At 58.3% G+C, this 57,671-nt stretch carries 23 protein-coding genes (1 of these 23 running past the window's edge); 3 read left to right on the forward strand and 20 right to left on the reverse strand.

Annotation, left to right across the window (positions count from 1 at the left end):
* The 3 genes from DMX06_RS19175 to DMX06_RS19185 all read right to left on the reverse strand — a co-directional run.
* Positions 1 to 4,871: non-ribosomal peptide synthetase (locus DMX06_RS19175; RefSeq protein WP_146232218.1), on the reverse strand; the 4,871-nt coding region annotated here is incomplete at its 3' end.
* Positions 4,872 to 5,111: 240 nt separating this feature from the next.
* On the reverse strand, positions 5,112 to 6,836 hold the full coding sequence (locus DMX06_RS19180; RefSeq protein WP_146232219.1) for a cyclic peptide export ABC transporter: 1,725 nt from the start codon (positions 6,834 to 6,836) through the stop codon (positions 5,112 to 5,114).
* Positions 6,820 to 9,270 carry a penicillin acylase family protein gene (locus DMX06_RS19185; protein ID WP_181427865.1) on the reverse strand — a complete coding sequence of 817 codons (2,451 nt, stop codon included), beginning with the start codon at positions 9,268 to 9,270 and terminating at the stop codon, positions 6,820 to 6,822. Before DMX06_RS19185 ends, DMX06_RS19180 begins: the two co-directional genes overlap by 17 nt.
* A gap of 42 nt (positions 9,271 to 9,312) precedes the next feature.
* Between DMX06_RS19185 and DMX06_RS26615 the strand changes: the two genes are divergently transcribed.
* Together DMX06_RS26615 and DMX06_RS19190 are read left to right on the forward strand one after the other, a co-directional pair.
* Positions 9,313 to 9,447: a hypothetical protein gene (locus DMX06_RS26615; RefSeq protein WP_258378888.1), complete on the forward strand. Its 135-nt coding sequence runs from the start codon at positions 9,313 to 9,315 to the stop codon at positions 9,445 to 9,447.
* A gap of 438 nt (positions 9,448 to 9,885) precedes the next feature.
* Positions 9,886 to 11,151, forward strand: a complete 1,266-nt coding sequence (locus DMX06_RS19190; RefSeq protein WP_110738902.1) for a lysine N(6)-hydroxylase/L-ornithine N(5)-oxygenase family protein — start codon at positions 9,886 to 9,888, stop codon at positions 11,149 to 11,151.
* Between the two features lie 24 nt (positions 11,152 to 11,175).
* Here the strand turns inward: DMX06_RS19190 and DMX06_RS26160 are convergent, their stop codons facing one another.
* Together DMX06_RS26160 and DMX06_RS19195 are read right to left on the reverse strand one after the other, a co-directional pair.
* Complete coding sequence (locus DMX06_RS26160; protein ID WP_146232220.1) at positions 11,176 to 11,577, reverse strand: DUF5990 family protein; 402 nt, start codon at positions 11,575 to 11,577, stop codon at positions 11,176 to 11,178.
* Positions 11,578 to 11,670: 93 nt separating this feature from the next.
* The gene (locus DMX06_RS19195; RefSeq protein ID WP_110738903.1) at positions 11,671 to 18,174 is read right to left on the reverse strand and encodes a non-ribosomal peptide synthetase; all 6,504 of its coding nucleotides are present in this window, start codon (positions 18,172 to 18,174) and stop codon (positions 11,671 to 11,673) included.
* 168 nt (positions 18,175 to 18,342) lie between these two features.
* On the opposite strand from DMX06_RS19195, the gene DMX06_RS19200 reads away from it, so the two are divergent.
* Complete coding sequence (locus DMX06_RS19200) at positions 18,343 to 19,140, forward strand: cupin-like domain-containing protein (RefSeq protein WP_181427866.1); 798 nt, start codon at positions 18,343 to 18,345, stop codon at positions 19,138 to 19,140.
* Positions 19,141 to 19,168: 28 nt separating this feature from the next.
* On the opposite strand, the gene DMX06_RS19205 is transcribed toward DMX06_RS19200, so the two are convergent.
* The 15 genes from DMX06_RS19205 to DMX06_RS19275 form a co-directional block, all read right to left on the reverse strand.
* A complete protein-coding gene (locus DMX06_RS19205; RefSeq protein WP_110738905.1) occupies positions 19,169 to 20,848 on the reverse strand; it encodes a condensation domain-containing protein in 1,680 nt (559 codons plus the stop codon).
* Positions 20,841 to 27,326, reverse strand: a complete 6,486-nt coding sequence (locus DMX06_RS19210; RefSeq protein WP_110738906.1) for a non-ribosomal peptide synthetase — start codon at positions 27,324 to 27,326, stop codon at positions 20,841 to 20,843. The genes DMX06_RS19205 and DMX06_RS19210 overlap by 8 nt, the downstream gene beginning before the upstream one ends.
* Positions 27,327 to 27,544: 218 nt before the next feature.
* Entirely contained in the window at positions 27,545 to 29,047 is a 1,503-nt protein-coding gene (locus DMX06_RS19215; RefSeq protein WP_110738907.1) for an FAD/NAD(P)-binding protein, read from the reverse strand.
* Positions 29,044 to 32,013, reverse strand: a complete 2,970-nt coding sequence (locus DMX06_RS19220) for an AMP-binding protein (protein ID WP_110738908.1) — start codon at positions 32,011 to 32,013, stop codon at positions 29,044 to 29,046. The genes DMX06_RS19215 and DMX06_RS19220 overlap by 4 nt, the downstream gene beginning before the upstream one ends.
* Complete coding sequence (locus tag DMX06_RS19225; protein ID WP_110738909.1) at positions 32,010 to 33,083, reverse strand: TauD/TfdA family dioxygenase; 1,074 nt, start codon at positions 33,081 to 33,083, stop codon at positions 32,010 to 32,012. Before DMX06_RS19225 ends, DMX06_RS19220 begins: the two co-directional genes overlap by 4 nt.
* A complete protein-coding gene (locus DMX06_RS19230) occupies positions 33,076 to 34,617 on the reverse strand; it encodes a condensation domain-containing protein (protein WP_146232221.1) in 1,542 nt (513 codons plus the stop codon). Before DMX06_RS19230 ends, DMX06_RS19225 begins: the two co-directional genes overlap by 8 nt.
* A 67-nt stretch (positions 34,618 to 34,684) precedes the next feature.
* On the reverse strand, positions 34,685 to 38,350 hold the full coding sequence (locus tag DMX06_RS19235; RefSeq protein ID WP_110738911.1) for a beta-ketoacyl synthase N-terminal-like domain-containing protein: 3,666 nt from the start codon (positions 38,348 to 38,350) through the stop codon (positions 34,685 to 34,687).
* The gene (locus DMX06_RS19240) at positions 38,265 to 41,621 is read right to left on the reverse strand and encodes an AMP-binding protein (RefSeq protein ID WP_181427867.1); all 3,357 of its coding nucleotides are present in this window, start codon (positions 41,619 to 41,621) and stop codon (positions 38,265 to 38,267) included. Before DMX06_RS19240 ends, DMX06_RS19235 begins: the two co-directional genes overlap by 86 nt.
* Positions 41,593 to 46,614, reverse strand: a complete 5,022-nt coding sequence (locus DMX06_RS19245) for a non-ribosomal peptide synthetase (RefSeq protein WP_110738913.1) — start codon at positions 46,612 to 46,614, stop codon at positions 41,593 to 41,595. The genes DMX06_RS19240 and DMX06_RS19245 overlap by 29 nt, the downstream gene beginning before the upstream one ends.
* A gap of 66 nt (positions 46,615 to 46,680) precedes the next feature.
* Positions 46,681 to 47,679 (reverse strand): TauD/TfdA family dioxygenase, encoded by a 999-nt coding sequence (locus DMX06_RS19250; RefSeq protein ID WP_181427868.1) that lies wholly within the window; start codon positions 47,677 to 47,679, stop codon positions 46,681 to 46,683.
* A 7-nt stretch (positions 47,680 to 47,686) separates the two neighbouring features.
* Entirely contained in the window at positions 47,687 to 48,610 is a 924-nt protein-coding gene (locus tag DMX06_RS19255) for an aspartyl/asparaginyl beta-hydroxylase domain-containing protein (protein WP_181427869.1), read from the reverse strand.
* 46 nt (positions 48,611 to 48,656) lie between these two features.
* A complete protein-coding gene (locus tag DMX06_RS19260; RefSeq protein ID WP_110738916.1) occupies positions 48,657 to 49,403 on the reverse strand; it encodes a thioesterase II family protein in 747 nt (248 codons plus the stop codon).
* The gene (locus DMX06_RS19265) at positions 49,393 to 50,265 is read right to left on the reverse strand and encodes a class I SAM-dependent methyltransferase (protein WP_110738917.1); all 873 of its coding nucleotides are present in this window, start codon (positions 50,263 to 50,265) and stop codon (positions 49,393 to 49,395) included. Before DMX06_RS19265 ends, DMX06_RS19260 begins: the two co-directional genes overlap by 11 nt.
* Positions 50,266 to 50,267: 2 nt before the next feature.
* Complete coding sequence (locus DMX06_RS19270; RefSeq protein ID WP_110738918.1) at positions 50,268 to 50,480, reverse strand: MbtH family protein; 213 nt, start codon at positions 50,478 to 50,480, stop codon at positions 50,268 to 50,270.
* A gap of 41 nt (positions 50,481 to 50,521) precedes the next feature.
* On the reverse strand, positions 50,522 to 57,671 hold the 3' portion of the coding sequence (locus DMX06_RS19275) for a non-ribosomal peptide synthetase (RefSeq protein WP_181427870.1). 2,285 nt of this gene lie beyond the right edge of the window; the window shows 7,150 of its 9,435 coding nt (coding positions 2,286-9,435); its start codon lies off the right edge, out of view — the gene reads right to left on this strand; its stop codon occupies positions 50,522 to 50,524.

Here is a 57,671-nt window from a genome sequence, read left to right on the forward strand (position 1 = left end):
TTGAGCTGGGCATAGCTCAATTGACGCTCGCCATGGCTGACCGCCGGCGCCAGCGGCGTGCGCGCAACCTGAGCCTCGAACAGCTGGACCAGGTCTCCTGCCGGCGTCGGCATGGCCGTTTCGTTCCCGGCTGGCGACAACTGGCGATGCTCATCGAATACCAAAATATCAACGCTGTCGATCATCGACTGGGGACCATCGTCCATCCTGTCCGCCAAGGCATGTAGCGATCGAAGCATGTAGTTGCCCATCCGCTGCGCTGGAATAGGGGCACCGACGTGCGCGATGAGCTCCATGGCGTCGTCAAATGCCTCGACCGTCATGCAGAAGGGATAGGTAACCCCAACTCGCCCACCTAACCACTGCACACCAGCAGGCAGAGGATCAGGATCGGCAAAGTTTGCAAGGTTGCGTCGGTAATTGAGCAGTGCACTGAACAAGGGTGCAGTGGCAGGCAGTGAGCTACAGCGTTGGGCCAAGGTCAACGGCGCATGTTCGTGGCGCAACAGAAGCGCCAAGGAAGCATGTGCATTACGAACCGCGTCATCGACTGAGATGCCCTTGAGCTCAAGGCAAAAGGGTAGCGTATTGATCAGCAGCCCCATTGCTTGCTCATCGAAAGCCGAGGAAGATGCCCGCCCTAGCAATACCGTGCCAAACACCGCATAAGGGCTTCGACTGGTTCGAGCAACCACCAGCCCCCAAGCGAGATGGCACAAGCTGCTCAAGCTGACCCCAAGCCGACGCGCGTGATGGCTAAGGCGCTCCAGAAGCGGCTTTGGCACCCACTGCCGATGCTCCTGCAAATGCTCAGGTGATACCTGCGCGATCTCAAAAGGCAGACTTGGCCTGACAATCGGCTGAAGATAGTCACGGAAAAATCGCTCATGACGCCCAACCACCGGCCCAAGGTAGGTATGGGCCACAAATTCTCGGTAGTGCCGCACAGGCGGTAGCGAACAATGTGGGTCGGCTAGCAGCGAAACCACTTCATCATTGAGCATCTGCAGCGTTACATGATCGCCTATCAAATGATGCAAGCGCATGTGCAGCAACCATCTTCCTTCGCCGGGATCTTCGGCCACAGCGACCCGCAACAGACCAGCCTGGGTGATATCGAGGAGATGCTTGCGTGGGTCGAGACGTTCGCGAAGTTGTTCGAGAACAGGGCCATTCCGGGAAGTCAGTTCAACCAGCGTGGTACGCAAGGGGGCGTGACGCCAGACGACCTGCACCGGAGCAGGTAGGTCACGCCAATGAATGGATGTGCGCAAGATATCGTGGCGCTGAATGACCCGCTCGACGTTCTCCAGATAGCGATCAAGCAGGGTACGCTCTGCAAAGGCAAGCTCGAAGACCATTACATAGGGGTCACCTTCAGGCGCCAACAGGTGATGGAACAGGATGCCATCCTGCATCGGTGACAATGCGTAGATATCTTGGATATTGGAGCAGCCTTGAGGCACCTGGCTGACCAGCGAATCAATATCTTCCTGAGATAATGCAATCAATGGCAGCATCTCAGGAATGATTCTGGAGGTCTCGGCAGTGATCAGATTTTCAGGTACGTGGACGCTGCCAGCCTCCCGCAAAACATCAGCCATATCCGCCAAGCGGGGGCTGGCGAAGATCGAATGGATGTCCAGTTCCAAGCCGTACTTGCGCAGCTTTGCAACCATTGAAACCGCCAGCAGGGAATGCCCGCCAATTTCGAAGAAGTTATCCGTGCGCCCCACTTGCTCAAGCCCAAGCAGATCACTCCACACATCGACCAAAACCTGCTCGAATTCAGAACGTGGTGCCGTGTCGTGCGATGCAGTCGACACCACTCGGTCGGGAGCAGGCAACGCCTTGCGGTCAATCTTGCCGTTGGCCGTCAATGGCAAGGCCTCAAGAAACACCAGTACACTCGGCAGCATGTGTTCCGCCAATGTTGCCCGTAGGTGAGTACGCAAGGCCGCAATCAACCCGCTCTGATCGGCCTGGCGTGGCACAACATATGCCACCAGCCTCTGGTTCCCCTCTGCGTCAGGGCGAGCATCAACTACGACTTGCCTGACCTGCTCGTGCCTGGCCAACGCCGACTCGATCTCACCAAGCTCGATACGCGCGCCGCGTATCTTGACCTGAAAATCACATCGCCCCGCATACTCAAGGGTACCGTCAGCCCGCCAGGCCCCCAGATCGCCGGTCCGGTATAGACGTCCCCCTTGCATCGCCCCATAGGGATCTGGCACAAATCGCTGAGCTGTCAGCGCAGGGCGATTGAGATAACCGCAACTCACGCCTGCACCACCGATGTGAATCTCCCCCACAACCCCGACGGGCAGTAACTCGCCAAAGGGGCCTAGCACATACACTTGAGTGTTATCGATAGGGACGCCGATAACCGCATCTACTTCATCAGCCGTGTCGAACCGATGGCAGGTAGACCATATCGTGGTCTCAGTAGGGCCATAAAGGTTCCAGAACGACCCGGCGTACTCGAGCAGGTTCTGCCGCAACCCCGCTGACAGTGCCTCTCCACCTGAAAGAATCTTCAGCCTGCGCAAGGGCCAGCCATGTTCGGCGAACATACGCCAGGTGGATGGGGTCGCCTGCATCACTGTAACGTCATGGTGATCGACAGTTCTCGCCAGCGATTGCGGGTCGGCGGCGGTCTGCCTGGATGCAAGCAGTAGAAGAGCACCGTGAATCAGCGGATGAAAAAGCTCGAGCGCCGCGATATCAAATGACAATGTGGTCACAGAGAGGAACGTGTCTTCGGCGCAGAGTGGAATCCGACGCTGCATGGCCCTTAGCAGATTCACAAGATTGCGGTGCTCCACCATTACACCCTTGGGCATGCCTGTTGAGCCCGACGTGTAGATCACATAGGCGAGCCCACGTTCCGAGACCTCGGGAAGGCTTTCCTTGGCCGGCACCGGCACATCTGGGCCATACCATGCACACGGATCAAGCCTTGCGCAGCCCGCTAACAAAGGAAGGTCACGTAGCGTATTCTCCCCAGCCAGAAGCACTTGCGGGCCACAATCGCCGAGCATGAAGCTGATTCGCTCGATCGGGTGACTGGGGTCCAGCGGAACATACGCCGCGCCGGCGCGAAGAATGCCCAATAACGCAATGGGTATGTCAAGACCACGTTCGAGCAGCACGGCAACACGCGTCCCGGCACCGACGCCATGCTGGGTCAACATATGCGCCAGCTGGCGAGAGTAAATCTCCAGCTCGCGATAACTAAGCGCTTTATCCCCATGCAAGGTTGCGCACTTCTCCGGGGTGCGCAGAGCCTGTCGCTCAAACTGTTGATGCACAAGCAATGACTGGGTCAACGGCGCCTGTGTGTCATTCCAGCGATAGAGCGTTTGTTGAACCTCATCGTGCGAGAGCATGCGCAGTTGGTGAACCGCGACATCAGGGCGCTCCACGATATCCTGCAGCAATGCTTGAAAATGTCGCAGGAGACGATCGACTGTGACGTCATCGAACAGGTCGGTGTTGTATTCCATGCTGCCCAGCATGTCCCCTTGCTGGCTATTCGGCAGGAAGGTGCAGGTGAGATCGTACTTGCTCACCTGTACAGGAACGTCCAACGGAGCAACACGTAAACCCGGGATGTTGATCGCCCCTCGGGTAGCGCTCTGCATCACCAGCATGACTTGGAACAAGGGCGAATGGCTCAGGTTACGAGGTAGCTTGAGCTCGCTTACCAACTGCTCGAAGGGGACGTCCTGGCATTGATAGGCCTGCAGGGCCGTGATTTTCACCTGCTCCAGCAATTCGCTGAAATTCGCTAGAGGCTCGATGCGTGTACGCAAGACCAGCGTATTGACGAAGAAGCCAATCAGCGGCTCGAACTCCACCCTGCCACGCCCTGCAACGGGAACTCCGATACACACATCGCTCTGCCCACTGTAGCGATGCAACAGTACGCAGAACGCGGTATGCAATACCATGAACAACGTTGCCCCGCGTGATTGAGCGATCGCCGTCAAGCGAGCGACCAGATGCGACTTCAGCCGAAAAGGGAGACTCGCCCCCCGATAGGTCTGCACAGCAGGACGTGAACGATCCGTGGGTAAGCTCAACAGCTCTGGCGCCCCTGCCAGTTGCCCCCGCCAATACTCGACCTGGGAAGTCAGAAAGCCGCTTTGCACCTGCCTGCGCTGCCATACCGCGTAGTCGATATATTGCAGAGCCAAGGGCAGAGGCTCAGCGGGGCCGCCCGCCAAACCGCGAGCGTAAAAGTCGGCCACTTCTTGCACCAACAACGCCATTGACCAGTCATCGGCAACGATGTGGTGAATATTGAAGTACAGGACATGCTCGCAAGGCTCCAGATGGACGAGCCCCACTCGTAGCAACGGTCCGTGTGCCAAGTCGAACGGTTGGTTCGCCTCAGACTCCAGCGTTGCGTCAAGTTGCGCGATACGCGCCGTCGGCGCCCATGTTTGCAGGTCGATGACTGCAATCGGCTGCGCTGACTTGAGGTGCACGCGCTGCCGCGGCTCACCGCCGACTTCGATGAACGTGGTACGCAATATCTCGTGGCGCTCAAACAAGGCATCGACCGCTTGCTGCAGCAAGCCGACATTCAACGTGGCGCCTTGAAGACGAACGGCAGCAGAAATCGAATAGCGTGCTTCACCTGGGGAATAACGGTCGAGAAACCACAGACGCTGCTGGCCCGAAGAGAGCGGGAGGGGGACAGAGCGCTGCTCGACCGACAAACGCATCGGCGCGCCATGTTCGCGCAGCAGGCTGACCAGCGCCGCCTTGTTATCGGTAATCAGTTGCCTGAGCACCGGCGTCAACCCGCCCTTGGGCGCTTTCACGCTGAGTTGCCCATTGGCGTTTACGCCAAGGCGCACTCCTGACCGATCCAGTGTCCGCAAGATGTCGACTAAAGGGTCCTGCGGAACAGCTAAACCGAAAGCGTGCACAGTGAATGACTCCAATCCATGAGAAAAAACACGCACCAGCGTAGGCCGTTCAGCGCCATACCCTGAGAGGAAGCTGCAGACTTGCCAGGCCGTCAGCAGGTACAACCATCAACGACTCGCACCTCTATATTGCGCACAAGCCAAAAGAGACACTGTCAATCCGACCTCTTACGGCTTCGCGCCAAACACCGCCGCCGGAGTGCGCATCGCGAGCCCCCTATAGTCTGACCCGACCACCTTGAGATCAGTCAGCTCACCATTTTCCATCACTACGATCTGGTCGGCCGCGTCGAAATACCGATCATCATGAGTGATTACGACAACCGCCTTACCTTCGTCCCGCAACATTGGGAGAATCCGGCGATAAAAGACTTCCTTGAATCCAGGATCCTGATCTGCTGCCCACTCATCGAAGATGTACAGGGCTCGGTCTTGCAGCAAAGCCACCAGTAACGCCAGACGTTTGCGCTGTCCGTCGGACAATGCCAACGTAGAGAAGACGCCGTCACTGATCGTCACCTTGTCTGCCAGCCCCAATGCGCGGAGATACGCACACGCCCTGTCATGAGTCTGCTGCGACACAGGGCACAGTAATTGTTCGAACAGATGGTAGTCAGAATAAATGGCCGAAATTTCCTGGCGAAACGCTGCCCGTGAAGAATTGTCAACAGCGCGACCGTCGAATGAAATACACCCACTCAAGGGTGGGTAGTGCAGCGAGATCATCTTGCACAGTGTCGTTTTTCCGGATCCATTACCGCCAACGATGAAGGTCAAGTCACCGCGTTTCAAGGTCAAGGAGACAGGCCCGACCTTGTAGGTCTCCCCAGACACTCGAGACTCATGCTGAAAGGTGATGCGCGACAACTCCATGCATGTCCAAGGCTCGGCAGGTTCTGCATTTTCAAGCGAGCGATCCTCGGACAACTCGCTGAACAATGCTTCAAGCTGGCGCAGCGCAGTCTTGCCCATGACCACTGGGAGTGCAAGATCAATGATCATCGCCACAGGCCCCGCCACATAGAGCAGCGCCATTACAACCCCTACCAACTCCGTCGAGCTGACCGCATGGTAATTGACAAAAACAAATGAAACGACGCCGATCAGGAAAAAACTCAGCAGATCTCCATAAGAGTTCGCTGCAATCAAAAATGCATAGGTGGTTCTATCAGACTTCAGCAAGTCCCGCTCATGCGCAAGCACCACATTGTCCATGTAGTGCTTCAATCCTTGAGCGTCCAGCTTCAGCTCCTTGGCTCCGTATATCAAGCTGGCCATGGCACCTTGCAGTTTGCCGTAGGTTGCACGTGATTTGGAAAAACTGCGCTTGCCAAAGAAGACCGGCAGTTGATGCATGACGACACCCACGCAAATTGCCTGAATGACAAATATGAAGACCTCCATATTCAGCAGCGCCAGGAAAGACAGCATCCCCAGCAACGTGACACTGCTCATCAACAAATCGGGAAACAACTGGCCCGCCAAGACCACGCGACGAACATCCTCGGTCATGGCGGTCAGAACCCTGGAGTGGCCGACGCATTCGAGGTTGTGCAAGTCAGCACCTGATATCTTTCGGTACAATTTGACGCGAAGGTTCAAACTCATCTCCGCGGAGATTCGCGCCAGCAGCACGCGCGAAATCGTACGGGCCAGCACGATGATCCCGCACAGTGCCAGGAATACGGCTGCCATCTTGTGGTTGGCGATTTCAATCGACAGGAAGGTATAGCGTGCCTCGGCTACAGACGAAAGACCATCGCCCTGGCCACTCAAGACGCTCAATACAACTGGAATGAGAAAGGCGTAGCAAACCCCTGCCAGAGAGCCCAGGATCAAGGCAATGAACAATCGATTGGGCGCCTTGCGCCCAAACTCACTGATGAACATCATGCCGACGACCACTCCCCGAGTTATCTCCGCCGTCAGTCCAGCGCAGCGGCATGTGATGATACTGCCCCTGAGCGAATGGGATGAGCATATCGTCGTAGTGGGCGCTCAGCACGTTCCCCGATTGCCCGGTGGAGTTCATGTACGCGTACGAATTACCCTCTCCCCCCATGCTCATGACCTGACGAAAACCTGCCCCAACATGCTTCACATAACCGTTGGCATTCATGAATGAATAATAAGAGACATTCACTGTATCTGTAGACCCAGGCGCCTCGACGCCCCGCTCGAAAAACGCTTTGAACGGCCGCACGAGACTAAACGGAGTGTGTTCGTAGCGTCCATGTTGCAGGTCGCCCCAGCGCCACTCACTTACTACCTTGCCTTTGAGCTTTTCCAACTCATCCAACGCCAGATCCAAGGACTCGTAGAGTGCCGCAGCACAAGGCCTGGGTATTTCCTTGAGATCGCACCACGCGCCGGTCGTACCATCCAGTGCCGCATATACATCATCCGTGCTTAGCCGTGCAAAGAGTGCCTCAACATCAACGACATGCCCACGCTGATTGAAAGGAACACGGGTCTTTGCCGCAAAGACCCGATCGACCAGGTGACGGGTCCATACATTGAATATTGTCGCGGGCACACTATCTAGAGACATACTCCCGTCCCAATCACGCAGACGCGCCAACGCAAGGCGTTGCCGAGGCGTACGCCCCTCGAGTGTCGCCAGGGCAGTTGCCAGTCGCAATGCGGGCAGGCTCAAGACATCCTGCTGTATCCGCTCATGAGTCTGCACATCGATACCGTCAGAGCGTTCGAGGCTTTCAAGGATCAATTGGCGAATACGCAAGGCCCGCCCTGGAGGAGCCCAATTACTGGAGATGAAGTAGGGATAATCCGCTCCCGTCATGTCGTCATTCGCCGACACCAAGTACCCTTCAGGGGGATTGAAGCGCTGAGGCATTTTTTCGAAGGGAATAAAGCCAACCCATTCATACTCGCCAGTTTCGCCAGAGACGGGCACGAGCCCATGCCCTTGCTTACGTATAGGAATGTGACCCGCCCCCTGATAACCGATATTTCCTTGAACGTCAGCGTACAAAAAATTCAGCGCCGGTGAAACGAATAAGGACAACGCCGATTTGAAGGCCTGCCAGTCCTTGGCGTAGTTCAAGCGGTATAACGCTTCGTAGGTAGTATCTTGGTCATCCAGTGCAACCCAGCGCAATGCCGCAACCGCTTCGAGTGCTGGATCCATGCCTGTGATAATCGGCCCATGAACAGTGCTTCGAACTTGCAAGCGGACAGGTTCGAGTGCAGTTCGAAGTGCTGCTGGAAAATCCGCTTTAACCTGTATCTCCTCAGAGCGCACCTCAAGCGGTAACCATTGGCCGTTATGGAAATATTGACCTGGCCGCTGCGCATCCAGCCTCTCAAAATACAGATCCTGTACATCAGCGGTCATACTGGTAGCCCCCCAGGCAATGGCACTGTTCAGCCCCAACACCACCACCGGCAACCCGACCAGGCTCATACCGGCACTCTTGAGTCGTTTGCCTTCAAGTTCGACTGGATACCACCAGGACGGGATGCTCAGCCCTAGATGTGGATCATTGGCAAGCGTGGCTCGGCCGTCTGCGGCCAACCGCGCCGCTATGACCCAGGCATTGCTGCCAAGCCATTTTCCTCCCAGTTTGATATCTTCCCGCACGGCGCGCTGCCCTTGAGCGACCGCAACCAACGCTTGAACATGGGCGTTATCTGGCACGCCAGGACTTACTGCCAGGCCTGCCTGATGCCTATTGAAGAGGAAATTGACCTGATCAGGATTGAAATAGGCACTGGCGATATAGCGCTGCACTTCGTCGTCGAAGTTACCCGACAAATTCAAGGCAAATACCTTGATCCAAGCCAAGGAGTCCAAGGGTGTCCACGGCTGCGGCTTTACCCCGAGCACAATGAATTCGGGTGGCAAGGCCTGCTGTTCGGCCGTCCAGGCGTTGACACCCTCGGCATACGCCTGAAGGGACGCGCGCGACGTTTCGCTCAGGGATTGCCATGCCTTGTCAGCCGCCCGGTAAAGCCCCAATGTTCGAAACCAGGCATCCTGCTTGATCGCGCCGCGACCAAGGAGCTCGCTCATGCGCCCTTGTGCGATACGGCGCTGCATCTCCATTTGCCATAAACGGTCCTGCGCCTGGGCATAGCCTGCCGCATAAAATACCGCGAGATCCGATTCGCCGAGAATATGTGGCACGCCTTGCTCATCGCGGGTAATGGTCACAACCCCCGCTTCAGGGCCTTGCCAAAGTAATGTTACCGTTGATTGAGGCAATGATGAATGCAGATAATGCAAACCCAACCCTAGCGCGACCAACAAGGGAAACACGATAAATAGAAACAGGCGAGACAACAGTGGAAACTTATTGATCACAGCGAATCCCTTCTCTGACCAGGCTACAACGACTCCCATTAGATGCCGGCCTTGCGCCTGCGCAAAGCCACCTGCCGGGTCACTCAACTATCGGTACGCTATCCGTACCTTACGCCTCTCGTCACCGATGCGCCGCAATTGGTGTTCCTCGCCTCGTCGCAGACCACCCACCCCTAAAACGCCTCAGGCAACGAGATCGGTGTTTTCAACCGGATTCAGCAAGGTTTTACCGGGATTTTCCAGGCTTAAATGTTTCTTGTTACCTGCCGAGTGTTCGGCATCCTAACAGCAATGGACGGCGGGAATCCACCGCCCAACAGCCCGACAGAAAGGGGCCAAGCCCAGGTCGACTTTTAATCAAGGCGGCTGTCACAGGTCCTGAGCAGCGCAGCGCAGCATACCTCAGCCCCAGCGCTCCAGGGCGCACACGAAGTGACGGGCTTGTCGTCGCTTACGCAGCGCAGGCATGACCTCGACAAGTGAAATTTGCTTATCTCGGTTCTGGAAATATGTATACTCCCTGGCGTTACGGTCACTAGCGAACAGTGCTCAGGCATCGCACAGTTGGCCGATATGCACCAGCACCGAGCGCCAAGTCAAAGGATATGATTGCACATGGAAGTACATGACCTCATCGGAGTTGGCTTCGGTCCGTCCAATCTGGCATTGGCCATTGCGCTGCACGAGCAGCATCACGGTCAGCGCGCCCCAACTGTGCGCTTCCTCGAAAAATCAGCCAACTTTACGTGGCATGAGCATATGTTACTGCCTGACACGCGGATGCAAGTAGCATTTCTCAAGGACCTGGTATCACTGCGCAACCCCAAGAGTCACTTCTCGTTCATCAATTACCTTCATGAGAAAGGTCGCCTTCAGGCATTCATCAACCTGAAAACCTTTTATCCCAGCCGTCATGAATTCAGCGATTACTTGACGTGGGCCGCCAGTCACTTCGATGACCGCATCGACTATGGCCATGAAGTCATCACCGTCACGCCAGTGCTGCAAGCGAGCGCTGTCAAACTGCTGAAGGTGCATACCCGCGACGCCCAAGGGCAGGAACAGTTCTACCTGACGCGCCATCTTGTCCTGGGCGTGGGCGGCAGCACGCGAATTCCTGAACCGTTCCTACCCCACCAGCATGACCCGCGCATCTTTCATTCCAGCCGTTATTTGAAACACATTGCTCAGCACAGGCATGCCCAGCGTATTGCCGTGGTCGGCGGCGGCCAGAGCGCTGCGGAAATATTCATGGACCTGCCCAATCATCTGCCCAACGTACCGTGTGATCTGATCATGCGCCAGAGCGCCTTGCGGGTCTCGGACGACAGCCCTTTCGTTAACGAAATTTTCGACACCCAGGTGGTCGACTATCTCTACGAGAATCCCGAACGCAATAGCGCTTACCTCAAAGACTTTCGCCACACCAACTACGCCGCGGCCAATCTGGATCTGGTCGAGCGCATCTACCAGTTCATCTACCAGCAACACGTCAACGGCGTGGAGGGGCATCGCGTACTCAATGATCGGACAATCACTGCAGTCGAAACCTCGGCGCAAGGCGTGGCCATCACATCAAGCGATGCACGCAGCAACAGCTGCTCTACCCAGCAATACGACATGGTCATACTCGCGACGGGCTATGAACGCGACCATCACCGCGAGCTGCTTGAACCTCTGGCCTCGCACCTGGGAGATCTACGAGTTGACCGGCAATACCGCCTGCATACGCCTGAGGACTTTCACCCCTCGATTTTCCTGCAGGGGGCCTGCGAAAGCTCGCACGGCCTGAGTGATACCCTGCTGTCGATTCTCGCTATCCGGTCGGCAGAAATCTCTCATGCGCTAACAACACGGTTGCACGCCTGCGAAGAGCACTGAACTGCGCTGGCGAAGGCGCGCAGATCATGATAACCGCCACTCCACAGCCTCTCGTGCATGTGGCTTTCGCCCTGATATGTCGGCGCGTGCCTCAGTCCTACCCGAAAGATCGGCAGCCGTGAATGCGAGCGGAACCTTGACGCGTTGCACGAACGGAATCTCGTATGGCTCTGCCCGCTTCCAACTCAAATAAATAAAGCGCGCCTTCGCCGCACCATGAACGAAGGGCCCGGCAAAATCGATCTGCCCGTCCGCCTTGGGCCGCACTTGAACTTCGCATGTAAATTCATGAGTGCCATCCTGGCGCCGCACACCTCGATGAACCACTTTTTCCTTATCTTGCAGGCCAACCTCGGCCGCCTCCTCGAACTCAGGCAACGCCCCGTAGGAAAGAACAACTGTCACACAGGTAGGCAAAACGCTCACTTTCTCTCCTTGATCTGGTGTTGTCAGCCTGGCACCGACCGCGCGGCTGATGGCTCATGCGCGGCCGGCGAAGGCTTTGTTCAGGGGGTAGAATCAAAATTCGAATGTTTCGAACTCATCTGCCATGTGCTCGTTGATACGTGCCGCGAAGGCATGCAGTACAGGCACTTCGAAGATATCACTCATTGACAGCTCAATCTCGAATCCATCACGGATACGTGCCACCAACTGACCGACCAGCAATGAATGACCGCCTAGCTCGAAGAAGTCATCATGACGGCTGATTTCCTCGACCCCCAGCAACTCTGACCATGTGTCGACCAGCCAGGACTCGGTGTCGTTGATTGCAGGCTCGTAAAGGCGCCTTGAAAAATCCTCCATTGCCGGCCCTGGCAATACGTTTACATCGACCTTGCCATTTACTGTCAACGGTAGATGCTCAACCTGCACGTAAGCGACCGGCACCATGTAGGCTGGCAGTATACCGGTCAAATACTCACGAAACTCAATTGGTGAAGGCGCCATTTCCTTGGTTTGCCTGAGGCGATAGTAAGCAACGAGTCGAATACCACCGCTTGGCTGAGGCATGGCAACCACATGAGCCCCCCCGACGGCAGGATGCATGGCCAGGCGTGAAGAAACCTCTCCCAGCTCGACACGAAAGCCACGAATTTTTACTTGTTCATCTGCGCGCCCGGCATACTCCAGCTCGCCATTTTCCAGCAACCGCCCAAGGTCGCCACTGCGATACATGCGGGCTCCCGGCCGAGCGGCGTACGGGTCGGGCACGAAGCGCGCCGCGGTCAATCCCGGCAGTCGATGGTAGCCACGGGCAACACCTTCCCCCGCAATCCAGATCTCACCCAGGGTGCCACTGTCGGCGGGCTCGAGCTGCTCGTCCAGGATATACACATGTCGCCCCACAATCGCCTTGCCTACCGACTTCTGCGCCCAAGGTCGCACATCTTCATCGCCCAGGCGATGCCAGGTCGTATGGATCGCCCCCTCGGTGATTCCATACATATCGATAAATTGTGTCTGGCCAGAAGCATCAGCAGCGAGCCAAGCGCCAGGTAGCGTCGGGTCCAATTGCTCGCCACCGAAAATCACTCGACGTAAACCATGGGCTCGAGGCGCACGCAAGTGTTCCTCCAACACTTGCGCGAAAGCACCCGGTGTCTGGCTGAGTACCGACACTCTCTTCTCACAGAGCCAACGGTATAGCGCATCGGGCGCGCGGGTCAGCGCAGCCGGTACAATCAGAACCCGCGATCCGGCGTGCAGGCCACCGAACAGTTCCCATACCGAAAAATCGAAAGCGAACGAGTGGAAGAGGCTCCAGATATCGCCCCGGCCTGCACCTATGGCGCTTACCAATACGTCCAACAACGAAACCACCTGTGAGTGCTCCACGACCACCCCTTTCGGACGGCCCGTCGATCCCGAGGTGTAGATCACGTAGGCCGCGCAGCCTGGGGCGAAACCCGCGACATCGGTCTCGAGCCCGTCGGCGGCAAGCGCCTCCCACGATGCACGTTCCATGTGATAGTCGAGGCATGCAACGCCGCTCAATGCGCCCAGCGCTTGCCTGCCTTGACCATCGATGATCGCCAGCACAGGCTGGCTATCGTCGAGAATCTCCAGCATGCGGCTTTTGACCGAGTGCGGCTCGAGCGGCACATAAGCACCGCCCGCCTTGAGTATCGCCACGATACTGATGACCTGCTCGATGCACCTGGACATCGCCACCGCGACGTGACTGCCAATGCCAACACCGCGCGCGCGCAAATAGCGCGCCAGTTGATTTGAAGCCGCATCGAGTTCAGCGTAACTGAGATGTCGCCTGGCATCTTCGATCGCAACAGCCTCAGGGGTTATTCGCGCCCAGTAGGAGAGGCGACTGTGCAGGCAAGTCGAGCGGCTGAGCGTGGCGTCGACAGCGGTTTCCAGCAACTCGGATGGCCCGCCTGGACAAGCTTCGTAAAATAGGTCGCGCTCTTCAGTCAGCGCCTCGAGCACCCCCTTGAACGCTTGCTGGAACTCAACGACAGCGCTCTCATCGAACAGCGCTGTTGCGTACACCCATGTCCCCTCAATCGCATCAGTGCGCTCTTCCATCATCAAGGACAGATCGCATTGAGTGGACTGTATCTGCGGATGAACTTCACTGATTTCCAGCCCCTTGAGCCGAACATCGGTAGTTGGCGTGTTTTGCCAAACGAGCATCGCCTGGAACAAGGGATTGTATGCACGACTACGAACAGGGCTTACTGCGTCAACGATCTGCTCGAACGGCACGTGCTGCCGTTCCTGTGCATCGATCGTCAGTTGCCTGATACGCGCCAGCAGTTGCACCACCGAAGGTTTATCGCCCAGACGAACATGCAAAGGCAAGGTATTGACGAAGCAACCTATGAGGTTCTCCAGCTCAAGGGCTGGTCGGTTGGCGGATGGCGTGCCAATGACTACAGACGCCTGTCCTGCCAGCCTGTCCAACAATACGGCATAGGCGCCCAACAAGATCATGTACAGCGTTACGCCGTGACGCCTTCCCAGCTCACGCAATGCAGCCGTCAGGGCATTATCGAGCGTAAAACTTAAACATTTCCCTGCCGGGTCCTGAACCGCTGGGCGCATTTGCGCAGGTAGCTTCAGACAGGTTGGCGCCCCCTCCATATGCTTGCGCCAGAACCGAAGGTCGTCATCCTGCACGCCAATGGTTTCACGCTGCCACACTGCGTAATCCGCGTATTGCAGCGTCATCGGTGGCAGGGGATAGGTCTCGCCGTGAGCGAAATGACCATACAAACTGGACAACTCGCTGGCGAGCAAACTCATCGACCAACCATCGGCGATGATGTGGTGCATGGAGACAAGCAGGATGTGCTCGTCAGCCGCGACCTCAAGCATGGTCGCTTCGATCAAGGGCCCGCGGGTCAAATCGAACGGTCGCTGGGCAGCCTGGGCGAACACCTGGGCCACCCGAGAGTCGGCGCTTTCTTCGAGTGCTACCCTGTCGACGCACCAATCGAAGGCCGCCTGGGCAGGGACAACGACGGGTTGCACGTTACCCCGCTCTTCGAAGAACACCGTTCGCAATATCTCATGGCGCTCGATCACCTCCGTGAACGCGGCCTTCAGTGCCGCCACATCCAGCGCCCCACGAATCCGCAAGCCGCCTGTCAGGTGATAGGCCAGACTCTGGCGACGATCAATTCGGCTCAAGAACCACAGCCGCTCCTGGGCAAACGACAGCCTCGCCGGGCCTGTTCGAGGCTTGACCGCCCTCCCCTCTAGCAGCTTGGTTCGCTCCAGTGCCAGCACGAAGTCGTTGAGCGAGGAATGGGCAAATACATCACGAACACTGATCGATGCCTGCGTCAGGGCGCGGATTCTCGACACGACCCTGATGGCCAGTAGTGAATGGCCGCCCAGTTCGAAAAAGTCGTCATCGACGGCGATCGAATCGCAGCCCAGCAGCTCCCGCCACACACCGGCAACCAGTGCCTGCGCCGGTGTCAATGGTTGTGACGGTACACGCTCATCGGAGCGTTTGGCGTCAGGCGAGGGCAGTGCGGCGATATCGACCTTGCCATGTGTGTTGACCGGCCATTGCGCCACTTCAAGGTAATGGGCCGGCACCATGTACGAAGGCAGAAGCGCTCCCAGGGCGGCACGCAAGCGCTCGCTGTCGAAGGGCACATTGTCCTCTGCGATGATGTAGGCAATCAATCTTTGCTGATCAGCGATGACCCGGGCATCCTGAACCCCGCCGACGCCACGAAGTGCCGACTCCACCTCCCCTGGCTCGATGCGATACCCTCGCAACTTGATCTGCTTGTCATTACGGCAAATATATTCAATGTGCGCGGTAAGGTTCAGCCTTCCGATATCACCTGTACAGTAGAGGCGCGAGCCGGGCGGGCCAAATGGGTCCGGCACGAATCGAGCGGCAGTCAATGAAGGTCGATCGAGATAACCTCGCGCAACACCTTCACCGCCAATGCAGATCTGCCCGGCAACGCCTTGCGGCGCCATACGCCCGTAGCGGTCAAGAATGTATGCATGGCTGTTCTCGAGTGCTTTGCCAAGGGGGACCGGCACCCCTGTTCCGGCGTGGTCCTCGACCAGATCCATCATGATGGAGTTGACCGTCGTCTCGGTCAGCCCGTAGCTGTCGCAAAGGCGTATGCCTTGAACCGCCGAATCCTTGAACCAGTCACGCAATGCGTCATGCCGCAACTTCTCGCCCCCCGCCAGGACGATACGCAGAGGCGGCCTGGGCAGGCACCTCGGATCATCTGCGGCAATTTGGCGGGCCCAAAGATGCCAGAATGCTGTCGGCAAATCTGCCACGGTGACACGATGACGTGCCAGATAGCTCACGAAAGCGTCGTCAGGCGCCACCGGCCCGTCCGGACGCATCACGATTGCAGCCCCCACGCTGAGGGCAGGAAAAATTTCGGCGATGGCATTGTCAAACGAAGGCGAGGCGAAATGCAGCACTCGGTCCCCTTCTCCAAGCCGACACCAGCGTGCATGGGCACGTACGAAAGCGACGACGTTCCTATGTTCTATGGTGACGCCCTTCGGCTCCCCTGTAGATCCCGAAGTGAACATCGTATAAACGGCCTGCTTGGGCAACACGTGTGGCAGTAGCGACGATGCTTCGAGATCCTGGCTACCAGGCGATTGATCCAACTGGCGAAGATCAACATGAGCGAGCCCCATCTCAAGAGCCAACCCAGCGCCTTGTCCCACGCTCAATACCAGAGAAGGTTTTGCCAAGAGGGTCAACAAACGCAGTCGCGCGTGCGGATAACCAGGGTCGAGCGGTATGTATGCTCCTCCAGCCTTCATCGTCGCCAGCATCGCCACGATCATATCGATCCCTCGCGGCAAGCACAGCGCAACCCGGTCTTCTGCGCACAACCCAAGGTTGCGCAGGTACCGCGCCAGTCTGGTCGCTCGCAAGTCCAGTTCAAGGTAGTCGATGGTCTGGGCATCGCTGATCAGACACGGCGCGTGAGGCGTCCGTGCTGCTTGCGCCTCGAACAACCCATGCACTGAGCCGCCGTCCAGACCCTGGTCGTCATCGGATCGCCTGTGCTCTGGAACGAGGCGAGCCATTTGCTCATTCGGGATCACCTGCAGATCGCTGAGAATCTGATGTGGCCCGTGCTCCAGCGCATCCGCCAACCGCTCCAGGGCTTGCTCGCAATATCGTGCAATCCATCCTGGTTGCAGGTCGACCAATGTCTGCACCTTCAACACCAAGTCCTGTCCTGAGTCATCGACCGTGAGCACCAGAGGGAAGCTTGTGCGCTCGGTGGCCAGTTCATGACTTGAACTCCCGGCCAGTGGAGCAGTGGGCGATGTGGGAAGGTAACGGTAATCGAATAATGCCCCGGTCAGCGCCCCGGCACCCTCAACCCCACTACAACGACGGGCCAGCGAAAAGGAAGCGTGCTCGTGCTCGATCAACTCGCCCAGCATGCGTTGAGCGCGGCTCAGACCTTGGCCCACGTCCAGGCCCTGCAAGTTCAGACGAAATGGCAAGGTATTGACCAGCATCCCCAGCATGTTGGAAGTGCGAACCGAGTCATTCATTCGCCCGGACAACACGGTGCCGAAAACCACGTCCTGTATGCCACCAAGACGAGAAAGCACCAATGCCCACGCCAAGTGCAGGATCGCTGGGACGCCGACCCTATGACGTCGCGTAAGCTCACGCAGTCGCGCAGTCAGCGAAACGCTCAGCATTATCCTCGCCTCACCGATCTGCGCCCGCGCATCCACCGCCTCCAGTAGGCCGAACGGGGCAGTCGGCTCACGCAGATCGCCAAGCCGTTCGTGGAAAAACGCTTCATCGCGGTGTGTGCCGAGTGCCCGTATCTTCAGCGCATAGTCCGGAAACTGATTCACAGCAGGCAAGCTGTTCCAGGCACCGCTCATGATCAGGCACAGTTCGTCCTGCATCAGGCGCAGGGAGGTGCGGTCACCCACCAGATGATGAGACAGGATCAACAGCGACCAGCCACCTGAGTCTGATCGGGCGAAAAGCCCTCTTATCAGCGGTGCGGCAGTGACGTCGATACGATGCTCTGGCCCTATCTGAGCAACAAGCCATTGATCGCTGGCGCCCTGCGCTGGAGCATGAAGCTCCTGCATTGGCAGCTCGACGTCGCGCAGCACCACCTGCAGGGGCATGGTCAGCCCATCCCATAGAACCGCCGTTCTGAGAATCGCATGGCGCTCGACCACTTTGCCTAACGCCCAGACGAATCGATCAAGCGCATCGCGAGTGGCAAAATGAACAACCTGATGAAGCACATAAGGGTCGGCATCACCTGCCAGAATATGATGATACAGCAGCCCTTCCTGCAATGAAGTCAGCGGGTAGATCCCGACAAGGTTCTGTTCACCACCCGGCACCCTGCAAACAATAGATTGCCGATCGCCGGCCTCACACATGAAGGTTGCTGTTTCATCCTGATGCCCCGAGTCGATCAAATTCCGCTCGACAAGTCTCTGACGTAGCGTTTCGCGCTGCTCCGCGGTCAACGACCCCGCATTGACGTAGGGTTCATCACGCATACATTCTTCCCTGAACAATTAGTCTGATTGGCACCCCGCTCGACAACGACCGTGGCGCGCTGAAATGTCGATTGATAGAGTCGCATAGTTCCTTCTAATATGTCTTGCCAAACGACAGCGCCAAGACAGTCGAATAATTCCTCTATAACGACCTCGGCCTCACTGATCATGTCAAATGCACTGCTCCCACCCGCGCCGTTGCCGATCGATATCGTGACCGCCCCCACGCGCGAAACGCTTGAGCTGAATTATGTCTGCCCAGGCAGGCCGGTGCTGGTTCGCGGCGTGACCGATCATTGGCGTGCGCGCTTGGAATGGTCACATGATTACTTGGCCGAACACGCAGGTCATACAACTGTGACCGTCAGCCGCCGCAGGGGCGCTGATGCACAGCATATGCAGCTTGCCGCATACTTGAAGTATCTGGAGCGCCCCCCGGAAGCCGACCCGCTCTACCTCAGCAATTGGGTGTTCGAACGCGACTGCCCCCAGCTCTTGAACGACTACGAACAACTCGAACTCTTCGAGCATCTCGAATCGAAATTGCCCGAGCACCTACGCCCGCAATGGCGCTGGATGTTCATCGGGCCGACGGGGTCTGGCACTCATCTGCACGTCGACGTCCTCGACACCAGCGCCTGGAATGTCGTGATCACGGGCCGTAAACGCTGGCGCTTCTACTCTCCCGAACAAAAGGCCTTGATGTATCAGGGTGGCGTGAACACCTTCGAGCCAGATCTCACAGCCTGCCCGCGCTTCGCGCAGGCCCAGGCGATCGAATGCGTACAGGAACCTGGCGATCTCGTGTTCACACCCAGTGGCTGGTGGCACCAGGTGATCAACGAGCGCGGCGGTATTTCCATCACAGAGAATTTCATCGATCGAGCTAATCTCGAGCGCGTCAAGCAGGCGGCAAAACGTGCAAACCTTGCCTACTTGGACCAGGCCGTCGCCGCAATCGGCTAAACGTGCCGCGCCGGTCTGAAGATCGCGTTCACCGAAGCAAATCAACGACTCTCGAAAGATCCAGCGATGCATTATCGACCCAAACACTGCACAGCTGACTCAACCGGTTGAGCAAGGCTTGTGCTTGAGCGCCCGAGCAGACCTGTGGCTGATAACGCAAGGTAAATCGCACACCCTGCGCTTGCTCGCACACCAAGACCAGTGGATAGCCCTCGTTGATATGAAACTGCATGTCCTCTACCTGCAACCCTGTCGCGCCACCAAATATCCGGCCCACAGGGGCATGATTTTCATGCACGTAAATGGCATTGAAAAGCGCCGAGTCGGCAGGCCAACCAACACAGCGCTTGATTTCAGGAAGCGAATCATGCGCGTGCCGTTGCAGGTTGGCGATACTGGACTGCATGGCCCGCGTCCACTGCTTCAAGGTACGACCACCGTTGATCGTTGCCCTGAGAGGCAGTGTGCTGATCAGGTTGCCCACGGTATCGATGTAGTCCGAACGTTCAGCCTGTCGTCCGCAGGTAACGAGGCCCACCAGCAGATCACGACGCTCGAAGGTCACCGCAAACGCAAATGCAAACCAGGAAGCAAAAGCGCTGGCAATGGTCACTTGGGCGTCGGCCAGCGCCACGCCAAGCGCGTCGGTGCATTCCCCTGAGAGCTCAAGCAGCAGCTCCTCGGGCATTGCTGCATCCTGCCGCTGATCGAACAGCGCAGAGCATTCCAGATGCGCGAGATAATCAGCCCAGAACGACTGCTCGCGCCGCGCCCGTGCCTGGGTATCGAGCAGGAAATGGCGATAACTTGGATCCTCTGCCAGTTGCAGTGCTGGCTTCCCCGCAAGCTGGGCATAGAGTTCTGCAAGCTCTACCATCAGGCATTCCTGAGCACGTCCGTCGGCAATCAGGTGATGCTGTGTCCAAATCCACACATGCCGCTCCGCGGATAACCTCACCAGGCAAACGCGCAGCAAAGGCGGACGCGAAAGATCGAATGGCTGTTCACGCTCGCGACGCTTGTACTGGAGGAGCTGAGCGTCAGTCGCAGGCTCGCCCGGCGACTCATAGCGCAGAACCAGCGCTACATCCTCATGAATTCGCTGGCTACGGCAAGCAAGAAGGTTTTCTGGAAATGCCGTACGCAACGCAGGATGTCGATTCACCAACAGGCGCAGGGCGGCCTCAAAACGTGCGGGTTCGAGCGGGCCAACCAGTTCACAGCTGAATTGCGAAACATAGAGCGAGGCCTGCGGTGTCGCCAGACAGTGGTACAGCATGCCCTCCTGAGCGGCCGTGGAAGGATAGACCCCTCCCTGGGGCTGATCTGTCGACGCGACGCGCCCCAGGGTGACCGCACTGCTCGCATCACAAGATGCCAGATGCTGGGCAAGGGCGCGAACCGTAGGGTGATTGATGATGTCCTGCATGGTGACATCCAGCCCTGCACGTCTTGCCCGAGCCGAGATACGGATGCTCTTCAGAGAGTCACCACCCAACGCGAAATAGTTGTCCTGTACCTGAACTGGACGGGCAAAAGACTCACTCCAGATAGCCAGCAGTGTTGCCTCGAGACTGGACAGCGGCTCCTGCCCCCCATCTACTCCGGGGTCGCTCGATGCAACCTGCGCTTGCCCAAGAAGCTCGGAGACAAACCGCTCTTTTTCCTGTTGCTCATCGAAACTGGAGGGTGTTGAAGGGCTATGCATAAGGATTGTCCAGAGGAGCAGTAAGTGAAAGACGGGCAGGTGATAAAACGGCTTCAGCCAGCATGTCGTCTATGGTGTCGTGCTGGGAAAGAAATTCAAACGTAGTGGCGATGACCGCGCGAATTCGCTCGACATGGGCAAGCTCGACATGCCGTGCGTCATAATCGAACAGAATCCGCAGGCCGTCGCCAAGGTAATACTGGTTGAAGTGGACAGTCAGCGGTACGTAGGTCTGATCGGATGCATAGTGGCTGGCCACCTTCAGCTCAAGCGCCTGCAAGGCGCGATACACATGGAAATGCGTGTATACGAATAGGGTTTGGAACAATGGACGCCCGCCATTCATTGCAACCAGTCGAGCATAGGGAAAACGCCGGAATGGTAAATAACTCGTCTCTGTTTCGAAGCACTTGCGCAGCAATTGCCCCCAGCTCATCCCCTGAAGATCGATGGCAACAGGGAGCAGGTTGTTGAATACACCGATGGATCGGTCGCCACCGCTGAGCTCCGGCCTGCCATTGAACTCCACGCCGCCACGCTGCAAGGTGCCGTTGGTGACGCGCGCCAATGCGTAAAAGTAGACCGCCATCAACAGACTCTTCAGGGGTACGCGCGCCACCTGGGCAATAGCCTTCAAACGCTCCACCGATCGCGCAGTCGCCTGCCAGGTCAGTCGACTGTGCGGCCCTCGAGCTGGTATCGAGAGCGCCTGCGCATCAGCAAAGCGACCTTGCTCAAGCACCTTGGTCCAGAACTGAGCATGGGCCTGACTGGCCAGCGCCTGGCGCTCCAATGCCACGAATTCGGCATAGGCGAGCGGTGGACGCCTGATCGCATTCGGTACCCTGCCCATGCTAAAGGCTGAGTAGGCTTCAAGAAGCTCGGTCAACACGGTTGCCACGCACCAACCATCGAGCGAAGCGTCTGCAAAGGTAAGTTGGAATCGCTCGTGATCGAGCAAGTGAACAGTGCAACGGAAATGCGGTGCCGTTTCCCACGAAAAAGGCCGCTTTTTCTCCGCCTCTATCCAGGAATTCAGCCGGCGCTGACGCTCCGATTCGGGCAAGTCAGTCAGGTCCTCGACCGCCAGATCCAGCTCCACGAAACGATGAAGTATCTGTACGGGTTCGGCGAAGCGCTCCAGGTCAACCGAGGCTCGCAGGAATGCGTGCTCGGTAACGACCTGGCGCAGTGCATGGTGGAGCGCAGATTCATCCCAACGGGCAACAAGTTCAAGCGTCGTTACAAAGACTTCATAGTGATGATCATTGAAGAACTTGTATATGATCCCCCGCTGCAGGTAGCTGAGGGGATAGGCATCCTCGACCTCGGCCGTTTCCAGGAGCGCGCGGTCGTGCTTGCCCAGCAGGCTGAACGGTGCAATGGCGGGAACGACAGGCTGCAAGTTGCCCACACCCGCGACGGTCGCTTGTACCCCAGCGAAACTGCTGCTACGGAACAACGCCTGCACTGACAGCGCAATGCCAACGTCCCGCAGGCGACCTATCAAATGCAATGCCAGGATCGAGTCGCCACCGCACTCGAAGAAATCATCTGCATCGCAAGGCGCAGAGCCGCCCAATACCGCTTGCCACTGCTTCGCAAGCTGGGCGCGAAGGCCAGTCGCGTCGACAACCGGTGAATCGCCGCCTCGTCGTTCACTGAGCAGCTGTGCACGATCCACCTTACCGTTGGGAAGCAACGGCCACCCTGTCAGCAATCGCCACTCTCGCGGGACCATGAATTCCGGCAACCATGTCCGCGCATGCTCCTCGATCTCGCGCCTGGTCAAGGCTACCTGTTCATCGACCTGCAGGAAGGCGCAAAGCCGCTCAGGCCCGCCCTCCTCCACGAGCATGACAACCGCGTTGCGAACTCCCGGCAAAACGCTCAACGTTTGTTCGATTTCCCCGAGCTCGATGCGATATCCCGACAGCTTGACCTGGCTGTCCAGGCGACCGAGGTAAATAATGTTGCCGTGTTCATCGAAGCGAGCCAGGTCACCGGTGCGATAGCACCGCGAACCACTGCCCCAGGGCGACGGGATGAATCGGGCAGCAGTCAACGCCGCCTTGCCGACGTAGCCAATCGCCACTTGTGGCCCGCCAACCACCAACTCACCTTGTGCGCCTGGAAGGACCGCCTTCCCCTGCTCGTCGACAATCGAAACCTCACAGTTGGGTGCGGGTCGCCCGATAGAAACACCCGTTGAGTCTGCAAACAGCTCTGTATAGGTGACGTCGATTCCCACCTCGGTGGGCCCGTAGAAGTTGAAAAGGCGTACATGCGGCGCACAGGAGAAAAATGCTTGCACATGAGACAGCAGCATCGCTTCGCCACTGCACACCACGTGCCGTAATCCTGCGATCGCCTTCTGCACACTATCGATGCCCAGCCAGTGACTCAGCACGGAGGGTACGAAATGCATGATGGTGCCACCGTTGCGCACGACTGCCTCGGCCACCTCTTCAGGGTATCGTTCGTGCTCGGGCTGAATGCAGATGGCCTTGGCACCCAGCATCAAGGGGACCAGGATTTCCCAGAGCGACACATCGAATGTCCAGATCGTCTTCTGCACGAAAACGTCTTGTGCTGAAAGCGCAAGGCGGTCGATCATCCAGTCCAGTCGATGATCAAGCGCTCTGTGGTCGACCAGGACCCCTTTGGGTTGCCCTGTGCTACCGGACGTATACAGCAGATAAGCACCCGCATCGGCGCAGGCAATTGCGTTCAACGAACCGCTCGACGGCATTTCTTCACCGGCGCCCTCCGGCATATCGATCACGGGAAGGCCGAGGGGGGCTGACGCGGTTTGCGCGATAACCGCCACCGCACCACTGTCACGCAGCATGTAGTCACGCCTGCGCACAGGTGTTGATGGATCTATGGGCAGATAGACCCCGCCTGCAAACATCACCCCCAGACAAGCCGCCACTCCCAGTGGACTACGCGGCAGCATGACGGCTACCACGACCTGGCGCGTACCGGTGGCAAGCGCACGTACTTGACGTGCGTAGGCATCAGACGTGGCCAGCAGACGCCCATAGGTCCATGCTTCACCTTTACCAGCCGGAATCAGAGCAATCGCATCGGGTTTTGCCAAAGCCTGGCCGACAATACGCGACAGGGTGGACGGCGCAGGACTGCCCGCTTCCCTTCCCCACGCCTGCAATCGAAGGGCTAGCGCCGTCGGCAGCACCATCGCCGCCGACAGAGGCTGATCAGTGCTCAGTGCGATGAAATTGAGCGTCGAATGGAATTGCTCGACCCAAGCGCACACCAACTGGGAGTCCAGCATGTCACGACGATAGTCGACGCACAGTTGCAGATGCCCATCGCATCCTAATAGCTGAACCTGCAAGGGGTAGTGCACGAAAGCCGATGGCATATGCAAGGGCGAAAACGTCAGGCCGGCAATGTCGAAAACAGCTTGCTCTCGCTCAAACGCCACGTCGATGGCCTGCGCCCCGACATCGAGCCCCGCCAAGTCGAAATAGGCAAACACGGCATCGAAGCAGGTGCCCGATGTACTGCCCCTGGCGGCAAAGTCGGCACCCAACCGTGAAAGGGGCAAGGCCTCGTGAGACAACGCACTGGTGAGCCGGTTCCTGACCTCAATCAGCGCATCATTGATGCATGCATCGGCTGCCACACTGGCTTCCATCGGCACCAGGTTGGCGAACATGCCAACCGTGTCACGATAGCGTGTCGTACGATTGAGTAGGGCGACGCCATATCGGACACGCTCTCGGCGCGAGAGAATGCCAAGGCTTGCCTCCAGTGCCAGTTGCAACACACAACCGACCGTGACACCCGCAGCGGCCGCCCGGGCATGAATTGCCGCAACCAGCTCTTTGGGCAACTCACTGCGATGGCGGTTCGCTTCATAGCTATCCAGGCCTTGGGCGGCGATGGGCAGACGCGGATCAAAGTCCGGGTTCAGCTTGGCCTGCCAAAACTGCACATCAATCTCGGCCTGCCGCGATCGCAGGTAAGCCTGATGTTCCTGGCAAAACTGCCGATAGTGTGGTGTATCCGCCGATGAGGGCACGTGCTCATTGCGTGAGGCGTCTTCATACAGGGCGAAAAGATCACGCCAGATGATGACGAACGACCAGAAGTCGGCAATTGCATGGTGGACCTGAAGCAGAAGAAGCGCCCCGCCCCCGCATCGAGGCAGCAATACGACGCGGTATAGTCGCGCAGCATCGATGGCTATTCCCCTGGCATTCCAAGCATGCAGTCGGGCGAGCGCGCTCTGTTCCTGCGCACTCGGATCTTCAACTACGAGTGCAGGGACACAATCGGTATCGACGACGTAACTCAACTCACCAGACGCGGAACACAAATGTCCACGCAAGGCTTCGTGCTGTTCCTCCAGCCTGGTCAAGGCGAGCCGCAGCGTGTCCGGATCGATATCCCCATTGATGCACACTGCACGTTGCAGGGTGTAGATCGGCTGAGCGGCCAATGTTTGTGCGAACACCAAGGCTCGCTGATAATGGGTTGCCGCAACACGGCGGCCTGTAACCGCTGGCGGTAGCGCAACGGCCTGAGGTGCCGGTATTCGAATGTCGTCGAGCAAGTCCTGAAGACGCGCACCGGCATACATCCTTGCCCGGTCAAGCACACAGGCAAAACGACGCTCTAACTCGAACTGGATACGGACGATTGTCAGCGAATCGGCTCCCAACTCGACCAAGGTTCGCTCCAGATCAAGCTCGCTTGCAGGGCAGCCAAGCAGGCGAGCAATGGTTTGCAACGGGTCTGAGAGGGCTTGCGCCTGGGGCGAAGGACCATTTTCAACTGCGTATTGCCGCTGTGCGCAGACGACAAGCGTACCCGGCAAGGGATGCACGTCGAACAGTTCGCGCACGCGATCACGCTGTAGCTTGCCACTGCTCGTGCGTGGCAAAGCACGGGGAGTGAACAGCACTTCGGAAATGGCGATCGGGAACAACGCCTCGATCCCTGCGGCGCAGCGTTCGCCAAGCGCCGCCAATTCATCCGGAGCAACGGCACCGGGCCGTAACTGGAATACGAGCGCGACCGTCTGACCGCCATCCAGGCTCAACGCCGCAGCGCAATTGGGCATGAAGCGCGTGTCGAGTTGCAGCATGGCAAACTCGATGTCGGCGAAGAAGTACTTGCGACCCGCCACCGTAACCGCGCTACCTACCCTGCCCAGCACGTGGACACCGGCATTTGCCAAGTAACCCAGGTCTCCTGTTGCCAGGTAACGTCTCGTGGGGTCGTGGGGCAGTCGGTGGTCAAAAGCAGCGCGGTCGATTTGCCCGCTGCGCAAATACCCTTCCGCCAGACTGGAAGCACTGACCCAGATTTCTCCCACCTGACCATGCTCGCATTCGTGGCCGCTTTGCGTATCGATGATCCTGATGTCGACATCGCCCTGCTCAGGTAACCCACAGCTGGCGAGCGCACCGAAGGTTGCAAGAGACGCGTGTGCAGGGAGGTTCTCTGTCGGCACTGGGGCTTCATGCACCAGGCCTCTGCACGCACTTATCATGAGGGTGGTTTCAGCCATGCCATAAGCAGGACACAGGGATTGCCTGTCGAAGCCGTGGCTGGCAAACCGGTTTGCGAAGCTCTCCAGCGTGTGATGGCGTACAGCTTCCGCACCGCAAACAGCGCTCGACCAGCTCGAAAGATCGATCCCCTGTATCTCATGTTCCGGTATATGCAGGCAAAGCTCATAGGCGAAATTCGGAGCACTACTGACCGTGCCACCAAATTCGTCAATCACCCGCAACCAACGGGAGGGGCGTTGCATGAAGGCTGCGGGTAGCATATGTACACTTGTCGCACCCAAGTAATAGGGCAGCAGCAACTTGCTGACCAGACCCATGTCATGGTGTAGCGGTAACCAGTTCACGAACCGCGAATGCTCATCGAAGCCAAACGTACGCATCAACAAGCCAAATTGCGCCTCAAGCGCCTGTCGACTGACAACCGCCCCTTTCGGATCACGCGTGGAGCCTGATGTGTACTGGACGAAGGCGATCGGGAAGTCCATGCGCGCAGCTGAGCGAAAACCACCCTCGAAGCGCTCCCCGATCGCGATCACCGACACATCGGTTTGCTTGCGCAGCACATCTATCGCCGCATGTTGCTGTTGAGCCGCATCGACCAACAGCGCGCGGGCCTGGCTATCACGAGCGATTGCAAGCAACTGGTCGCCAACGCTGAAACGCTTGAAGTTGGATGAGAGGCCGATCGGCACGGCACCGATGTACTGGCAGGCCAGGAATGCGGTGGCGAAGCGGATGGGGTCGCGTAACGTGATCATCACATGCTGCCCGGCGCGCACGTCACAACCATGATGAAGAAATGCTGCAGCCTCGCGAACGGCGTCGTCCAATTCCGCGAAGGTGCACGAAGTGGAAACATTCACGCCATCGCGCAGATAATGGAGCGTGTTTGATCGCGCGCGCCCAGCCTGATCGAGCTTGCGAATCATACCAGCCCCTCAGCAACCTCAGGCCTGAGACGCCATTGCAGCCGCCCCCGAGCAAGCGCACAAGCGTGGACGCCCTCCCATGGCGTACAGGCCGCCACTTCGAGGCCTCGCCTACAAAGTGCTACTTGAAGCAGAATAAGCTGGACAATTGACTGCATGTTCCCTCGCTTTGCCATTCAATTCCCTTGAGCCGACCCGCGAAATCAGCGGGGCGACCATCAATCCCTTGCGGTCAAGGCCACCAGTCGTTCAACGATGCGTTCTGCATCACGCGCGATATGCCCGACACTCTGCGCGTCCGGAAATGTGCCGATCAACAGTGGGCCGATTGCGAACAGACTGCCCTCCCCTGGTGCTGCAGCGACGTCGGCTGGCACCATCTCACAAGTGCATGGATTCACTTTGACCCCGCCCAGCTCGATGGTCTCCCCCGCATCCTGGGCGTAGACCGCGCAAGCCAGGCCGCGATCGTAAAGATGACGTAGCACCGGTGAAACCGTTCGATCGAGCCGCACATCGGGCCCCGCAGCAGCGACCACCAGATCGAATTCTCCAACGGTCCTGAAGATGCCAGCGTCATCCAGAACGTCGAGGCGCTGGACATTGCGCTGCCGGTCCTCACACAAACGGTAACCCTGCGGCGCAGCGAGGATGTCAAGCGAGCCGGCCTCGAACAAGGCGTCGAGGCGTAGTGCATTCTCACGCGCCATCGGCATGGCCGCACGATAGTAGCGAGAGCGCTGTGACAAGAACCTGAGCTTGTCACGATCACTGAACCTCGGGAACGCCTCACTCAATACTGGCAATCCACCGAACAATCCGGTCTGCCACGCCAGCACTGCTCCATCCGCCGTTTCGCGTAGATCTTCCTTCAAGCGCTGAGCGGGTTTTCCCGCACAAAGGCGCTGAAGTTTTTCTGCCAACGAGCCGCATGTGTCTTCCTTTTCGCCGAATGCGGCGAACAGGATCATCTGTTCGACTGCCGCAAGATCCAGCCGACCCTCGGCACGACACTGGGCGATGGGCTGGCCCAACACCGTCTTGCACAGCGCATCAACATCTATCGGCGGTGGCGCAGATCCCCAGACTTTCGGCAGCTCCCCACTACTGGATAGAACGCTCAGGTGCAACATCCCCTGATTCTCGATCGCCCCCAGACCAACCGCGACATCCACAGCCGTCAGGTAACTGCCCAGGATCAAAACTCGTCCCCCGCCCTCGGCAATCCGCGCATCGACCAGGTCACGAAGTCGATTGAAAGGCCAAGGGCATTGAAATACCCCGTCAAGAGGCTTTTTCTCGGCGAAGGCGCTGTGCCCTATCGCCAGCACCACGTGTCTGGCACCCGGCAGCCCAACGTGCTCGCCTTGCACGGACCAGCCTCCGGCAGCAGGTTCGATCGCCTTTATAGTTGTGTGCAACCGGGCGGTTACCTGGGCTCCCAAACTGCGTAAAAAAGCCACGATCCGTTCGAATCGGCCCCATTCTTCGCGACCGACCTGGGCCCGTACCGAGGGTGCGGCCAAACTCGACAAATGCATGTCGCCTACCACATCAGGAGACCAGGCCAGCCCAGTACCCCAATGCCTGCCTTGTTCATAGATGCTGATTCGCAAACCGGCTGGCAACCGTCCGGACACAATCGCATGGGCAAGGGCCAGCAGCACATACTTGGCTGACTGGCCTGCGCCGATGATCGCTACATCATCTGACACGCTCATTCGTCCTCGTTCAACTGTTGATCGATGTAGCGTGCCAGAGAAGCGACACTCGGAGCGTCAATCACATTCCCCAGTGAGAGGCTTATGCCAAAGACGTCACGCAAGGCTACGATCAGGCGGCTGAATGATAGTGAATGGCCGCCACTCATGAAAAAGTTGTCGTGCACGCCAACCTGCTCTACCTCCAGCACCGAACACCAGCATTTCGCCACCCTGGCTTCGGTCGCGGTGCGAGGCGCCACGCAGACGGCCTGTAAATCGGCCTGGGCAAGTTCACCAAGCACTTTTCGGTCAACCTTGCCGTGCGCGTCCAATGCCAGGTCCGCGAGCACGACGATTCTGGCTGGGCACATGCTCAACGGTAACTTGAGCCGTAGCGCAGCGCTCAGTGCCTGGACGCTGAAATGGTTGGGTGACACGGGCACCACGAATGCGACCAGGCACGGCGATGGCTCGTCCAGCTTGATCAGCGTGGCCTGCTTAACTCCAGGTTCGGCGGTCATGGCAGCGATGATTTCCGCCCGATCGATGCGCACACCGTTGAGTTTCAACTGATCGTCCCGCCGCCCTACGAACTCGATGGCGCCGTTTGGCAGGCGCCGCACCCAATCGCCGGTGACGTACATTCTCGCACCCTCGCGAGAAGTGAACGGGTCCGGCAGGAAAGCAAGGGCAGTGGCGCAAGGCGCCCCCACTATGCCCCTCGCCAAACCTGCGCCACCAATGCACAGCATGCCAACACCGGCCAGAGGCGTCGGGCGGCCGGCATTGTCCACAACATAGAACACGTACTCATCCAACGGCTCACCAATGGGCACGGTTCTAGGATGCATGTCATCGACAGCGTGATACAGGCTGGCGTTGATACAGGTTTCAGCTGGCCCGTACGCATTGATCAGCGTTCCACCGTGCTTGGCCACCTCAGCAACCAACGAACCCTCCAGAGGCTCGCCGCCGATGACTACATGCGCAACCTTTGCCAAGGCAGGCGCGCCGCCCACATGCAGGCAGCGCGACAGGAGGCTGGGAGTCATCTGCACCATGCGCGGAGGGAAGGTTTCCAGCGCCGCGATGATCGCGCGCTCAGACGCCCCATCAGACTTGTCCAGCAGGTGCAGTCGCGCGCCACGGCAGAAGGTCAGCATCCACTCCCAGAGAGAGGCATCGAAGGTTGCAGGCGTGCGCCCCAGTACGCGCTCGCCCGGCGCGAGGGGGAAGTGACGGGCCAAGGCATCTATCTGGTTGGCGAGCGAGGCATGCGACACCGCAACCGCTCGTGGCTCCCCCGTGGTGCCCGAGGTGCATATGACATAGGCCAGCACCTGCAGCGGCCAGTTGCGCACTTGGGCCTGATCGGAAGGAGCACCCAGTGTCGTTTGCACGCGGATATGTCCATCGTGATCGACAATCGCTTTCACCTTGGCCCGCTCGATGATTTGCTGCCTACGTGCCGCCGGCCCCTGTTCGTCGAGCGCGACGAAATGGGCGCCAACGCGCCAAACAGCCAGAGCGCCGATCAAGTAGCGAACCGGATCGGCAACGGACAAGCCAACGCAATCCTCGAGGCCAACCCCGATGCCTCGCAGGGCTTGCGCCTGCTCGACAACACGCTCGCCCAGCTCACGGTAGGTCCAGGTCTGAGTACCGTAATCGATAGCAACAGCCTGCGCCTGCAGTTCGATGACCTGTTGGATACGATCGCAAACCGTGATTATCGTTGGAGCGGGGGCTACACATGGGTTCGACGCCGCCCATCCATCAACTTGCTGGTCGAGCATATTCAATTGAGCGACAGTAACCGATACATCCGCGATGGCCCGAGTCAGTGTGTTCTGAAGCGCTGTCAGAAGAAAATCGACTGTCGCCTGGGAGTAGCGAGAAGGGTTTGCGCTGAGTGCAAGCGAAGATTGCGATTGCGCACTCTGGGCGACGGTCACCTCCAGCTGGCTGGATGGCGCGAAACAGGCATGCAGGTGCTCATCCCAGCTCACGCCTTGACTTTGCCCACTCTGCAACTTGCGCGTTGAAAACCGCGCATTGAGTCGATCGGCATCAATCGTGAAATGCTGCTCCAGGAAACATTCCTTCCATTCAGCACACTCATCCATTTTCCTGAATACGTGCTTGACCAGGCCGGCGAACGGTGTGCTGCTTGAAACGTCGAATGTCACCGGCAACTCGTAATCCAGTCGACCGATAAGCGCCTCGAACATATCCTCACGGTTACCAATCGCGACAACCAGGTCCTTGGATCTATCTGGCAAGAGGCGTTCGAGTACCACCAACCACGCACTGAGAACCAAGCTATTGACGCACACCTGAAGCCGACTGGCGATCAATTCGAGGCGCCGTGCAGTTGCTTCAGTCAATACGCGGGTAGAAAAGGCCGCCTTGGCAGTGTCCGATACTCGCAACCGCTCTTCGATCGGCAGCTCCAGAAGTGGCTGGAATGAGGCAGCGGCACGCGTCCAGAACTGCTTGCCGAATTGTGCCTCTGGACTGGCTATCAGCTCGCGATGCCAGTTCATATAGTCCGTATAGCGAATGCTGCCTTCCTGCACCTGCCCGGCGCTCAACGCCTGTTCAAGAACGCGGTTGACGAAAAGGGACAAACCGTCTGCATCAAAGACCCAGGAACAGCAAACGGCTACTAACCACTTCGTCTGGTCAACGGTCACCAATGCCAAAGCACAAGCAGAGCTGGCCAGTTGCCGAGCCTCGGCCATATGCTCGCAAGCACTTTCCAGGCTTGATGCATCGATGGCCTGCACACAGCACTCACCATTGAGGCCGGGGAGGCAAAGTTCGACATGCGACAGAACATCCGCGGCAGACGATCGCAGCATCTCGATGCTGACGACACCTGAAAGTGAAAAGGTACAACAGATGATCTCAGAGGCATCTCTGCTTGCAGCACGACGGCCATACGCCTGCAATTGCGGCAGAGACAGTGAGGAAATGCTCATGTTTGTTCTTCCTGAACACGCAATGGGTGATGCAGTTTCGCCCACTCGATCTGATCCAACTGGGAAAAATAAATGACCCGCGCACCTGCTCCGGCATACGGAGCACGACCATGAGCCATGGACAAGTTATCGATCAGCAGAACATCGCCAGGCTGCCACTCGATTGAAACTGAATGCGCGTCGTAAGCTTGCCCGATCGCTGTAACTATGTCGAGCGAGACAGGCTCACCATTGGCATAGCGTGTATCGTTTATCAGACGATGTTCCCGCCCCTCCGCTGCCAAAGCTTCACGCGCGTGCGGTGGCAGATTCGAGTGATGGAAAAAGAACAAATGATTGGTCCAGCAGAGCATGCCAGTACGAGGGTGTGCCAGCACACACGGGCGCCGTTGCGTCGTGGTCAATACACCGTTGTCCTTCCACTCCAACCGTATGTCATCGCACGCAGCAATGGCTTCGACAGCAGCCCGATCACTCACGCCGAAAGCTTGTTGCCAAGACATGCCAAAGTACGGATGGTAACTGCGTACCAGCTCATATCCATCGCGGGCAAAGGGTGACCGAATAGCCTCAGGCAACATTCGCCAAACCGCTCGGCAATCGGCAAGCCACGTAGCGCCGCCGGATTCCGAGGGCTGAACGCAGTGAAAAAGCAGTTTGGCCGGCATTGCCCGTTGGTAGGAGCTCTCGTTGTGAAAGGCAATGGGATAGGCGCCAGGGTACTCCGTGGCAGTGAATACATTGCCTGAAATACGCGTGCGTGGAGACGTTTCTTCACGGCTGTTGGTGGGTGTACAACCGAGCCATTGGCCAAGCAGTTCGAGTTCGCGTGCCCCGCCGACTTCAAAACCGCGGAACAGCAACGCGCCTCGCTCGGCAAGTTTTTCATCGACCCAACCCGCATGCCGACGAAAGACCTCCGCCAGCCGAATATCCGGTCGTGCAGGCGTGAACGTTGACAAGAAAGGCACCTCAGCATCCACCTGCACCAGGCTGCCTTGCCAGTCAGGCATTGATCCGCTCACCTGAACCGAACGGTCGAGCGAAAACTGCTTTTTCCATTCATGCATCGCTGCCACTCCCGCTAGTCCGTGCAAACCGCTTTTGCTTCATTCGTGCGAAGGCTGCCCGATGCCCCGTGCTAAGTTGCTGGTCCCGGGCTTGCAGAACACGTATGAACTCACTGCAGCACGCGCCGGGCGTGTCGACGGCAAGCTGGGCAAGCTGCAGATACAGTACATCGAATTCACTGGCCAGGACTTCGGTATGTGGCAAGACACGGTAGGCCACGCTCACGCGAAAGACGCTTCCTGCGTCGCTCATGTAACAGACGAAAGGAAGGTCCTGCTCTTGCTCGATGTGGACATGGTTTGCCACTACCGAACACCCGGGCAACGAAAACGCAGCATGCGTGTTGTTGTGGAACCCGAAAAGGTAACTCAAGCCCGACAGTCCGACGGCAGTCGCTTGAGCATCGATTTCATGGTGTGCCAGCCATTTGTGCGCCAGAGCGCCGCGTAGGGTCCTGCCAACCTGCGTGACCATCGTCATGAAGGTGCTGGATGGCTCTACACCGTGCACGATGGGCAAACGGTTGACGAATAGACCGATCGTGCCCTCGAACTCGGCGGCATCACGAATCGACGCATCCAGACCGATGCACTCGGCACCCGGCGATTGCTTGGCCTCCAGCAGCAGACGAAACAGTGCAAACATTGTCGAGTACAGTGTTTCACCGCAACGCCGAGACAACGCCTGCAAACCAGCGATCAAGGGTGCCGGCATCGTGAACTCGAACGAACGCATGGTACCTGGCCCGCTGCCCAGTGAGGCTCGCTCGAGGCTCGGACGCCCCGACATCGCAGCGATATCCTTAGCGCGGCACATCTCCATGCGCCACCAATCACGTAGCGCCGCCCGCCCTAGCGTTGCAATCGTAGCCCGCTCATAGGCAACGAATGCGGGGTAACCCAGGCCCCCAGCACGCTCAGGTAACGCCTTGCCGCCATGCAATGCCTGGTAGCCACTACAGAACTCATCGACAATGATTGCGAAGGAAGTGCCATCATTGACGATGTGGTGGCGGCGCAATGTTACCAAGGTATGCTCATCGCCCAAGGCACAGAGGTTGACGTCAAGCAATGGGCCCGCCGACAAATCGAAAGCGCGCCTGGCCTGCTCTGCCGCTATGTGACGCATTAACGTGCACGGGCTCTCGGGCATGTGCCCGATACCACGCTCGACCGACACCGCGATGGGGCGGTAGGATCGCACGTGCTGAAGAGCGCAGCCATGCGCTTCGCTGAAGCCCGTACGCAGGGCTACATGACGCTCCATCAAGGCGTTGACGACTTCACCCACGATGCCTGTGTCCAATTTCCCATGGAGCAGGACACAACTGGTCAAGCCGAACCGAGCACTGTGGGGGCGAGCCCGCTCCACAGCCCATATCTCTTCCTGGGCATTGGATAGCGGAACGGCAAGCGAGGTGTCAGATCCAAGGCATGTGGCGCCGAGCAATTGCCGTAATTCGGACTGATGGCGACCCAGTGCACGCAGCAAGTCACTCGACAGGCTCTCCTTCGGGCCCTTGACCTGCAGCATCCCCTCCCGAAGCAGAACACGCCCCCCTTTTCGATAGAGCTCGACAAGCCGTTCGAAAGCCTGAGCGTCAGAGTTCAATACTGACCTCCGAGGACGACGGCTTCTCAGCGATTTTCCCGTCGATGCAGGCCACCAGCGCGTCGAATGTCAGGGTATCGAGCAATATGGAGAGCGAAAGATCGATACCATGAGCCTGCTTCACCAGGGCAACCAGGCGCAACGCCAGCAGCGAATCCCCCCCTGCATTGTAGAAATTGTCGTCGCCGCCTTGAACAGGTACGCCAAGCAGCTCCTCCCATATCTGCGCAAGTGACTGGGCGGTATCGCGCGATGCAAATGCCACCTCGCTTTGCTGAGAGGAAGTGTGCACTGCAGCACTCAGTTTCAGGCTATTCAGATAGCGCCCGTAGTCGGCGTGCGTCGCATGCCGTTGATACTCCAGAAGAGAGGTCAAGTCCTGGGCGCATACCACTACTTCTTCATGATCGCCGGCTATGATCCTGAGCAACAGATCGACACCCTGCCCGGCGGACAGACTCTGCAACCATTGGCTGTCGCTCCAGGTGCCCGTCGCGTTGTCGCGACTGACATCGCTCAACGTATAGCGTGCCTGGAACTCTTTCTGGGCCTGCGCCCACATGCCATCTGTCTGCCAGTCGGTCCAGTTTATGCAAATGAAGCGGCATTCGGCATTTGCCGCCTGCGCGCGCGCATGGGCGTTCAGGTAGCCATTGCCAATGACATAGCCCGCTTCCCCGAACTTCGCCTTGTGCAAAACTGCACCGATAGAGGAGAAATTCACGTGAAAAGCGGGGCGCAGGTGGGCAAATGCCTCGGTGACATTGGCAACACCCTGGGTCTTGGTGCGAACCGAGCGCTCGAGCATGCTGAACGAACGGTTGCGCAAGACGCCTTCACGATCGACCTCCCCCGCCAGGTACAGCACACCATCGACCTTGCCATGATGCTCACCGATCCGCCGTGCAGCAGCGAGCATCGCGTCACGGTCATTGCAGTCAAGCTGCTCAAGCAACAGGGAAGATGCCCGGGCACGAATCGTATCGAGCTGTCGACGGATCACCACCTGCCGCTCATCGTCCTGGGACACGGGATGATCGAGCCACTGGGCACGGTGGACGATAACCAGATGGATGGCAAAGCGGCTCACCAGGGCCTGCGCGACAGTCAGCCCGATCCCCCCCAGTCCGCCGACCAGCACGAGCACAGCACCGTCCAGATCAGGCTCGCCCTGCGCAATGCTCACAGGTGCGTAGTACGGCTCCCAAAGGTAACGACCGCGAACAGCCAACGTTCCTGAAGCGTTGGCGCAGGTACACGCGGAGGCAAACATTGGCGGCAGCTCACCTGCGATGGGCAGCTCGACATGGCGCATATGAAACTGGGGATACTCCAGCTCGATCATCTTCGACATGTCATAAGCCAGGCTCTGGGAAGCCTGCAAGGTCTCATCACCGGCTATCCGGAAAAGACCACGGGAAATGACCAACCATTCGATGTCTTTATCAGGCTGCAGCTGATCCAAAATCCTCGCAGTCCAGTGCAGGGTACCGAGCGAGGTGCTTATCGCTTCATCCGGCTGATCGCCTGGCTGCGGACGGGTCCAGGCGTACACCACCCGATCGATCTTGCCATGGCGTTGCATGCAAGCCTCTATCGCCCGTCGAACATGCGCCTCACTGCCCGCTGAAACGAGATGGTCATCGGGGGACAAGGCATCACTCGATTCTCTGACCACGGCCACAAGCTGCGCCTGGCTTTGCTCGGAGAGTCTTTCGATCCCGCATCTGAGCGTCGCGTCATCGACGAATGCAAGCACGATGTCGCCACTTGGCCATCGCTGTCCAGTCGCCCCCGTAACACGTTGCCATCGAGCAGAATACGTGTGCTCCGTTGTAGACGGATTGGGCATCGCCCGTCCCGACGCAGGCGCTGCCTCATTCCCACGCTCCAGGCGGCACTCGGTACGCCGATAGGGATAGGCGGGTAGGTGCAGGCGCCGCGACGTTTCGGGGAAGAGACCACTGAAATCTATCGACTCACCAGACAACCATGCATTTACGCGGGACGCCAGCTCACCCTCTTCAACCTTGCGCCGTGCACCTTGTACCAGCTGCGAGAGCAAATCATCCACGTCTTTGCAGATGAACGCTGCACGGTGATCATGAAGCGTTCGCCCCACGCTCAGGGTGTAAGCCAAGTCCACCAGGTCAGGTCTGTGGGATTGGACAAATACCTGCAGCGCCTTCACAACCTCGTCCAGGATGTCCGGCCTATGTGCACTCAGCAGAATGGGTACGGCCGCCATTGCTTGGCCTGGCCGTTGGACCGGCTCAGGGGCAGGCTCCAGAACAACGAAAACATTCGTGCCGCCCATGCCAAGAGAATTCACCCCCACGTAGCGCGCCTGCTCACGTTCGAACAGCGCGCCACCGGTGGGGACGACATGAAAGGGCGAGGTTTGCCACGGGATCAGTGGATGACCTTCGCTGAACCCGATCTGAGCAGGGCGTATACGCTCGGACACGCACAAGGCAGCTTTGATCACGCTCGCTATGCCACTGGCAGTATCCAGGTGGCCGATGTTCGCCTTGACGGAGCCCAGAGCGCAGTATGGAGCACGCTCGAGGTTCGTACCGAAGGCTCTGTGCAGTGCATCAAGCTCAATCGGGTCCCCCAGCGCCGTACCGGTGGCATGCGCTTCGATGAATGCGAATGCTTGTGGGTCAGCCTGAGCCGTTGCAAGGGCATGGCGAATCGTTTCCACCTGCCCTTCGACCGAAGGCGCCGCGTATCCGACCTTGCGCCGCCCATCATTGCCGCAGGCACTTCCGGCGACGGCGCAATACATGGAATGGTTGCTACGCACTGCATCGTCCAGGCGCCTGAGCACGACCACCCCAACCCCACTTCCACCAACCGTACCGCTCGCATCTGCCGAGAAGGGCCGGCAGTGCCCATCCTTGGAGTAGACTCCACCTTCACGATAGACGTGGCCTTGACGTTGCGGGAAGAGAATGGACGCCCCCCCGACAACGGCGATGTCACACTGGTAGGTAGCCAAGGCCAAACAAGCGAAATGGAGTGCTGCCGCCGAACTCGAGCAACCACTGCCGACGCTGACTGCAGTGCCCGTGAGCCCCAATCGATAAGCAATGGTGGTTGCAATGTGATCCTTGTCATTGCCCAGCAAGGCACCCAGACCGTCAATGTTCTCTTCAAGCAGGTGCTCCAGAAGATAGGTGCTCATGCTGGCGGAAAAGAACACACCGACCTTGCCGTCACCGGCTGTCATTCCAGCGCAGCCTGCATCCTCCAGGGCTTCATGAGTGCACTGCAGCGCAATGCGCATCTGCGGGTCCAGGCGGCGAGCCTCACCCAGCGTATAGCCGAAGAGTTCGTAGTCAAACGCATGCACATCCGGCATGACGGCCTCGGCTCCGACAACTCCGCCTTCCGACAGATCATCAGGCGCATAGCGACTGCGCACGGCATGCGCTGGATCGAACCGCTCGACCGACTCTACCCCTTCTAGCAAATTCGCCCAGTACCCGCGTACGTTCGTTGCTCCTGGAAAGCGGCAAGACATGCCGACGATCGCAGCCTTGCCCAGCCATTGCTCTTCATCTTCAAATTGATTCATCGTTTCCATACTTGACCTTGTGACGACGCAAGGCCGCCCGGTAGTTTTTGGCATTGAGCGAAGACGTTTCATCTATCGTGGAACGAACTGAATGGTCTAGCCGAGCCGCCATTTGCTCCACGGTGGTATAGGTGAACAGTTCGATCACACTGAGCGTGTCAGCACCACTTTCCTTGCCCGGCAACCGGTCATGGAGCGCCAGCAGCAGCAGTGAGTTGCCACCAGCTTCGAAAAAGTTGGTGCGTATATCAAAACCCGTGTGTCCGAGCAGATCGGCCCAAAGTTGCACAAGCAAGCTCTGCGTCTGGTTCGTCGGCTGTCCTGCTGTCGAAGGTCGTTGCTCGAGCGCTTGAAGCCGCGCACGCAGTGCCGAGGCGTCAAGCTTGCCTGCGGGCGTACGCTCGAGGAGATCACTGATGACAAAACGTTTAGGGATCATGGCGCGAGGCAAACGCTCAAGACAGAAGCGGCGCAGATCATGCTCCTGCAGTTCGCCCAACCTGGCCTCGACGAATGCGACAAGCAATGCGTCGCCCTCACTGCTGCAGACGAACGCGGCCCTCACCTGTGGATGATCGAGCAAGGCCCGCTCGATTTCCTCCGGTTCCAGTCTCACGCCCAGGCTTTTGAGCTGCCGGTCCCGGCGCCCTACATAATTGAGCACGCCCTTGCCATCAACAAACACGCTGTCGCCCGTCAAGTACATACGCGCGCCACTCTGGTCGCTGAAGGGGTCCGGCACGAAACGCGCGGCAGTGAGCGCCGGCATATTTCGATACCCGCGCGCGATCAAGCCACCGATAGCCAGTTCACCGACAGCTCCATCAGGCAACAGAGACCAGTCATCTCGTACCACATGACATCGAAGACCATCGCGAGCAACGCCGATAGGCACCTGCTCCTGCCCCGCGACTTTGTGGATGCTTGTATACACCACTGCTTCGGTGGGCCCGTAAAGGTTCCACACCGAGCATTTGGGAACTTCGCTCGCCAGCAAGGCGGCCAAGGCCGGGCTAAAGACCTCACCGGCTACAAAAAGGTGTGTCACAGGCTCCAGCGAAATACCTGTCGCCAGTGCTGATCGCAGTACCGAAGGAACGGCAGCAAACCCGCCGATGCTCAAGCCCCGCAGGCGGTCGTGATAGGTGTGCCCATCATTGATGAACAGCGGGCAACCTGCCACGAGGGGGGCGAAGACCTCGAACAACGAAACATCGAACGACGCATGCGTTAATACGTTGAACGCAGCGATGTGGCTGATATCGAGCGCGCGAGTTGCCCAGTCGACAAAACTGGCGAAGGCGCCATGGGAAACGCTGACGCCCTTTGGTTCGCCAGTCGAGCCAGACGTGTACATCACATACGCCAGCGAGTCGGCATGCACGAGGGCCATCACCTCGTTCTGCAGGCAGAGCTGCATCGCTGCCAGCGGCTGATCGAGCACCATCACTGGTATCCCCATACCGTGAGGAGCATGAGGTGCCACCAATGACGGATCGCAAACCACCAGCAACTGGATATTGTCGCGCTGGCAGATCATTTCAACGCGGTGCCATGGAAGGTCGGCGTCGAAGGGCACGACGCAAGCTCCGGCTCGCATTACCCCCAGCAGCGCGCCGATCATCCGAGCGTCCAGACGCCCCCATACCGCAATGCAGGCTTCACCCTGGAATGCCATTGTCGCCACACACTGACCGATGTAAGCAGCGAACCGGTCCAGCTGGCCATAGGTAACGTGTTCGATGCCAGTGATCGCGACAGCATCAGGCCTGCGTCTTGCAATGTCCGCAATCCACTGTGGCACGCTCCCTTTGGGCGCTATCTGCGTCAGCCGGTCGCCTTGCGGAGATTGCGCGCAGGCAAGCGCCATGCGCTGCTCGCAGGTTGAAACATCCAGAGCGCACTGTTCAAGCAAACGCGCATAATCAGCCAGCATTTGCTCGCAGATGAGCTTATCGAGCACATGCGGACGATATTCGAAAGCCAGATGCAAAACCCCGTCGCTTCGACTCGCGCACGCCAACAGATTCGCCTTGGCCTCTCGGTTGCGTAACCCTAAAGATACGCCTCGCAATGCCCCCATCCGCAAGTTCATGGCCGGGCCAGTCATCACGAAGAGGGTACCGAGTAATTCAGCACGCGCTCCGCTGTTGCGCGATGCATACTCTACCAATACGCGATCCATCGAAGGATAGTCCGGCGACATCGCCTCCTCGACCTGCTGGGCAATGCAACGACAGAGGTCCGAAAACACCCGATCAGGTTCGATCCTATCGCCGATCAGTGCCAGTTGCTGGACGGGCCCAACCACGCGCATCAATTGCTCGTCCAGGCGTGCTGTCACAGGCGTGACGAGTGATGCGTCGCGGGTAGGCGAGTAGCGCGCCTGCAACATGACGAAAGCGGCCAGCAAGAAGGTGAATTCGGAAACCTTCAGTGAGCGGGCGGCATCACTGACGGCAGCACTCACCTCAGGGGTAAGCTCACACTGCTCCAGAGCAGTCCAATCGCCGTTGCCCGCTTCATAACGCAACAAACGGCTCGGCTCGGCACTGCCCCTTTCCAGACGTTTCACGCACTTTTCCAGCAATCGGGACCTGCCGTCGCTGCCCGTTTGTTGCCGCTCCCACGACACGTAATCCCGATAAGCCGACGGTGCCGGCAGAACTGCCGTGCCGTCGCTGTACAAGGATGCAAACTCCTCCACCAGTTGCGCGGTAGACCACTCGTCACATACCAGATGGTGCAGGACCCATAACAGGTAGACACTGCCGTCCCTTGCACTGACTACACGAACCCGAAAAAGCCCGCGCCTCGATACATCGAACGGCCTGCCTGCCTCGTCCTCCAGCCATTTGCGAGCGACCGCCGAAGGTGCCTGGCCAGGTTCATCCAGAACGGACAGGGCGACAAGATCCAACTCAGCCTGCGCCGAGATGACGCCCACCAATTCTCCCGCAAAACGTTCGAAGCCCTGCCTCAATACCTCGTGGCGCTGAACCATCACGATCATGCAGTCACGCAGCCGATCGATATCCACCGGCCCATGCAGCTGCCAAGCCATCGGGACTGAGTAACTCCCCCCCTCTCCTGCGATCATGTGTGCAGCGTAGATTCGTTGCTGCGCACGCGAGGGAGGCACAAGGATCAGGCGCTCGACCATCAGCCGCTCAACAAGTGCGTCCCGCACTTCAGAGGCCAGGGCCTTGAGCCGATCGGTCAAGGCTCCAGGAGGGCCGGCGTAACACAACCGGCCCTGTTCACTCCAAAGCATAAGACCTGCGGCAACGAGCTCCCCGGCGACTTCAGTGGCGTTACAGCGTGCCACTTTCAAGTTCTTCATGCTTCCTCTCACTGCCCTGGGCCACATGTGCCTCCAGCGCCTCTGCCAACTGAGCGATATTGTCCATCGCCGCCAACAAGGTGCGAACGGGAATATCAACATCCAGCGTACTGCGCACTTTCGCGGCGATACGCAAAGCCGCAAGCGACTCGCCCCCCAAGGCCATGAAGTCGTCGTGAATACCCACCCGCTCCACATTCAGGGCGGTTTGCCAGATGCCCGCCAACATCGCCTGCAGCGGCGACTTTGGCGCGGCAGACGAACGGTCGACCGCAGCCAGGGCAGCCGAATGCTCAAGGGACGCCAGATCAACCTTGCCGGTGCTGGAAACGGGGACCGCATCAACGAATACGAACTGAGCAGGCAGCATGTATTTCGGTAGGTTCTGCTTGCAGAATGCCTTGAGTTGATCCACCGAAAGTGCCTGCGCGGTATCACGTCGGACAATGTAGGCGACCAGTTGCTTGATCCCATTGATCGCCTTGACCGCGGCGACGGCCCGATGGATCTGAGGATGTGTGGCCAGGACATGCTCGATCTCACCTGGCTCTACCCGGAAGCCCTGGACCTTGACCAGACGGTCGCGGCGAGCCAGGAACTCGATGTTGCCTTCAAGATCCAGCCGGACCAGATCGCCGGTTCGATAGAGCCGTGCTCCAGGTACATCGCTGAATGGGTCCGGCAGGTAGACGGCAGCCGTCTGCGCCGGGGCGCCCAGGTAGCCCTGCGCAACGCCTGCGCCACCGATGTACAACTCACCTGGTACACCCACCGCCACCGGATGCATGCGCTCATCGAGCACATAGAGCCTGGCGCCGGGAATGGACCGACCGATCGGCATCGTCGAAACCGGACGATAAGGCTGTCCCCGCCATACGCTCGCCCAGACCGTTGCTTCTGTCGGTCCGTACTCGTTGTACACGGTGACACCCGGAATTGCCGCAGCACGCTCATAGGTGTCGCACGGGAGCGCTTCACCAGCAGAAATGATCTGACGCAGTTTCAGAGTTGCAAAATCATCCGTTGCCAGCAATGTATCGAGCAACGACGGTGTACACAGGGTCATCGTCACGTGCGATGCACTCAGGTACTGAACAAGCCCGGCCAAGTCCAGCAGGGTTTCCTCTTCAGGAATGACCAGCGTCGCTCCCCCTACCAGCGCACCGAATATGACGCCAACGGCGCTGTCGAAAGCCTGTGAGGACAGCAGCGCGCAGCTATCCTGTGCCCCCAGCTCGTAGTACGAGACCCGGTCGTGCGTCGAGCTGTCCAGGTTCGCGTGGGAGACGACCGTGGCTTTGGGAGCGCCAGTCGAGCCAGAGGTAAAGATGACATAGGCAGCACTTTGCGCCGAAACAGGCACGTCTTCGAAGGCACCCACAGCAGTGCCAGCATCGGAATAGCGAATGAAACGAATGTCATCATCCAGGCTCGGTGCCAGCTGCGCATGCGCGGCGTCATCGCATACCACCAGGCGCCCGATCTTCCTGATCGCAGAGGAAAGCCTTGCAGCCGGCTGATCGACATTGAGCGGCACATAGGCCGCGCCGCACTTGAGAATACCCAGCATGGCCACGATCGCTTGCAGTCCGCGAGACATCAATACCCCGACCATGTCCGCGGGACGCACATGCTCTTCTTCCATCAAGCGCTTAGCGAACCGGCCTGCCATGACGTCCAACTCCGCGTAGGTGACGCGAAGCTGGCCACTGACAATGGCAATTTGCTCCGGTGTGCGACGTGCATGCTCGGCGATCTGTGCCACGACCGACTGGAATGGGCGTCGTTCGAGGTTCGCCGCAGTGCGGGTTGCTCCAAGCACCTGATCGAGCTGCCCACGAGGCAGGAAATCGTCAGCATGGTAGTTGGCCGAAGGATCCTCGACCATTGCCGTCAGGACAGCAAGGTAGAAGTGCCCGGCGACGTCCATTACCGCCTTGTCATAGCGCAGATTGTCGTACTCGAGGCGAACGCGCAGATCTTTGTCGAATGGCGTCAGGAACGCATTGACACAGAAGGGGAATGTAGATTCCGCATAGACCTTGAGCCCCAGCATCTTGAGGTTTGGCCAACGCTGCAGCTCGTCGGTGACATGGTAGTGGTTGAAGAAGAACAACGTTTCGGAAAGCGGTTCGCTCCCGTGCTGGCGCTTGACTTCCGCCATAGGGTAACGCCGGCGTGCCAGCACCTCATGCTCGCTATGCAAGGTATCGAGGATCAACTCACGCCAGCTGCCTCCCGGCAGGCTCATGCGAAACGCCAGGCTGTTGACGAAAAGGCCTATGACAGCATGGCTATCACGATTCTCCGGCCGCCCGTTGGAAACGGTATACGACATGACGTCATCGACACCACCCAGCAGGCTCATCACCTTCATGTGAGCCGCCAGCAGAACGGACTTGAGTGGCACGGCAAGCTCACTGGCCAGTTGCTTGACGGCGTCGGACAACTCGACGCTGATCGGCACCTCGAACTTGATGATTTCGCGCTGACCGAGGTCCGCCCGGGGTGGGACGAAACTGGGAAGCCGCATGACCGAGACATCCCGCATACGATCATTCCAGAACTCGCGGTAACTGTCGTCATTGACCGCTTGCTGCTCGAGCAAAATCGAATCGCGGAAAGTCGAACGCAGTGCCGGCAACTGGAAGTCTTCACTATTGATACTGGCCATATAGCGATTGACCAGTTCAGTCACCATCAAGGCATCGCTCCAGCCATCGATGATCTCATGGTGGAAGCTGTAGCTCAGCTGGCAGCTACCTTCAGAGAAGTGATGCAGCATGAAGCGGATCAGCGGGTACTGCTCAATTTCGAAGCCACGTTTCTTCTCATCTTCCAACCAGGCGTCCACGTAGTCCTGATGCGTCTGCGGATCGACTTGCCTTAAATCGAGGTAACCAAACTCCGGCTCGCTTGCCTTGTGCACTAACTGCAGCGGACGGCTGAAATGAGTCAAGTCGAACGAAGTGCGCAGCAACGGGTGACGGGCAACGAGTTCATGCACGGCTTTGCGCATCGCTTCGAGATCAACGGGCATCTCTACATGGTATGAGCAGATGGCGTGATAGACCGCCGACTTGGCAGCGAACTCGCGGTGGTAGATCATCCCTTCCTGCAGAAGATTCAGCGGGTACGCGTCCTCCACATCGGCAGGAACTCGCGCTCGATCCTGCTCCGACACCAGGTAAAACGGTTCGGAAACAGGCAGGTCGACAGGCGCTGTCGTCTCGCGTACGGCCTTGGCTAGCGAACGCACGGTCGGGTAAGTGTGCAGCGTTGCAATCGTGAAGCGCACACCGCGCTGTTCAGCCAATGCGGTGACTTCGATACTGCGCAGAGAATCCCCACCGAGGGCGAAATAATTATCGTCCAGCATAACGACATCGCGTTGCAATACACGTTGCCACACAGCAATCAGCGTTTCTTCGATACTGTCCGCGTGGAGCTCGTCGGCGGCTTGCGCTTGCACGATTTCCAGTTCGGCAAGGTTGCGACGATCGATTTTGCCATGGGCTGTGACAGGCAGCGCAGACAACGCAACGATGCGCGACGGGCGCATGTAGTCTGGCAGCACATCACTCAGGTGTCTGGCCGCCGATTGCTCCACCTCCGCGGCCCCAGCCTGAGTCTCGACGAAGAGCATCAGGACATTGTTGGCACCTTCGCGCTTGACGATTGCAGCGGCGTTGCTCACTTGCGCAACTGCCAACGCCTGCGTTTCGATTTCCGTCAGTTCAATGCGGTAGCCATTGACTTTGACCTGGGTATCCGTACGCCCGAAATAGACAAAGACACCGTCATCACGCAGTGCTCCCATGTCCCCGGTCCTGTAGCAAAGCCTCTCGTCCCAAGCCACTTGCTTGAGCTTTTTCGCGGAAAGCTCAGGATTGTCCAGATAACCGGACATGACACCCACTCCGGCGATCAGGAGCTCCCCCTGCATGCCAGCAGGCACCTGTATCCCATCTTCATCTACGACGTACATCGCCATGCCATCGATAGGCTTGCCGATTGCCACACTTTCCCCGTTAGCCGAAGTCGTGCCATCCCATGCTTGAACACAGCAACCGACGGTGGCTTCGGTCGGCCCGTACTCATTGTAGATACGGCATTTGGGGGCAATTCGCTCAAGGGCTACACAATCGCGGACGAGCAGCTCTTCTCCACCGATTACGAAGACATGGGCCACTGTACAAGTACGTTGCTGAGCATCGAACCAGTCAATGATAGCCCGCACGTGAGTCGGGGTGACCTTCACTACTGCGGGTTGGCCCGCATCCGCCAGGCGATGCAGCAATGCCTCCAGAGCCGAATCGCCTGGAAGGATGTCTACGCAACCGCCTGCGACAAGCGGTACCAGGAAGCTGGTGATGGAAAGGTCGAAGGTCGTCGCCGTATGCCATATTGCATCGTAGACGCCCTTGGTGGAGTAGCTTCGTGCAGCCCAGGTCAGGTAGTTGGCCAGGCCTTGGTTGGTTATCTGCACACCATTGGGCTCACCGGTCGTACCTGAGGTATGCAGAACGTACGCAATTTCATCACCAGCGCCAGACGCCTGAGGCTGTGCCAAGGTCTGATCCTGCTCTTCGCACAGTTCCTGAAGCGAAAGCGCAGGCCAGTCGATACCTGGCAATGCCGTGTTTCCAGCAGTGAGAACCAGTGCCGGCGCGCAGCGGGCCATAATGGTTCGCAAACGCTGGATCGGCGAGTTCGGGTCGATCGGTACATACGCGGCTCCGACCCGCAGTGCTGCAAGAGCGGCGACAATGAACTCCACCGAGCGCGGCATGAACAATACGATAGAGTTACCTGGCTGTACGCCTTTCGACAGCAGGGCACTGCTGGCAGCCTGTACACGCTCGGCCAGCTCTCGGTAGCTGATGGTTCGTACGCCCTCACGCAATGCGTCAGCATCAGGTGCTTGGCGTACCTGATCGTCGAACAGCGACAGCGTGGACGTAAGGGTTGCTTGTTGATGATCCATAATCATTTGCTTTGTTCCATTCGTAGTTTTATTTATACAACCCGTTCGCCGCCTCGCTTCAGCGAATTCGGATCAGGCAAGCATCTTCACGTAATGTTTGCGCAGCCCCGCGTAGGCATCACGGCCATGCGCGGTCAGCATATTGTCGATGAGCAATACGTCACCTCGTTGCAACATCAACCGATAGAGCACCCGCTCGTAGGCATCCTTAAGCGTCTGATAGGTGTGCGGTTCGATTGCTGAGCCGTCTGCATACAGCGTCTGGAAGGGATAGACATCTGGTCCGTACAACTGGTTGAAGGCCAGGCGCGTCGTCTCGGAAAGCGAGTATGCATTGAAGAAAACCCCGTGGTTGAACCAGGTCGACTGCTGGGTATGGGGGTGCCTCGATGACCATGTCGCAGAGCGCTCGACAACCAGCTGATCTTGCTCCTTGAACCATTTATAACCACGTAACGCGAGCAACCGGGTTAGCTGCTCTTCATCCTGCACGGCAAACGCTTGGCGCCAGTCGTAGCCGATACCTTCGATGAAACGACGCCTGTACCTCAGGCCCTTGGACTCACAGGTTTCGCGCAGGGCGGCGGGAATCTGGTCATGCACTTGCCGGGTATCGGCAAGCATCATCGCCCCCCCCGTCGAAGCAGGATGTTCGCAATAGAACGCAAGAAATCGCGGCCAGCGTGAAGCGTAGGCGTTCTCGTTGTGGAGAAATATTGATTCACGTGCGGGATACTCGGTCGCGGTATACAGATGCGCGTCCACTTCAGTTCGAGGCGTACTGCGTTCTTCATACTCCAGCGACTCACTGCCCAGTACGTCCAGGGCGGCAGAAAAATGGCTGGCAGTGGCGACACTAAAGCCGCGAAACACGATCGCCCCGACATATTGCGCCAGATCAGTCAGCCTACCCGCGGCCTGGCTGAACAGCGCTGATAAATCCATGTTGGCCAGCGTCGCACGCACCACCACGCATGCGGCTTGCGCATCGGGCAATTCAAGCTCGACACCTGAGGGCATCGATGCCTGGCAAGCGCTCACTCGCCTTTGAACCTCCGCTAGTGAAAACATGCAGGCCTCATATGCGGGTGGAAATCTGCAGGCGCTTGAGGCCATCGAGCTCAACCTTCTGCGCGCCAAGCTCAGTCATGTAGCGGCGGAGTTTTCCGCCCAGGAAAGCATCTGGCAACAACCGGGGTTCGGCACTCTGCTCATCCATGTAAATCCCTTTCAAATGCGCCTCTCTGAGCAACTCCGCCACCCGTTCCTGCAAACCTTCGCCTGGTTGGCTGGTCGACGAGCACGTGCCTGGCACTTGTGGATGAGGGAAATCGAAAATCAGCACGATCCGATCTTCATCACTCAGATTCCACACCTCATGCTCATATGAATCGTCGAATACGACGCACCGCCCGACCTGCCAGCGGACCGTTTCAGAACCGACGCGCATCATCGCGTCGGCAGGTGTGTTGATTCCCATATGCAAGCGCAGACGCCCGTTGGTCTCGCCACAATGCGGCACGATATGCGTGCCTGGGATGATTCTGGATAGCATCACGACCCCGGCGCCAAGCAGCTCGCTGGGCAATTCGTTTAGCACGGCGAAGGTTGCAGGCAAATGACGGGCAGCACGCTCTGAACGCACTCCTGCCTCGAAAAAGACCAACTGCTGCCACTGCCCTCCCGACTCAACCAAGGGCTCCTCGACATCGGAAAAGTTCTCGAAGCCTGCTGCCACAGCGGCCATCACTTCATTGACAATGATTTGCCCATGAGTCTCAAGGTGACGAGCCACTTCGAAGTCCGAGGCGTGGTAAAGCGCAGGGCCGTCTATTTCCTTCATGTAACGGATTGGTCGTTGCAAGGCGCTTGGGAAATAGCCTAGCTCGGCCATCAACTGTGCGAGTCGTCGTGCCGCCGCCCAATCGGCGTGCGCCGCCATCTGCCCGATCAGCTCATTTGCACGAATACGCAAGCCTTCTTCCGTGCTGTCCTTAATCATTGTTTGCTCCATTCAACACCCCGGAACCATCCGGCATAAGTGCTACTCACCATGCCCCGGCACTGGCAAATCGCTTGACGATGTCGAGTGTTTCACCGGCGCATTCACGATGAAAGAAATGACCGCCCACCACCTCACGCACATGCAAACTCGCTCGCGTATGCGCCCGCCATTGCTGAGCACTTTCAATGTCATGATCTTCATCGTAGCGACCGAACAGTGCCACCACAGGACACTCCAAGGGCACCGCACCCGCATCGTAAACATAGCGATTGAACAGCGTGAAATCCGCCGCAATCACCGGCATGAAATGCTGAATGAAGTCCTTGTCCTCCAGCACTGCGTTATCCATGCCACCCAGGCGGCGAATCGACTCCATCAGTTCGGCCTGGTTGGTAAATTGCGTCTTGTCCTTGCGCACGGCAGAAGGCGCATAGGCTCCTCCTGTTACCAAGACTTTCGGCCCAGGGGCTCCCGCACGCTGCAAGCTTTTGGCAACCTCGTATGCCAAGAGCCCGCCCAGACTGTGCCCATAGAAGATGAACGGCTTGTCGCCCCAGCCGGCCAACACTTGGCTGATCTGCTCAACCAAAGGCTGCCAATCCATGAACGCTGGCTCATGCATACGCTGCTCACGTCCGGGCAGCAACACACCGTAGATCCCAACACTTGAGGGAAGGTAATTGCTCCAGGCGTGATAAATCGAAGCCCCTGCCCCAGCATGAGGAAAACAAAGCAAACGAACCCGTTCATCGGTTCCGCTCGACAGGAGCCTAATACAGTCATTGGTCATCAGACGATCCTCCAGACGGCGGCGCAGCCGCTGAAGCCGATTGCCTGGCACAAACAATCGGATACGATGTGCGCAGGGTCAACCGCCCTTCCTTGCGATACAAATCGTTGCCCCCTGCTCGTGAGTAGCAATCGAACACCATGTCGGCGCAAGCCCGGTGAAACGTCTCCTCACTCAGCTCATTGGAAACCAGCACAGCGGCTTGTCGCTGCCATGCGTTGCGCAACAGCGCAACCACATCACTTTCATAATGGTGCTGTGCAACGTCGAACATTTGAGCGAAACCTGCGTTATGCAACCACGCCATCAGCACTTCGGTACTGGCCCAATAGCGAGCACTCATTTTTGTTGCCTCAGCACATAACAGGGCCACACGATTTCGAAGTTCGCAGCCAAGCGCAGGGCTCGTTTCATATTGCAAAATGAACAACCCATCCGGTCGCAGGTGCTTGTGCACATTAGCGATCATCGCTTGTTGCGCGACTTCGTCGTTGTAATGCAACACCAGGCGCATGAGGATGATATCCGCCGGTTCCCCCTCGTAGTGGGAGAGGTCACTGACGACGGCCTCGATACCTCGAGCCCGAGCACTGGCGACGAAGCCGGGGTTGGCATCGACAAGCAGGGCATCGCATGCCACCCCCTGTTCGGCCAGTGCCTTCATGCACCGCTCCAGCAGTAGCCCCTGCCCCCCCCCGAAATCCAAGATGCGCAATGGCCCACGTGCCGGAGGAAGGTTGGGTAGCATTGCCGTCATGGCAAAATGATCCGCGTCGCGAACCGACCCAAAAAAGGGATGGCTGGCTTCCAGATCAAGATGCCCGGCGATATCGTCTAGCGTTCCTGGTATTGTCAGTACCATGCTCAGCGCGCGTTCTCTTGCATCCAGCGACGCAGGCTCAGCGGGCGCATGTCGGTCCAGACCTGGTCAATATGGTCGAGACAGGCTTGTCGCGTGCCCGACGTGCCTTCCGCTCTCCAGCCAGCGGGCAACTCGCGATTCTGTGGCCAGATCGAATATTGTTCTTCGTCGTTCAGCACAACGCAGAAAGTGATTTGATCATTATCGTCAAACATCAAGTTTTCCTTCCTTTGATACTCAGTGTGAGAATGTTGCTTCAACGGCGCATCACTGGCGCCTCGATATCGGTGACCGCCTGCGGATGATCGGATGTTGCATTCAACTCATCGATCATCGCCTGCACCTCGTAAATGGTTTCGACCCAACGGCTATTGCTTCGCACAAGCCGGGTCATTGCGCCTACCGTCGGCTCCGCCATAACGTCATGCAGCCGCAGCTCGATGAAATAAAGCTCGTACAGACGGGCGAGAATGCCCAATGCATCAATTGAGGTTCCGCCGATTCGGAAGAAATTGGACTCGAGCGAAACCTGGGGCACTCGCAGCACATCACACCAGATCATGCGAATAGCCCGGTCTACCAGGTCCATGGGTTCTGTGGCAGCCTTGATATCGCTGTCATCAGCGGCCTGGATGAGTGTGGGGCGTTCGCCATTCTCGACATTGATCGCGGCAGGCACATGAGCGAGGTGCTCAGCCACGTACTCGGATAGCAATACCGAAGCGAGTTCAGCATCGGCGCTGGCGTCACCTTGGGGAATGCGTTGCTGCCGAGGATCGAGCGCGCCGGCCAACACTGCACACCTGACCCCGTCGCTGCCAAGGTTGGCCATGCCGCTGGGCGTGAACCCGAGCATGCACATGCCAAAGTCCCGCTGCGGGGCCTGCATCATCAGGTTCTGCGCGTGGCGACCGATCGCCAATCGTGCCAGTCGCTGTTGCTGGGCATCAGCCACCTTGGCTTCGACGTACAGTTCCAGCAGCCACTCACTGCTACCGCCGACGAGCCCGTCAAGGACGGGATTCGGCCCGCAGAGCAACTGTTCAGTGAGCAACGCTCCCCGCTCATGGCAGATCATTTTCAGATGCGCACCTTCTCGTCGATAGATGCGGGTACCTACACTCAGCGGCATCTGCGTACAAAGGTGCCCAGGCATGTCCTCTGCCAGCAATGCGGCGCCAGCCAGGGGTTTCAGGCCCGGAATGGCCAATGCGCCATCGTTCACGCACTCCTGCATGCACAGGCCACGCTGGCGAGCTGCCTGGTCGAGCACTGCAAGCATCGCCCCCGCTTCCAACTGGGCGAATGCCTCTGCCTCGTCACCATAAAGCAGCGCTATGCGTTCGAGTTCGGCGGCCAGTACCAGATGAATGCCTTCATCTGGTAAAGCACTCCCTATCTCATGCGCCAAGCAGCGCGTGAGGCTGCGTGCAATAGGATCGAGCACGTACCAGCCGGCTGCAAACCCGTAACCTTCGGCTACACCAAGGTAGGCCTGCACGGCATAGCTGCTTCCGGCGGAAGGGTATGGATACTTGGGAAACAGCATCGAATCGCTGTCAACCGCCGCCAGACTAGCGACCCACATCAATATGTCGGCAGGTTCGATGCTTCGCGACACCCGAACCGTGGCCGGGCGTGTGTACGCTGACTCGACCCACTCCAGGATGGCAGCGTCAGGCATGGCGCGCCCCCAGAAGGAGCGATAGCTGCGGCGGGAAAGCACTTGCGCCCTGGAGGCATCATCCCTCTCAGGCAACGTGCAATTGATCGCGGTACTTCTTGAGTCGATCATCCGTTGGCGTTTTTGCTCCAGGCGCTCGACCCACGAAAGCGAGCTGGCCGGCATGTCTGCCGCTCTGTTGGCCCAGAGCTCCAGCGCTGTCGGTGCCAGGCGCACGCCGACCGTCAGCCCATGTCCCTGCCCAACCGCCTGCCGCCAGGCTTCGGCCACCCGGGGATGAGCTTGCAGGCGTCCGAGCAAGGCATCGAAAGGTTCCTGCCCTGCTCGAATACGTGCCATATGATCGCGGCAGTCCGCAATCAGGGGGGCAGGCGCCTCCAGCTCGAATGCGTGCCAGGCCTTTGGGTCATCGCTCAAGCGCTCGAGCGCAGCCACATAGAGATTGAAAAGCGACTGCACCAAATGTTGATCGAGTACATCGTCGCGCACGTCCCAGGCCAACAGCAGATTGCCGTGCTCTTGGTAAACCTGATGATCGAGCCAAACCTGTGGCGTCTGCGTCAGTGCATACACCACGTCACCCTGAACATTTTCAAGTGTCAGTGATGCACCACTGTTTACCGGAAGTACAAGTGCGCTGGTAAACACCACCGGCGCCAACGCCACCCGTCCTCGGCGCCTCGACAAGTCTTGAAGCACTTGCACGCCGCTATATTGACTGTGGTCCAGATCCGAGAGAATCTGCCGACACAAAGCGCCGATCGCCGCGTCCAGAGCCTCACCATCGTTGCACCTGTATTCGAGCAGGAAGGTGGAAGCAAAATCACCCACGATATCGTTGATGTCAGGATGGATTGGCGGGCGATTGAAGTGAGTGACATTGATCAAGAACGAAGCATTGTCACAGGCCAGGCGCAACACTCGCCCGAATACGGTCAACAGCATCGACGAAGGGGTCGCGCCGCATTCCAGGGATCGCATTTTCAAGCGCTCCCACTGCGGCGACTCGATGACCTGTGTATAACGAGTGAATCGGGCAGCGGCGCTTTCGTCACTACCACCCCGTACCGGCAATGCCGGAGGTGGCGGCAAGCTGTCGAGCCGCTCCTGCCAGTAGCCGCGCATGCGCGCATAGTGCGGCGACTGGCGCAGCGAGGCCATGTACTTGACATAATCGCGGAAAGAGAACGCCAACACTGGCAGCGTATTTCCATCCTCTCGATAGAAAGCGAGAAGATCGCGCGCAATAAGGTTGGTGCTCCATGCATCGGCGATAATGATATCGAGGCTGATATGCACGCGCACCACATCATTAGCATGCCGGGTCGCCGTGATCGAGAACAGCGGCCATATCGCCGGATCATTTGCCGCCAGCGACAGCCTTCGACGGGTGGCTTCCAACTTTTGGGCCTGGCAATGAAGCGGCTCATCACGCACGTCATCCACGACGATGTGATAGCGCGGTACACGCTCCAGTATGCGTTGTTCGCCCGCCTGCAGCACACAGCGCAACATGCCGTGCCGCTCGATGATGCAATTTACGGCTTCCTCGAAGCGCGCCAGCTCCAACCCGCGATAATCGATCTCGATAAAGGAATGGGCGACAACGGCGCCGAGCGTCATATCGTCACGGCGCCCGACATGATAGGAGCGCTGGATATCCGTCAGCGGGAATGACTCGAACTGCTCGGCTGCCTCGGCGGCAATGGCCATGGGCAGGGGCTCGACCGCCCCACCGCTCGCATCACGGCAACGTTCGACGTACTCGGCAATTTCCTGCAGAGTGGGATGGTCGTAGATCGTCCGAGCAGTCAGATCCAGGTTGAAGATCGAGTTGAGCTTGGCAACGAAACGTGTAGCGATGAGCGAGTCACCGCCGCTGCTGAAGAAGTTCTCCTGTTTTTGCGGATGCATCACAGCCAGCATGACCTGCCACAACTCGGCGACGACCGACTCGACGACAACATCGCTCGAGCCTCGTTCACGTTCGAAACTGTCTTCAGGTAAGGACTCATTCTGCAACAACGCACGGTCGACCTTGCCATTGGCACCCATCGGCAACGCCGTCAGCACCTGTATGGCAGCCGGGACCATGTAGCCCGGAAGATGCGCCTGTGCATGATCCTGCAATGAACGCCGAATCTTGGCCTCATCGCTTAGGTCGACGCCGGCGGCCAATACAACATAGACGTTGAGTTGCCGCGCCTGGTTGAGTATGGCAACCGCACTCTTCACCATCGGATGCCCTTGAAGCACACCCTCGACCTCGCCCAGTTCGATTCGCAAGCCATTGAGCTTGACCTGCCCATCCCGGCGCCCCATGAAACGAATGTTGCCATCTTGCAGATAACAGCCGATGTCACCTGTCCGATAAAGGCGGTCGCCGGTGATTGGGTGGCGAATGAACTGAGCGGCTGTTTTCTCCGGGGACTCCCAGTAGCCGCGCGCAAGTCCCACTCCGCTGATGTAGATCTCCCCAGCCACCCACACCGGACAGGGTTGTAGCAGTACATCGAGTACATACATGTTCTGGCCGGGCAAGGCACGGCCATAAGGGATGCTGGGCCACTGCGGGTCGACAGCCTCGATTGGGAAATAGATCGACCAAATGGATGCTTCGGTCGCCCCCCCAAGTGATACCAGTTGCATGTCAGGCACGATCTGGCTCAAACGGGCATGAAGCGTCAGCGCGATCCAATCACCACTCAGAAGCGCCAGGCGAAGACTCGCGAGAGAATCACCTCTACCTTTGCAGTTATCGACCAGCAATTCCATCAACGCGGGAACGGAGTTCCACACGGTCACGTTGTGCTTGCAGATGATCTCTGGCCAGCGCCAAGGGCGCGCACTTTCCTGGGAGCTCAGCATCACACAGGCGCCGCCGACGAACAGGGGCCCCCAGATGTCATATACGGAAAGGTCAAAACAGAGCGAAGACACGCATAGAACACGGTCATGTGCCGTCACACCGAACAACTGGTTGACGGACTCTATGGTGTTCAGCACCGCCCCATGCTCGATCACAACACCTTTGGGAACGCCCGTGGTACCCGATGTAAATATGATGTAGGCAATGCCATCTGGCAAAGCCTCGACAGGACGTTGACTCGGCGATATCTCAAATGCAGCGCTACCCAACACTACACCCGAACAGCCATCTGGCAGGCTCTCGCTCGCCCCTGGATGGGTGATGAGCAACGAAAGCCGAGCAGCCGAGATGACCGCATCACGACGCGCCTGAGGCCATGCACGGTCAATCGGCACATACGCGCAGCCACCGAGGTTGATCGCAAGCATTGCGACCACCGCTTCCCAGCCTTTATCCAGCAGCAGACCGACTCGTCCTCCAGGCTGCATGCCGGCGGCATCCAGCGTCGCCCGCAAGCGAAGCGCCAAGTCCAGCAGCCGTGCATAAGTCAGTGTCTGGTCAGCGGCGATGACCGCGACATGATCCGGATAGCGGGTGGCGGTCTTGATGACTTGCTCAGGCAGGGTTCTTCTGGGCACTTCCCAGCATGGCAAAGGCAGCCTGGCATCCTCGACGCGTGTGCGAAGGCCTCTCTCCCAGGCCTCATCCTGGGTTGCCAGGGCCGAGAGCAGGCGCCGATAGTACGCAAACATCGACTCGACGACGCCATCCTGGAACGCTTCATCCACTGCATCCCAATTAACAATCAGCTCACCGTCTGCCTCCTCGATCTGACAGTCGATCCATACGTTCGATGTCTGCGTAACGCTATGGACAAGCTGACCGGAAAGCCGGCTGGTTTTCAGGCTACTCGCCTCCGGCAGACCCAAGGCGCTGGTGAACACAATGGGCAGGGCGATTCGCTCTCCGCCGTTGCGTCGTGTCAGCTCACGCTGAACCTGTACACCGCCGAAAGCTCGATGCTCGAGTACCTCGCGCAGCTGAGATTGCACCCGCGCAAAGGTACCAGATGCCACTTCGTTCGCGCAGGGCTCACAATTGAACAACAGCGACGATGTGAAGTCGCCAACAACCTTGTCAATGTCAGGGTGCAGTAACTGGCGATCGAATAATGTCAGAATCAGCGAAAACGACTCGTTGGCACTCCACGTTTCGATGGCCGAAGCGTAGGCGCCCAACAGCACACTGGTAACGGAGACCTGCGATTGCCTGGCGCGCGCCTGCAAGCTTTGCCACTGGACACGGGAAAGTCTCATTCCACGTCGATTGAAACGCAACGACGCCTCATGGTTCGAACGGTAACGCGAGACGGGCAATTGCGGTGTCTTGCCCAAGGAATCCATGCGCTCGAACCAGTATGCCTTGGCCCGCTCGAATGCCAATCCCTGCTGCGCGGATTGACTGGCGACCACATAATCGCGGAACGACAACCCGATCTGCGGTAATTGCACGTCTTCCCGCTGGTAACTCGCCTCTAGCTCGCGCATCAAGAGTCGCGCACTGAAGAGATCGATGAACAGCATGTCGAAGGCAAAGAACAACCGATAGCGCTCGCCTCCCAAGCTGGCTGCCGCTACCCGGAACGATGGCCATTGCCCCGGTTCGAAACGGGTGCTGGAAAACTCGTCACGGTACTGCTCCAACTTTAGGGCCACGTCCGGCGCGGCCAGTTGAGACAGATCCAGGGTTTCGATCTGATAAATCGGTACCTCTCCAAGAATCCGCTGCGCATCTTCACCTACGAGTACTGCACGCAACATATCGTGGCGAGTGATGCAATCGTTGAACGCCTGGGCAAAATCAGGTAACGACAAGGCGTCGTAGTCCATCGAGAAAGCACAGATGGTCGACATCTGCTGCTGACCTACGACGTCATGACCAATTCGATACGCCTGCTGCATCAACAACAACGGGAATGGCTCGTATCGTGATTTGAGATCCACCGCCATCAGCTCATGCCGGGCACTTCCTGCGAAGGCATGCCCTGCGATGAAGGCAGCCGTGTCACGGACCGTGGGAGCAGCGAAAAACTCAGCCAGACGCAGTGAGCAGCCGAACCGCAAGTTCAACGTATCGACCAATCGAATTGCCAGTAGAGAATGGCCCCCCACCTGATCGAAATGATCATCGAGCGACAACCTCACGCCGCCCAGTACCTGCGTCCAAGTCGCCATGACCTCCCGCTCCAACACGGAAATCTCGGCATGGCTCCCAGAGGCGTCATCGACAGGCAGCGCAAGCGCCCTCAGCACACGCCCATCGCGCACGACCTTGCCCGAATCGGTACGCGGCAGGTCTGCAACGTTCAACCAGAGGTTTGGAATGGCATGCGCAGGAAGCAGCGTTCGCGCGTGCTCATTCAGCCGTGACTTGGACAAGGCGGTATCAACGGAACAAAACGCAGTCAAACGCCCAGGGTCGGACTCATCGATAATCACGCAAATGTCGCGCAGCCCCTGAAGTTCACGCATGGCCGCCTCGATCTCCAATACGCTGGTGCGCATGCCACGCACCTTGATTTGCATATCGAGACGTCCCAGGTAGTGACAGACTCCCACCTCGTCCATGAAACCATAATCGCCGGAGCGGAATATCCTGCCGCCTCCGGGAGCCGGCCAGAACCGTTCTGCGGTAAGCGTCGGCGCAGCATGGTACCCCCCTCCGATGGCACTCCCACCGACGGCAATCTCGCCAGGCGTACCTCGTGGCAGCACGTTCCCCTGGGAATCAATGATGCAGAGTGCAGTATTGCTGATGGGCATGCCTGCCGACAGTTTCCCGCTACCAACCACA

The organism is Pseudomonas mosselii, assembly GCF_003205295.1.
Lineage (GTDB): Bacteria > Pseudomonadota > Gammaproteobacteria > Pseudomonadales > Pseudomonadaceae > Aquipseudomonas > Aquipseudomonas mosselii_B.

What these genes read in the sequence shown, in the direction of transcription:
- DMX06_RS19180 (WP_146232219.1), bottom strand. Translation starts at nt 6,836, where the DNA reads ATGATGTTCATCAGTGAGTTTGGGCGCAAGGCGCCCAATCGATTGTTC.
- DMX06_RS26615 (WP_258378888.1), top strand. Translation starts at nt 9,313, where the DNA reads ATGCCGGCCTTGCGCCTGCGCAAAGCCACCTGCCGGGTCACTCAACTA.
- DMX06_RS19190 (WP_110738902.1), top strand. Translation starts at nt 9,886, where the DNA reads ATGGAAGTACATGACCTCATCGGAGTTGGCTTCGGTCCGTCCAATCTG.
- DMX06_RS19195 (WP_110738903.1), bottom strand. Translation starts at nt 18,174, where the DNA reads ATGCGTGATGAACCCTACGTCAATGCGGGGTCGTTGACCGCGGAGCAG.
- DMX06_RS19200 (WP_181427866.1), top strand. Translation starts at nt 18,343, where the DNA reads ATGTCAAATGCACTGCTCCCACCCGCGCCGTTGCCGATCGATATCGTG.
- DMX06_RS19205 (WP_110738905.1), bottom strand. Translation starts at nt 20,848, where the DNA reads ATGCATAGCCCTTCAACACCCTCCAGTTTCGATGAGCAACAGGAAAAA.
- DMX06_RS19210 (WP_110738906.1), bottom strand. Translation starts at nt 27,326, where the DNA reads ATGATTCGCAAGCTCGATCAGGCTGGGCGCGCGCGATCAAACACGCTC.
- DMX06_RS19215 (WP_110738907.1), bottom strand. Translation starts at nt 29,047, where the DNA reads ATGAGCGTGTCAGATGATGTAGCGATCATCGGCGCAGGCCAGTCAGCC.
- DMX06_RS19220 (WP_110738908.1), bottom strand. Translation starts at nt 32,013, where the DNA reads ATGAGCATTTCCTCACTGTCTCTGCCGCAATTGCAGGCGTATGGCCGT.
- DMX06_RS19225 (WP_110738909.1), bottom strand. Translation starts at nt 33,083, where the DNA reads ATGCATGAATGGAAAAAGCAGTTTTCGCTCGACCGTTCGGTTCAGGTG.
- DMX06_RS19230 (WP_146232221.1), bottom strand. Translation starts at nt 34,617, where the DNA reads ATGCTGCAGGTCAAGGGCCCGAAGGAGAGCCTGTCGAGTGACTTGCTG.
- DMX06_RS19235 (WP_110738911.1), bottom strand. Translation starts at nt 38,350, where the DNA reads ATGAAACGTCTTCGCTCAATGCCAAAAACTACCGGGCGGCCTTGCGTC.
- DMX06_RS19240 (WP_181427867.1), bottom strand. Translation starts at nt 41,621, where the DNA reads ATGAAGAACTTGAAAGTGGCACGCTGTAACGCCACTGAAGTCGCCGGG.
- DMX06_RS19245 (WP_110738913.1), bottom strand. Translation starts at nt 46,614, where the DNA reads ATGATTATGGATCATCAACAAGCAACCCTTACGTCCACGCTGTCGCTG.
- DMX06_RS19250 (WP_181427868.1), bottom strand. Translation starts at nt 47,679, where the DNA reads ATGTTTTCACTAGCGGAGGTTCAAAGGCGAGTGAGCGCTTGCCAGGCA.
- DMX06_RS19255 (WP_181427869.1), bottom strand. Translation starts at nt 48,610, where the DNA reads ATGATTAAGGACAGCACGGAAGAAGGCTTGCGTATTCGTGCAAATGAG.
- DMX06_RS19260 (WP_110738916.1), bottom strand. Translation starts at nt 49,403, where the DNA reads ATGACCAATGACTGTATTAGGCTCCTGTCGAGCGGAACCGATGAACGG.
- DMX06_RS19265 (WP_110738917.1), bottom strand. Translation starts at nt 50,265, where the DNA reads ATGGTACTGACAATACCAGGAACGCTAGACGATATCGCCGGGCATCTT.
- DMX06_RS19270 (WP_110738918.1), bottom strand. Translation starts at nt 50,480, where the DNA reads ATGTTTGACGATAATGATCAAATCACTTTCTGCGTTGTGCTGAACGAC.